The sequence below is a fragment of the Balneolales bacterium ANBcel1 genome (genome assembly GCA_029688905.1).
Taxonomy (GTDB): Bacteria; Bacteroidota; Rhodothermia; order Balneolales; family Natronogracilivirgulaceae; genus SLLW01.
Genome location: JARULB010000007.1, coordinates 57,672 through 115,342, shown reverse-complemented (window position 1 = coordinate 115,342; position 57,671 = coordinate 57,672). Strand labels below are relative to the sequence as shown.

The 57,671-nt window shown below is 53.1% G+C and carries 48 protein-coding genes and 4 tRNA genes (2 of these 52 cut by a window edge); 23 read left to right on the top strand and 29 right to left on the bottom strand.

Annotated features, from left to right (window positions below):
• Positions 1-1,196, top strand: partial view of an AMP-binding protein gene (locus tag QA596_10675; protein ID MDG5767928.1) — the 3' portion only. 592 nt of this gene lie to the left of the window's left edge; the window shows 1,196 of its 1,788 coding nt (coding positions 593-1,788); its start codon lies off the left edge, out of view; it ends in the stop codon at positions 1,194-1,196.
• 124 nt (positions 1,197-1,320) lie between these two features.
• Here the strand turns inward: QA596_10675 and QA596_10670 are convergent, their stop codons facing one another.
• A complete protein-coding gene (locus QA596_10670) occupies positions 1,321-2,301 on the bottom strand; it encodes a cytochrome c peroxidase (GenBank protein MDG5767927.1) in 981 nt (326 codons plus the stop codon).
• Positions 2,302-2,783: 482 nt separating this feature from the next.
• Between QA596_10670 and QA596_10665 the strand changes: the two genes are divergently transcribed.
• From QA596_10665 to QA596_10655, 3 genes are read left to right on the top strand one after another with little or no spacing between them, the layout of a single operon-like run.
• Positions 2,784-4,457 (top strand): PAS domain S-box protein, encoded by a 1,674-nt coding sequence (locus QA596_10665; protein ID MDG5767926.1) that lies wholly within the window; start codon positions 2,784-2,786, stop codon positions 4,455-4,457.
• Complete coding sequence (locus QA596_10660) at positions 4,444-4,884, top strand: response regulator (GenBank protein MDG5767925.1); 441 nt, start codon at positions 4,444-4,446, stop codon at positions 4,882-4,884. Before QA596_10665 ends, QA596_10660 begins: the two co-directional genes overlap by 14 nt.
• A 3-nt stretch (positions 4,885-4,887) precedes the next feature.
• Entirely contained in the window at positions 4,888-6,687 is a 1,800-nt protein-coding gene (locus QA596_10655) for a PAS domain S-box protein (protein MDG5767924.1), read from the top strand.
• Positions 6,688-6,907: 220 nt separating this feature from the next.
• Here the strand turns inward: QA596_10655 and QA596_10650 are convergent.
• Positions 6,908-6,994 (bottom strand) — tRNA-Leu (locus tag QA596_10650).
• Between the two features lie 491 nt (positions 6,995-7,485).
• Here QA596_10650 and QA596_10645 point away from each other — a divergent pair.
• The 7 genes from QA596_10645 to QA596_10615 all read left to right on the top strand — a co-directional run bounded on the left by QA596_10645 (position 7,486) and on the right by QA596_10615 (position 14,643).
• Positions 7,486-8,922 carry a histidine kinase dimerization/phosphoacceptor domain -containing protein gene (locus QA596_10645; GenBank protein ID MDG5767923.1) on the top strand — a complete coding sequence of 479 codons (1,437 nt, stop codon included), beginning with the start codon at positions 7,486-7,488 and terminating at the stop codon, positions 8,920-8,922.
• A gap of 169 nt (positions 8,923-9,091) precedes the next feature.
• Positions 9,092-11,338, top strand: a complete 2,247-nt coding sequence (locus tag QA596_10640) for a bifunctional (p)ppGpp synthetase/guanosine-3',5'-bis(diphosphate) 3'-pyrophosphohydrolase (GenBank protein MDG5767922.1) — start codon at positions 9,092-9,094, stop codon at positions 11,336-11,338.
• 219 nt (positions 11,339-11,557) lie between these two features.
• Complete coding sequence (locus QA596_10635) at positions 11,558-11,881, top strand: integration host factor subunit beta (protein ID MDG5767921.1); 324 nt, start codon at positions 11,558-11,560, stop codon at positions 11,879-11,881.
• A 15-nt stretch (positions 11,882-11,896) separates the two neighbouring features.
• Entirely contained in the window at positions 11,897-12,316 is a 420-nt protein-coding gene (ruvX, locus tag QA596_10630) for a Holliday junction resolvase RuvX (protein MDG5767920.1), read from the top strand.
• A gap of 12 nt (positions 12,317-12,328) precedes the next feature.
• Complete coding sequence (gene def / locus QA596_10625) at positions 12,329-12,895, top strand: peptide deformylase (GenBank protein MDG5767919.1); 567 nt, start codon at positions 12,329-12,331, stop codon at positions 12,893-12,895.
• Between the two features lie 19 nt (positions 12,896-12,914).
• A complete protein-coding gene (gene fmt, locus QA596_10620) occupies positions 12,915-13,841 on the top strand; it encodes a methionyl-tRNA formyltransferase (protein ID MDG5767918.1) in 927 nt (308 codons plus the stop codon).
• 109 nt (positions 13,842-13,950) lie between these two features.
• Positions 13,951-14,643, top strand: coding sequence for an ankyrin repeat domain-containing protein (locus QA596_10615; protein ID MDG5767917.1), 693 nt, complete (start codon positions 13,951-13,953; stop codon positions 14,641-14,643).
• A gap of 9 nt (positions 14,644-14,652) precedes the next feature.
• Here the strand turns inward: QA596_10615 and QA596_10610 are convergent, their stop codons facing one another.
• On the bottom strand, positions 14,653-15,075 hold the full coding sequence (locus QA596_10610; GenBank protein ID MDG5767916.1) for a helix-turn-helix domain-containing protein: 423 nt from the start codon (positions 15,073-15,075) through the stop codon (positions 14,653-14,655).
• Positions 15,076-15,560: 485 nt separating this feature from the next.
• Here QA596_10610 and gap point away from each other — a divergent pair, with 485 nt between their 5' ends.
• The 3 genes from gap (at position 15,561) to QA596_10595 (ending at position 18,863) form a co-directional block, all read left to right on the top strand.
• The gene (gene gap / locus QA596_10605) at positions 15,561-16,559 is read left to right on the top strand and encodes a type I glyceraldehyde-3-phosphate dehydrogenase (protein MDG5767915.1); all 999 of its coding nucleotides are present in this window, start codon (positions 15,561-15,563) and stop codon (positions 16,557-16,559) included.
• A 98-nt stretch (positions 16,560-16,657) separates the two neighbouring features.
• Positions 16,658-16,731, top strand: a tRNA-Pro gene (locus QA596_10600).
• Between the two features lie 659 nt (positions 16,732-17,390).
• Positions 17,391-18,863 (top strand): DASS family sodium-coupled anion symporter, encoded by a 1,473-nt coding sequence (locus tag QA596_10595; GenBank protein ID MDG5767914.1) that lies wholly within the window; start codon positions 17,391-17,393, stop codon positions 18,861-18,863.
• A gap of 268 nt (positions 18,864-19,131) precedes the next feature.
• Here the strand turns inward: QA596_10595 and QA596_10590 are convergent.
• From QA596_10590 to uvrA, 9 genes are all read right to left on the bottom strand, one after another.
• Positions 19,132-19,204: transfer RNA gene (locus tag QA596_10590), tRNA-Gly, on the bottom strand.
• Positions 19,205-19,320: 116 nt separating this feature from the next.
• The gene (locus tag QA596_10585; protein MDG5767913.1) at positions 19,321-19,782 is read right to left on the bottom strand and encodes a cupin domain-containing protein; all 462 of its coding nucleotides are present in this window, start codon (positions 19,780-19,782) and stop codon (positions 19,321-19,323) included.
• A gap of 164 nt (positions 19,783-19,946) precedes the next feature.
• Entirely contained in the window at positions 19,947-21,122 is a 1,176-nt protein-coding gene (locus QA596_10580) for a RuBisCO large subunit C-terminal-like domain-containing protein (protein ID MDG5767912.1), read from the bottom strand.
• Between the two features lie 201 nt (positions 21,123-21,323).
• Positions 21,324-22,604: an adenylosuccinate synthase gene (locus QA596_10575; GenBank protein ID MDG5767911.1), complete on the bottom strand. Its 1,281-nt coding sequence runs from the start codon at positions 22,602-22,604 to the stop codon at positions 21,324-21,326.
• A gap of 92 nt (positions 22,605-22,696) precedes the next feature.
• On the bottom strand, positions 22,697-23,044 hold the full coding sequence (locus QA596_10570) for an STAS domain-containing protein (GenBank protein ID MDG5767910.1): 348 nt from the start codon (positions 23,042-23,044) through the stop codon (positions 22,697-22,699).
• A gap of 38 nt (positions 23,045-23,082) precedes the next feature.
• A complete protein-coding gene (gene secF / locus QA596_10565; GenBank protein MDG5767909.1) occupies positions 23,083-24,000 on the bottom strand; it encodes a protein translocase subunit SecF in 918 nt (305 codons plus the stop codon).
• Between the two features lie 52 nt (positions 24,001-24,052).
• The gene (secD, locus tag QA596_10560; GenBank protein ID MDG5767908.1) at positions 24,053-25,885 is read right to left on the bottom strand and encodes a protein translocase subunit SecD; all 1,833 of its coding nucleotides are present in this window, start codon (positions 25,883-25,885) and stop codon (positions 24,053-24,055) included.
• Between the two features lie 154 nt (positions 25,886-26,039).
• Positions 26,040-26,585: a hypothetical protein gene (locus QA596_10555; protein ID MDG5767907.1), complete on the bottom strand. Its 546-nt coding sequence runs from the start codon at positions 26,583-26,585 to the stop codon at positions 26,040-26,042.
• A 67-nt stretch (positions 26,586-26,652) separates the two neighbouring features.
• The gene (uvrA, locus tag QA596_10550) at positions 26,653-29,508 is read right to left on the bottom strand and encodes an excinuclease ABC subunit UvrA (protein ID MDG5767906.1); all 2,856 of its coding nucleotides are present in this window, start codon (positions 29,506-29,508) and stop codon (positions 26,653-26,655) included.
• A gap of 297 nt (positions 29,509-29,805) precedes the next feature.
• Here uvrA and QA596_10545 point away from each other — a divergent pair, with 297 nt between their 5' ends.
• Positions 29,806-30,729 (top strand): hypothetical protein, encoded by a 924-nt coding sequence (locus QA596_10545; GenBank protein ID MDG5767905.1) that lies wholly within the window; start codon positions 29,806-29,808, stop codon positions 30,727-30,729.
• Positions 30,729-31,742, top strand: coding sequence for a tRNA (adenosine(37)-N6)-threonylcarbamoyltransferase complex transferase subunit TsaD (gene tsaD, locus QA596_10540; GenBank protein ID MDG5767904.1), 1,014 nt, complete (start codon positions 30,729-30,731; stop codon positions 31,740-31,742). Before QA596_10545 ends, tsaD begins: the two co-directional genes overlap by 1 nt.
• A 226-nt stretch (positions 31,743-31,968) precedes the next feature.
• On the opposite strand, the gene rnhA is transcribed toward tsaD, so the two are convergent.
• Both rnhA and pyrF read right to left on the bottom strand, forming a co-directional pair.
• Complete coding sequence (gene rnhA / locus QA596_10535; GenBank protein MDG5767903.1) at positions 31,969-32,418, bottom strand: ribonuclease HI; 450 nt, start codon at positions 32,416-32,418, stop codon at positions 31,969-31,971.
• A 12-nt stretch (positions 32,419-32,430) separates the two neighbouring features.
• Positions 32,431-33,291, bottom strand: coding sequence for an orotidine-5'-phosphate decarboxylase (gene pyrF, locus QA596_10530; GenBank protein MDG5767902.1), 861 nt, complete (start codon positions 33,289-33,291; stop codon positions 32,431-32,433).
• A 324-nt stretch (positions 33,292-33,615) separates the two neighbouring features.
• Here pyrF and QA596_10525 point away from each other — a divergent pair, with 324 nt between their 5' ends.
• Positions 33,616-34,368 (top strand): class I SAM-dependent methyltransferase, encoded by a 753-nt coding sequence (locus tag QA596_10525; protein ID MDG5767901.1) that lies wholly within the window; start codon positions 33,616-33,618, stop codon positions 34,366-34,368.
• Here QA596_10525 and QA596_10520 read toward each other — a convergent pair.
• From QA596_10520 to QA596_10470, 11 genes are all read right to left on the bottom strand, one after another.
• Positions 34,343-35,095: a M48 family metallopeptidase gene (locus QA596_10520; protein MDG5767900.1), complete on the bottom strand. Its 753-nt coding sequence runs from the start codon at positions 35,093-35,095 to the stop codon at positions 34,343-34,345. The genes QA596_10525 and QA596_10520 overlap by 26 nt on opposite strands.
• Positions 35,092-35,538 carry a DUF4870 domain-containing protein gene (locus QA596_10515; GenBank protein ID MDG5767899.1) on the bottom strand — a complete coding sequence of 149 codons (447 nt, stop codon included), beginning with the start codon at positions 35,536-35,538 and terminating at the stop codon, positions 35,092-35,094. Before QA596_10515 ends, QA596_10520 begins: the two co-directional genes overlap by 4 nt.
• Before the next feature lie 21 nt (positions 35,539-35,559).
• Positions 35,560-35,973: a DUF2752 domain-containing protein gene (locus QA596_10510; protein ID MDG5767898.1), complete on the bottom strand. Its 414-nt coding sequence runs from the start codon at positions 35,971-35,973 to the stop codon at positions 35,560-35,562.
• 14 nt (positions 35,974-35,987) lie between these two features.
• Positions 35,988-36,329 (bottom strand): TM2 domain-containing protein, encoded by a 342-nt coding sequence (locus QA596_10505; GenBank protein ID MDG5767897.1) that lies wholly within the window; start codon positions 36,327-36,329, stop codon positions 35,988-35,990.
• Between the two features lie 107 nt (positions 36,330-36,436).
• Positions 36,437-37,330: a hypothetical protein gene (locus tag QA596_10500; protein ID MDG5767896.1), complete on the bottom strand. Its 894-nt coding sequence runs from the start codon at positions 37,328-37,330 to the stop codon at positions 36,437-36,439.
• Positions 37,331-37,441: 111 nt separating this feature from the next.
• Positions 37,442-39,658, bottom strand: coding sequence for a sodium-translocating pyrophosphatase (locus QA596_10495; GenBank protein MDG5767895.1), 2,217 nt, complete (start codon positions 39,656-39,658; stop codon positions 37,442-37,444).
• A gap of 52 nt (positions 39,659-39,710) precedes the next feature.
• Complete coding sequence (gene pth / locus QA596_10490) at positions 39,711-40,268, bottom strand: aminoacyl-tRNA hydrolase (protein MDG5767894.1); 558 nt, start codon at positions 40,266-40,268, stop codon at positions 39,711-39,713.
• A gap of 11 nt (positions 40,269-40,279) precedes the next feature.
• The gene (locus QA596_10485; protein MDG5767893.1) at positions 40,280-40,951 is read right to left on the bottom strand and encodes a 50S ribosomal protein L25; all 672 of its coding nucleotides are present in this window, start codon (positions 40,949-40,951) and stop codon (positions 40,280-40,282) included.
• A gap of 20 nt (positions 40,952-40,971) precedes the next feature.
• On the bottom strand, positions 40,972-41,904 hold the full coding sequence (locus tag QA596_10480) for a ribose-phosphate pyrophosphokinase (protein MDG5767892.1): 933 nt from the start codon (positions 41,902-41,904) through the stop codon (positions 40,972-40,974).
• 99 nt (positions 41,905-42,003) lie between these two features.
• Positions 42,004-42,074: transfer RNA gene (locus tag QA596_10475), tRNA-Gln, on the bottom strand.
• Positions 42,075-42,128: 54 nt separating this feature from the next.
• A complete protein-coding gene (locus QA596_10470) occupies positions 42,129-43,493 on the bottom strand; it encodes a DUF2851 family protein (protein MDG5767891.1) in 1,365 nt (454 codons plus the stop codon).
• Between the two features lie 92 nt (positions 43,494-43,585).
• Here QA596_10470 and QA596_10465 point away from each other — a divergent pair, with 92 nt between their 5' ends.
• The 5 genes from QA596_10465 to QA596_10445 all read left to right on the top strand — a co-directional run bounded on the left by QA596_10465 (position 43,586) and on the right by QA596_10445 (position 48,562).
• Positions 43,586-44,035: a hypothetical protein gene (locus QA596_10465; protein MDG5767890.1), complete on the top strand. Its 450-nt coding sequence runs from the start codon at positions 43,586-43,588 to the stop codon at positions 44,033-44,035.
• A gap of 6 nt (positions 44,036-44,041) precedes the next feature.
• The gene (locus QA596_10460; GenBank protein ID MDG5767889.1) at positions 44,042-44,572 is read left to right on the top strand and encodes a phosphoribosyltransferase family protein; all 531 of its coding nucleotides are present in this window, start codon (positions 44,042-44,044) and stop codon (positions 44,570-44,572) included.
• Positions 44,573-44,798: 226 nt separating this feature from the next.
• Positions 44,799-45,716, top strand: a complete 918-nt coding sequence (locus tag QA596_10455) for a DUF3078 domain-containing protein (protein MDG5767888.1) — start codon at positions 44,799-44,801, stop codon at positions 45,714-45,716.
• Positions 45,717-46,104: 388 nt separating this feature from the next.
• A complete protein-coding gene (locus QA596_10450; GenBank protein MDG5767887.1) occupies positions 46,105-46,905 on the top strand; it encodes a DUF3078 domain-containing protein in 801 nt (266 codons plus the stop codon).
• Positions 46,906-47,038: 133 nt separating this feature from the next.
• Positions 47,039-48,562, top strand: coding sequence for an aminotransferase class V-fold PLP-dependent enzyme (locus QA596_10445; GenBank protein ID MDG5767886.1), 1,524 nt, complete (start codon positions 47,039-47,041; stop codon positions 48,560-48,562).
• A gap of 120 nt (positions 48,563-48,682) precedes the next feature.
• Here QA596_10445 and QA596_10440 read toward each other — a convergent pair whose 3' ends face one another.
• On the bottom strand, positions 48,683-50,698 hold the full coding sequence (locus QA596_10440; GenBank protein ID MDG5767885.1) for a hypothetical protein: 2,016 nt from the start codon (positions 50,696-50,698) through the stop codon (positions 48,683-48,685).
• 105 nt (positions 50,699-50,803) lie between these two features.
• On the opposite strand from QA596_10440, the gene QA596_10435 reads away from it, so the two are divergent.
• Positions 50,804-51,781 carry an RNA methyltransferase gene (locus QA596_10435; GenBank protein MDG5767884.1) on the top strand — a complete coding sequence of 326 codons (978 nt, stop codon included), beginning with the start codon at positions 50,804-50,806 and terminating at the stop codon, positions 51,779-51,781.
• Positions 51,782-51,803: 22 nt separating this feature from the next.
• Here the strand turns inward: QA596_10435 and murI are convergent, their stop codons facing one another.
• The 3 genes from murI to asd all read right to left on the bottom strand — a co-directional run.
• The gene (murI, locus tag QA596_10430; protein ID MDG5767883.1) at positions 51,804-52,622 is read right to left on the bottom strand and encodes a glutamate racemase; all 819 of its coding nucleotides are present in this window, start codon (positions 52,620-52,622) and stop codon (positions 51,804-51,806) included.
• Between the two features lie 105 nt (positions 52,623-52,727).
• Positions 52,728-56,525: a lamin tail domain-containing protein gene (locus tag QA596_10425; GenBank protein MDG5767882.1), complete on the bottom strand. Its 3,798-nt coding sequence runs from the start codon at positions 56,523-56,525 to the stop codon at positions 52,728-52,730.
• 501 nt (positions 56,526-57,026) lie between these two features.
• Positions 57,027-57,671: the 3' portion of an aspartate-semialdehyde dehydrogenase gene (gene asd, locus QA596_10420; GenBank protein MDG5767881.1), read on the bottom strand. It continues 411 nt past the right edge of the window; only the last 645 of its 1,056 coding nucleotides appear in the window; the start codon falls outside the window, past its right edge — the gene reads right to left on this strand; it ends in the stop codon at positions 57,027-57,029.

Genomic DNA, 57,671 nt, shown 5'->3' with positions numbered 1-57,671 from the left:
TTATTTACACTTCGGGGACGACCGGCCACTCCAAAGGGGTTGTTCTCACCCATGGCAACATTGTAAAAAATGCCATCGGCCTGGACAAGATCGTCGATGTCGGATATACAGACAGGCTTCTGTCCATTTTGCCGTTGGCGCATGTCTATGAATGCACGGTCGGGCTGGCCATGCCCATGATGATCGGCGCCTCGGTGTATTATGTTGAAAAGCCGCCCACGCCGCCGGTCCTTTTGCCGGCACTGCAGCAGGTCCGGCCGACCGTGATGTTGTCGGTGCCGCTCATCATCGAAAAAATGTACAAAAACAGGATTCTGCCGGAAATCCGTAAAAAAAGGTTGGTGCGTGCCACTTACAAGGTTGCAGCATTCCGGAAATTGATTCACCGCAAAGCCGGCCGAAAACTGATGGACGTGTTCGGCGGGGAGCTGCGCATGTTTCCGATCGGCGGGGCTTCCATCGCGCCTGAAGTCGAACGCTTCATGCGGGAAGCGGGATTCCCCTATGCGGTTGGCTATGGCCTGACCGAGACCGCGCCTATTTTGACCGGCAGCAACGAAACAGAGACACGGCTCTACTCGGTTGGAAAACCCCTGGAGGGCGTGGAAGTTCGGATCGATCCGAATATCAGAAACGAGGAGATGGGTGGGGAACCGGCCATCCGGGAAACCGGATCCTTCATGGGTGAAGTCGGCGAAATACAGGTGAGGGGAACCGGGGTGATGAAAGAGTACTACAAGGATCCCGAACGCACGGCCGGGTCATTTACCGATGACGGATGGTTCCGTACCGGCGATCTTGGATCTTTCGACAAGGACGGATTCCTCTACATCCGCGGCCGGTTGAAAAACATGATTCTCGGTGCGAGCGGTGAGAATATCTATCCGGAGGCCATTGAGTCGGTGCTGATGCGCTCGGACTATGTTCTGGAGTCGCTGGTGTTCATGCAGAACCGAAAACTGGTTGCACGGGTCCATCTGAATTATGAGAAACTGGATGAGGACCTGTCGGCAAGAGGAATGACCGAAACGGAAATTGGCCAGTTTATCAAAAAACTGCTGGTTTCAATTCGTGATGAAGCCAACGCTAACCTGGCTTCGTTTTCAAAAATCAGCGAGATCATTGAGCAGACCGAACCATTCGAAAAAACACCGACGCACAAAATCAAACGCTATCTCTACGTGAGTGATGGTTGATAAGGTGGCAGCACTTGTGCCTTGCCGGTTTTGTGCGAAAAGGAGGCGCTTTGTAAACATGAGTGCGGTGTGCATTGCATGATATGTCATTACACAATGCACCGCAGCTGATGTGAGTGGGTCGTTATCTCGGAAGCGACGGATGTGCGATAATCGGGAATTCACCGGTGAGTGTTTTCAGAAAGGCCACCAGCTGTTCCACCTCTTCATCGTTGAATGAGAGGTTGGTCTGACTTTCGCCCATAATGATGATAGCCTCTTCAAGAGTTTCAGCCGATCCGTCATGGAAGTACGGGTAGGTCAGCTCCACATTTCTGAGTGGCGCAACACGAAAAACGTACCGGTCGGAAGGATCCCCTGTTACATTATAGCGACCCATATCCTCTCCCTGCTTGTTGGCTGCGTGGGTAAAACGGGTAAATGATCGTCCGCCAAGCAATGGGCCGTGATGGCATCCCAGACATCCGCTCTGTTCGAAAATGCGCAATCCTGCCAGCTCCATTTCAGTAAGTGCCTGATCGTCTCCTTCCAGGTAATCGTCAAAAGGTGACCCGTGCGTGATGAGAGTCCGTTCGAAAGAAGCGATGGCTTTGGCAAGATTTTCAAAGGTAAGCGCATCTTCGTCTTCGGGAAATGCCTGCTCGAAATAGGGACGGTAGCCGGTTCTTTCGAGCCGAGCTATGGCCTCTTCCGGTGTGAGGTCCATTTCGACATGCGCCTGAATCGGGCCTTTTGCCTGTTCCTCAAGGGTTTCCGCTCTGCCGTCCAGAAATTGCGCTTTCAGAAAAGCCGCGTTATAGACGGTCGGTGTGTTGCGCGGACCAAGCCGGCCCTGTTCGCCAATCGCCACGTCACGATGGTCGACTCCCGCCGCTCCGACAACATGGCAGCTGTTACATGAAATGATCCCGGACCTTGAAAGCAGGGGTTCGAAAAAAAGCTTGTGGCCCAGGTCGACTTTCTCCGGAGTCATGGGGTTGTCTTCCGGTACGGGCGCTTCCGGTGGAATGGGTTCAAACAATGGAGATACGTCAGCCCGAAGTGCGGGTTCATCACTGCCGCAACTGGTGACAAGAAAAAAGCCTGCGGTGGTGACAATAATCATACAAAGCAGGGAAAAACGGAAATGTGACGACATACTGAAACCCCCGAAATTTATTTATATCATGTTTGCAGGAAGCCGGTTATCGCTTGAACCGGATAGCGTTATCAGTATTAAAGCACAGAATATATTGCAGAACAAAGTGACGCCGGATGGAAAACAACCCATCATCAATATAGAAAACAGGGAGACGGGTATCTACATAAACATGACGGACTTGAGTCTTTCAGACATCTGCCGGATGACTACAATCCACCTGTCGTCCTGCCGGGGCGTAGCTCCCGTTTGCGATAACCTGCAAATCGAGTCCAAATGCTTCCGGCAGGGTTGGTTCCGAAGATTCTTTTTGAGATTTTGTTATGTGAGGCCCTTTATCCACCCATAGCAGGTCAACCATGCACTCCGCTACTTACCATATTTGCTCGGGTTTTCTCCCGGTTGTTCCGGACGTGTATGTCACATCGGCCGGGGCATCGTGGATGGTTTTGGATTACAGAACGGCGTGGATTGTGGTGGTCATTGGGATGGCCGGATTACTGCTTTTGCTTCTGGCCTTATATTTCCAGAACAGGCAGCTCAAAAAGAGTATGGCCGAACGTGCGCAGATCGAGAAGGATCTGGAAGACAAAGAACAGCGGTATCGGTCCATTGTATCCGTATCCAACACCGGAGCGTGGGAGTATCATCACCGGACCGGCTATTTGTGGTGCAGCCCGGAGTATTATTCCATGCTTGGGTACGACTCGTCGGACTTCAGGGCGGAAAATGAAGATAACATCCGGGAGTCATGGCTCAATCTGGTTCATCCGGAAGATCGGGATCGTGCGCTCCGTACTTTTCTCGAGTATCTGGAAAAGGGATCGGTCGGCATGTACGAACAGATTTTCAGAATGCCGCATCAGAACGGCTCGATCGTCTGGATATGGTCACGCGGGCAGACACTGAAAAAGTCGGACGGTACGCTGGCGGAGCTGACGGTCGGCACACATATCGACATCACCGAGCGAAAACTGGCGGAAGAGGCGTTACGCCTGAGCGAAGAGAAATATCGGCTTCTGTTTCACAACAACCCGCTGCCGATGCTTTTATACGACCTGGAATCCCTCCGTTTTCTGGATGTGAACCGGGCCGCGGTTGCCAAATACGGGTACAACAGGGAGGAGTTTTTGAAGATGGACATCACCGAAATACGTCCGTCTGAGGATTTGGAGCGCCTGATGGACAATGTTAGAGAATCCTCGGGTGATTTCACCCATTCCGGTGAATGGAGGCACCGAACCAAATGCGGGAAGGTGTTTCCGGTGGAGATTATTTCACACAGTATCACCTACAGAAACCGGCCGGCGCGGCTTGCGCTGGCCAACGACATCACCATTCGAAAAGAGTATGAAGAGAAACTCCGGCAACTGAATATGGAGCTTGAGGAGCAGGTCAGTGAACGAACGGCCCAGCTGGAAGCTTCCAACCGTGAACTGGAGGCGTTCGGTTATTCGGTTTCCCATGACTTGCGGGCACCGCTCAGGCATGTAAGCGGCTATGTGGACCTGCTGAAGAGCCGATACAACGATGACCTTTCAGAGAAAGCCCGTCACTATTTAGACATGGTAACCCGCTCTTCCCAGCAGATGGGTACGCTCATCGAGGAACTGCTCAACTTTTCCCGGACCGGCAGGAAGGAGTTGCGGTACGCGATGGTGGATATGAACACAATGGTCCGGGATATGATTGAGAATCTGAAAGAGGATATGGGGGACAGGTCCATCTCCTGGGATGTTTCGGATCTGCCCGGTGTGTTCGGGGATGCGGGTTTGCTGAAACTGGTATGGATTAATCTGTTGCAAAACGCCGTCAAATATACCGGAAGGGTAGATCAGGCCGTGATTAGTGTTGGTTTCCGGGAAGAGCCGGATAAAATGGTTTATTTCGTAAGAGACAACGGAGCCGGTTTCGACATGAAATATGTCCACAAACTCTTCGGAGTTTTCCAGAGACTCCATAACCAGTCGGAATTTGAAGGCACGGGCATCGGACTGGCCAACGTGCAGCGGATCGTCCGGAAGCATGGCGGCGAGGCCTGGGCGGAAGGGCAGCCGGATCACGGCGCTACATTCTATTTTTCCATACCCGTTAACAGTGAGGAAACACATGGTCAAACTTGATACGATCCTGCTTGTGGAAGACAACCCCCAGGATGTGGAACTGACTCTTGAGGCGATGTCGGAACACAATCTGGTAAATCGTGTTGTCGCCGTGAGGGATGGTGTCGAAGCAATGGAGTATTTGCAGTATGAGGGTGAGTTTAAAGATCGAAACCGCGGAAATCCGGCCGTTATCCTTCTCGATATTAAAATGCCCCGAATGGATGGCATTGAAGTTCTGAGAGCCATTCGCGGTGACGAAAAGCTGAGGATGATTCCGGTCGTTATACTCAGTTCATCGCGCGAAGATCCTGATCTGAAAACATGTTATGAGCTGGGCGTGAACGCATACGTGGTGAAACCGGTTTCCTTTAAAGAATTTGTTGACGCCGTGAAAGAGATTGGCTTTTTCTGGGCGATGTTAAATGAGCAACCTCCTGAATTGTAGGTGATGGCAATCCATAAGGACATAAAAGGGGTCCCGTTGAAAGTGCTGATACTTGAGGACTCCTTTCCGGATTATGAACTCATCAGCGAGCAGCTGATCGGAGCCGGTTATGTTCTGGATGCTGCCCATGCGCAAAACGAGCGGGAATTTACCAGTTATCTGAGTGAGAATACTTTTGATGTAATTCTGTCCGATTTTTCCCTTCCGGCCTTTGATGCCTTCGCGGCATTGCGAATCAGCAGCAAATTGTGTCCGGATGTGCCGTTCATCTGTATTTCCGGATCAATAGGTGAAGAAACGGCGATTGACCTTCTCAAACAGGGAGCTGTAGACTATGTACTTAAGGACCGGCCCGATCGCCTTCCCTTCTCGGTAAAGCGGGCGCTGGATGAGGCCGCGGAGCGTTCTTCGAGAAAACGTGCCCAGGAAGCACTGAAAGAGAGCGAGGAAAAGTTTCGAAATATGTTCCAGCATCATTCGGCGGTTAAGTTGATCATCGATCCGGAGGATGGCACCATTATCGAGGCCAATGATGCGGCTTCCCGGTTTTACGGATATGCTCCGGATGAACTGGTCGGGATGAATATGTCGCAGATCAATACGCTCTCTGTCAAAGCCATAAAAATGGAGATGGAACGGGCACGAAAGCGAAAAAAAATCCATTTTCACTTTCGCCATCGCAGAGCCGACGGAACCATTGTGGATGTGGAAGTTTTCAGCAGCCTCATTACCATCGGGGGCAAAGGGTACCTGCATTCCGTCATTCACGATGTTACGGAGAAAATCAGGACAGAGCGCCAGCTTCGGAAATTATCCAGGGCGGTGGAACAGAGTCCGGCGAGCGTCGTGATCACCGACCGTAACGGGCGCATCGAATATGTCAACCCCAAGTTCCTGGAAGTTACCGGCTACCGGCTGGATGAGGTTTTGGGGATGAATCCGAATATTCTAAAATCGGGCGAGCATTCAAAGAGTTTTTATCAGGAGCTTTGGGATACCATTACCAGAGGGGATGTGTGGAGAGGGGAGTTGAAGAACAAGAAAAAGGACGGCACCATGTTTTGGGAGTCGGCTTCCATCTCGCCCATCAAGGATGAAAAAGGCAATGTTACTCACTACCTGGCGGTTAAGGAGGATGTCACCGAGCAAATCATCACAAGGGAAATCATTCAAAAAAACCTTGAAGAAAAAAATGTATTGCTTTCGGAGATACATCACCGGGTAAAGAACAACATGGCGGTTATTTCAAGCCTGCTGGAACTGCAGTCTGTCTCCTCCGAAACGGACAATACGGATCCGGATAAAATGTTCAGTGACCTGCAGCGGCGCATCATGTCGATGAGCCTGGTTCATGAGCTTGTCTATGAGACCAAGAATTTTTCCGAGATTGATGCCGGAAAGCTGATAAACCGTCTGGTGGGCTATTTGCACGATACCTGCCGACCGGAAGAAAAGGACATTTCTATTGATGCACAGTGTGATCGAATCATGCTTAATATGAATATTTCGGTTCCATTGACACTCTTCATTAGTGAAGTCATTACCAATGCTTACAAACACGCTTTTATCAAGCGCAGCTCGGGGAGTATACGGGTAATACTGAAAGGAGAAGAGGAGGGCTTCCGAATTGTTGTGCAGGATGATGGCGCAGGCGTGCCGGATACAGCTGCTCTGACCGGTTCCAACAGCTTCAGCTATACAATTATCCAGGGGTTGGTCCGGCAGCTGCGAGGCGATTTGGAATTTGAATCTGCTCCCGGCAAAGGGCTCAGGGTAGAGGCCCGCTTCCCCGGTAATCTCTAGGTGCTTCAGAGCTCCAGCGGATATGCCTGGACTACCGGTTGGGTGCCCGGATACCGGCAGCAGAGGCCGACTACGTAGTCCTTGGGACACGAAAAAACTAAACGAAACCAGGTACTATTGCCGTACCGAACCAGCCGTGCCTTCCACTACCTTGTGTTGAACAGAAGAGTGAGGAAGAAACCTTGATCTGAAAAAACGCTTCAGAACTAGGGTTTGTGAGTACCGCCGGCCGGACTCGAACCGGCACGGAGTTTTAAGCTCCAATGGATTTTAAGTCCATCGTGTCTACCAATTCCACCACGGCGGCACGTGCGTAACCTGACATCAACATAAGATAAAGTACAGGATGCTATTGTACAATGCCGCATTCACGCATCCTTTGTCACTGAATTCGGAAAGTGGTCAGTGAGGTTCCCAGGCACAATTAGGCACTTACCTGTGCCAGTCGGAAATCACAGAGTGTTTTGCAGACGCTTATAGAAAGCAGTATATTGGCGTCAGGCAAAATTACCACATATTTCAGGTCATATTTGTCCAAATCATCGCGCTGTATGAAGACCCATTTTGCGCATGTACGCTGACGATGATTCCATATTTTTAACATTGCCATTTTTTTCAACCATTTTTGACTGCCACCGGCTCTCGCCACAACCATTCTGACTGATGCAGGGTGCAAATAATTCATTATCTGTCAGAAAATAATTGAATTGAGGGTAAAACCGGATTTCATAGTTGTCCGGACCGGCCGGGGCTGTCTGCGAAGAGACAATCATGCTCAAGCGTGAACATTTATTGACAATGTTCAGGAACCTGCCGTGTCCTGCGGCGATTATCCTGCCTGACTCCGCCGGGTTTGAGGTCTCGGTGGTGAATGATTCGTATCTGGATCAGATTCACGGTGACCGGAGCATACCGGACCGGCTGCAGGCGGCCGAACTCTTTTCATTACTGCACGAGCGCTTGCCGGAAACCTGCAGGGTGCAGTTTAACGCTTCGTTGCAAAAGGTCGTACGCACGGGTAACAGCGATACCCTCACCTGCAGCTGCGAAGTGATGCCGGGCGAAGCCGGTTTCCTGACGCACTACACATGCTGGAAGGTGGAACACGTTCCGATTCATGATGACACCGGCCGCGTCGCGTTTATCCTGCAGACACTTTCGGATATTTCCCCGAGAACGAAGAGCGATCGGGAGTTGGAACTGCTGGAATCCGCCATAACCCATACGCGTGAGGGGGTGGTTATTGTTGAAGCAAAACCGACGGTATATGCCGATCGGCGGATTATCTATGTCAATGATGCCTATTGTGAAACAACCGGATATTCGCGGGACGAAGTCATCGGCAAACCGGCCGATCTGCTTCAGGGCGAGGAAACCGACAAGGAGGAACTTGGGCGTCTGCTTTCGGAAATGAAAGCGTGGCGACCCGCCAAAGCCGAACTTCTCTACTACAAGAAGAGTGGGGAAAAATTCTGGATGCACATCTCGGTCGTACCTGTTACCGACAACACTGGCAACTACACGCACTGGGTCTCCATTGAACGGGATGTGACCGAAAGGCGAATGCAACAGCAGCGTATCAGGGAATCACTTGGCGAGAAGGATATCCTGCTGTCCGAAGTTCATCACCGGGTGAAAAACAATCTGGCAGTTATTTCGGGAATGCTGCAGCTTCAGGCCGAGGAAGAAACCGATCGGCGCCTCCGGCTCAAACTGATGGATAGTGTCTCGCGCATCAAGACGATCTCAAACGTCCATGAACACATTTACAAGACGGACAACTTTGTTCGCATCAATTTTGCCGAAAGCCTAAGGTTTCTTACGGAGAATCTTGTCGACATGTTTGAGCCGGAAGCTGATATCCGCCTGAAATATGATTGTGATCCGGTCTATCTGAATGTCAATCAGGCGATACCCTGTTCGCTGATTGTCAATGAGGTCGCTACCAATACCATCAAGCACGCGTTCCCGGGGCGTCACGAGGGAGAGCTGTCCCTGTCACTGGCCAACGATAACGGAGAGATCCGGGTGAGTATTAAAGATGATGGTATCGGCCTGCCGGATGATTTCTGCATGCATCGGAACGGGAGCCTTGGGATGCACATTATCCGGACGCTTTCCCGCCAAATAAAGGGGACCTGCCGGCTGGAGTCGGCAGAAAGCGGCTGCCATTTTACCCTTCGATTCCATGCCGTGAACGGGAGCCCTGCTAGCGGCGGTTTGGGGCGGAAATGATCCCGCCACATCAAACGTTTACAAATAGATAGTAATTTTTGTACAACTTGCGGTTTGTCATTCTGCGGGATACCTGCGATTTTGATGTATCCGTTATGCAGATGGAACGCTTTTTGATGCACTTTTTTTGTAGGGAAAAAAGTTGTCACCCTTACCATTAACGCTCCCTATGCCGACTCAAAAACTCAATATTTCTGAAGATCTTGGATCAATTCCTCTGGAACCCGCCCAGCAGGTGGAGCTGAACAATCTGCTCAACGAGTGCCATGAGTATCTTCCGGGTTGCGATGACGAGCTCATTATCAAGGCGTTTACGCTCTCTTTTGTGTCGCATAAAGGCATTACACGGGCTTCCGGCGAGCCCTATTATCTGCATCCCCTGGAGGTGGCCCGGATTGTGGTCAGGGAGATCGGGATGGATGATGTGTCCGTGGCCGCCGCGCTGTTGCATGATACGGTGGAAGATACCGAAGTGGCGCTGGAGGACATCCGGTCAGAATTTGGCCCGGTAGTGGCACATCTGATCGACGGCATGACAAAAATCTCCGGAGTGTTCAAGAACAAGGGGGTCAAGCAGGCGGAAACGTTCATGAAGCTCCTGCTTTCCATGGCCGAAGACCTGCGGGTGGTACTTATCAAGTTTGCCGATCGCCTGCACAACATGCGGACCATCCAGCATCTGCCCCGCAAAAAGCAGCTGAGCATAGCAACCGAGACCATGGAGCTGTTCGCTCCGCTTGCCCACCGCTTTGGCCTGTACAATATCAAAAGCGAACTGGAAGACCTGAGCTTCAAGACGCTCGATCCCACCGGATTCAAGTTCATCGCCCGCAAGCTTCGTGAAAAAAAGGACGCCAGAGAGTCGTTCATCCGAAAGTTCCTCGAGCCGATTGAAGTGCAGTTGAAGCAGTCGGGTTTCAGCTTTAAAATCAAGGGCCGCCCCAAGCATATCTACTCGATTTACCGGAAAATGACCATCCAGCAGAAACCCTTCGAGGAGATCTACGATCTGTTTGCCATCCGGATCATCCTGCTGGATCCCCATACCAAAGAGGACTGCTGGCGGGTGTACTCTTTTATCACCGACTCCTACACCCCCATTCCGGAACGGTTCCGTGATTTTATATCGGTGCCCAAGGCCAACGGCTATCAGTCGTTGCATACCACCGTCATTACAAACACCGGACAAAAGGTGGAAGTGCAAATCCGCACGGAGAAAATGGATGAAATTGCTGAAAAAGGATTTGCCGCGCACTGGCGCTACAAGGAAGGCTCCGGCAAGCGCGGTGACATCAACCGGTTTGTCGACTGGGTGCGCGATGTGCTGGATAACCCGCGGCCCGATGCCGCCACCGAGTTTGTTGAGGATTTTCAGCTCAACCTGTACACCGACGAAATCTATGTTTTTTCCCCGAAGGGCGAACTGATTACCCTTCCCAAAGGCTCCACTCCCATCGACTTCGCGTTTGAAATTCACAGCGAGATCGGCGAACGGGCACTGGCCGCCAAAGTGAACGGAAAAATTGTGCCGCTGCGCCAGAAGCTGAAAAGCGGTGATCAGGTTGAAGTGATCACCGGAAAGCAGATCAACCTGAATCCGGACTGGATCAACGATGTGGCTACGCACAAGGCGCGGGCCCGTTTACGCCAGTTTATCAAGCAGAAGGAGCGCAAGGTGGCCGATGAGGGCCGGCTGATCTGGGATAAAAAAGCGGAAAGAGCCGGTGTGGAAATCTCCGACCAGGAACTGGCCAGGGTGGCCACCCGCCTGCGATACTCTTCTCTACAGAAACTGTTTGTGGACATCGGGTCGGGGGTATTTGATGTTTCGAAGCTGATGAAGGCCGTGAAAAGCTATGTCAGCAAAGGACGAATTGAAGAGGACGCCGGGCCGGAAGAACAGGAACAGGTGCCGGCCACGGATCACTACAAAATCGCCTATGACATTCACAACACCGCCGGAGCCGGCCAGGGCCTGATTCTGAACGGGGAGCTCACCGACGTGCGGTACTCGTTTGCCCGCTGTTGCAATCCCATTCCGGGAGACGATGTTGTGGGATTCATCAGTCGCGAAGGTGATATCAAAATCCATCGCGTCAGTTGCAAGAATACCCGCCATCTGATAAAAACAGACGGAGAGCGTATAGTGGATGTTTCGTGGGCCCGTAAAACCGGCGCTCAGTTCATGGGTGCGGTACGGGTTGTCGGCGAAGATCGTGTCGGTCTGGTCAGCGATATATCAAGCCTTATATCCAAATCCCTGAATACCAATATGAAAAGCATCAACGTTACCAGTGACAGCGGTATGTTCGAGGGAACCATAATTATTATGGTTGAGGATATCAGCCATCTTGACAAGATTATTACACGCTTGAAGCGAATTGACGGTCTGAAAGAGGTTTACCGCTATGAATAAAAGAAAAAAAAGACTACACGTATTTAATTTAATTTTCGTTGTTTCTATATTAAGCAGATAAATAACAGCGTATTACTCCTGTTGCATTTATTGAATATCAGCAACAAAGCCGGATGAGCGCAGGGAGGCCGATCTGAGATATTATTTATTTTCAGTTTTTTCCTGTGTATTCCGCTTAGATCCTTATTATTAACCGATTACATCTAATCACTTATTGAAATGACCTACACTAAAAGAGATATCGTTCGTCGTATATCGGAAAAGAAAAATGTACCGATGGTTCAGGTTGAGCCCTGGGTGGATGCCGTCATTGAAGCCATGCGCGATACCATGATGGAAGCCAATCCCGCTTGTCGGATCGAAATCCGCGACTTCGGCGTATTTGAGGTGAAAGTAACCAAAGCCAAACCAAAGGCAAGAAACCCCAAGACCAACGAAGTTATTTATGTTCCGGAGCACCGGAAGACCCACTTCAAGCCCAGCAAGCTGCTCAAAGAATTCCTGCGGCAACCACTGGAAACAGAACAGCTCGAGGAAGCGTAAAAATCAGGTGACAGGTTGACACATTTGCAAAGAACACTTGGTGTCGATGTCGGCCTGAAGCGAATTGGAATTGCCCAGTCGGACGTGACCGGTACCCTGGCCAGTCCACTGGGCACTTTTGCGTCCGGGGAGGCCTTGACCCTTATCTCAGGAATGTGTGACAGGGGAGATGTGCGCAGTATTGTGGTCGGCTGGCCGCTCACACTACGCGGAGAGGAGGGGGAGTCTGTCCGCATGGTCAAATCGTTTATCGCCAGGCTGGAGAAACAAACCGGAGACGTACCCATAATTACGCTGGATGAACGCTTTACCTCCACCATAGCCCATCAATCCATCCGCGACTCCGGGGCCGGAAGAAAGAAGCGCCGCGACAAGGGCCGCGTTGATTCCACGGCGGCCGCCATCCTGCTTCAAAACTACCTTGATGCACAGTAATTCTGATACCTTATGCCCATTCTGCCCATTGTAACGTACGACGACCCTGTTCTGCTCCGGCGAGCCGATCCCGTACACCCGGATCACCCCGGGTTGCAGGATTTTATCGATGACCTTTTTGATACCATGTATGAAGCCAATGGCGTCGGACTGGCTGCACCCCAGGTAGGAGAGTCGATTCGCGTGTTTGTGGTGGATGCGGATGTTATCACCGAAGAAGAGGAGAACAAGGCCTTTGGGCCGCGTGTGTTCATCAATCCGGAAATTGAACCGATGGAGGATGATCATTGGGATGCCGAGGAAGGGTGCCTCAGCCTGCCGGACTTGCGGGAGAAGGTGACCCGGCCCGACCGCATCCGGATCCGTTATCACGATCGTGAGTTTCAGCTGCAGGAGGAGGTTTTCGATGGCTGGTTCTCAAGGGTTCTTCAGCATGAGAACGACCATTTGAAAGGCGTTCTGTTTATAGATTATCTGGGAGCTTTCCGCAAAAGACTGATAAAGGGAAAACTGGAGGATATCAGGCTCGGCCGGATCGAAACAGAGTATCCCCTTGCTCCGAAAAAGCATGTTCCGTAAACCGCTGCATATTGTATTTATGGGAAATCCGGACTTTGCGGTTCCCAGCCTGGAGATGATGTCCGAAAGCGGGCATGTGATAGACGCGGTAGTCACAGGAACCGACAAGCGGCGTGGACGCGGTGGAAAAAAGAGTCCGTCGCCGGTGAAAACATGCGCCCTGAATCTCGGTATTCCGGTAATCGAAGCGGACAATATGCGTTCACCGGAGTTTGCTGAAAAATTGCAGCAGCTCCGACCCGATCTGCTTGTTGTTGTAGCCTATAAATTGTTGCCTCCCCAGGTATTGGCTATTCCGGAACTGGGCTCCCTGAATCTGCATGCTTCACTGCTGCCGCGATACCGGGGAGCTGCGCCTATTCATCATGCGCTGATCAACGGGGAAAAGGAGACCGGTTGCACTGTTTTTCTGCTGGATCAGGGGATGGATACGGGGATGATTCTGAACCAGGAAGCAACTGAAATCGGGCTGCTTGAGACCACGGGCGATGTGTATGACCGCCTTAAGGTGACGGGTGCAAGGCTTTTGGCTGCAACTGTGGATCAGCTTTCCGAAGGCAGCCACGAACCGCGCGAGCAGGATGAGCGATATTCTTCAAAAGCGCCGAAAATAAATGCGGAAGACGCACGTATTGACTTCTCCAAAGACGCTGACACAGTGCATAATCTGATACGGGGCATGAGTCCGTTTCCCGGAAGCTGGACCCGTGCAGGCGGGAGAAAAGTGAAGATTCTGCGCTCTGCACCGAAGCCCGGACAGCGGCTGGAACCCGGACATGCATTGCTTGTTGATGGAGTGGCGCTGGCCGGATGCGGTTCCGGGTCGGTGATTCTGCACGAAGTTCAGCCCGAAGGAAAGAAACGGGTCGATGGTGTTGATTTTCTGAACAGCCTGGGCGGATCGGCCGTTTTTTCCTCAGAAGAGGATGGCTTCAGCGATGCCTGAGGGCATGTGCGAAACAGCGTCCGTCCATTGAAAAAAAAAGTTGCAAGATTTGAGACAAGTCCGGATCATTGCATGAAATCAAAAACAGGAAGAAAAGCTTACGCCTTTTATGGAATCTTCGCCTCTCATTGAAGCAAGCAAGGCAGGTGATCTTGAAGCTTTAAAAGCCGCCCTCAAGGAAGGAGTTGACATCAATGCGGTCTCTGCTACAGGATCGACGCCCCTCATTTATGCCGCTCAGAACAACCAGATGGAGGCGGTCAGGCTGTTGCTGCAGAAGGGGGCGGAAGTTAATATCAGAAACAAGATCGGTGGTACGGCTCTGAACCGGGCGGCTGAAAACGGTAACCTGGAGATGATGCATCTGCTGTTTGAAAATGGTGCGGAAATCGGTCCGCTTGCATTGATCATTGCCGCAAGAGAGGGTCAGCTGGAGGCGGTAAAGCTGTTGCTGGAAAAGGGAGCTGATATTAACGGTACCCAGCATTGGGGTCAGACAGCCCTCATGTTTGCCGCGCGAGAGGGTCATATGGAAGTGGTTCGTTTTTTGATTTCGCAGGGTGCCAATGTTAAGCACAAGGACAAAAACGGATATACGGCACTCAATTTTGCGGTTGAGAATGAACACTCCGACCTGGCGGTTATCCTCAGAAGTGCCGGTGCCACAGAAACAAAGGCCCGGAAAAAACTGGAAGCGGCGCGCAAGGCCGAGAGCGAAGACGATGACGATGATGACAACGATACCGATGATCTGGAGATCGATGAAGAAGCGCCCGGACCAGATCCTGATTCCGAGGATTGAGGTAGACTCCTAATCGTTGTTTTTTTCCCTGAAGCGCATCAACAGGTTTTCCAGCGCCTCCAGTTTGCTGTTCAAATGCCGGTTTTCGGCTTCCAGCTTGTTTTTTTCATCCTCAAGCTGATCCATAGTGTCCTGGACAGAAATCCCTTTCGATCGCCGCTTTTCCACGATCTCCTCCGGGTCGGCGTAGCTACGTCCAATACTGCTTTTATAACGATTGTAGCCGGTACCGTATAATATCCAGTGGACATTCAGCGATTCACATTTTGATAGTATGCTTGATGTGTTTACTCTGTCCCTTCTTCTCCAGTTTGCAATGACCGTCGGTCTTACTTCCAGATAATCAGCCAGTTGGCTGTCGGTTTGAAGGTTGAGGGCTTGTTTTAGTCGGTCGAGAATGATTGCATCAAAATGTGATTTTTTGCTTGACAATATAAACGAGTGTGTGTATTATTCACTATACAACCAAGCCGCATTCTTTTGAATGCTACAAGTGGCGTTTTTCTGTTGCTCCACCGCTATCCCGGCTGAAAACGGTATATTGAGCCGGTTAAGGCTATTCTCCAAAGATACACTTATCGATCAATCATCAAAAGGATAATCAGTTGCATGGCGAGTTAGTTTGCACGAGCATTATCACGCTTTTCGGATTTTAATTGCCGAAGTAAACTTTGGAGTTTATTCGTTTTTTTTCTTTTTCCCAAGACGAAGTCCGGAATCGGATTTCGATGTAAAAGGCGGGATCACCGACGTGGTTTCGCCTTTTTCTTTACGTGGCCCGGACTTGAAATCGAGCAGATATAATGGTACCTTTAATCGTTCTGAAACTATCGAAATAAATGCTGCGGAATACCGGTTTGTACCGGTCCGATGCGTTTTATATTACAATACCATTATTTAAAAAAAGGACTCGTTTTATGTCAAAAATAAAAGTTGGAGTTAACGGATTCGGCCGGATTGGCAGACTTGTAACCCGTGCCATTCTCGCAGACTATAGCGACAAAATTGAACTTGTCGCCGTAAATGATCTCACTGACGCTGCCACTCTTGCTCACCTGTTCAAGTATGACTCCGTTCATGGCAAGTATAACGGCGAAGTGCGCGCTGAAGGAGATAACCTCGTTATTGATGGCAAGACCATCAAAGTAACCGCCGAAAGAGATCCCGCCAATCTGACCTGGGGCAAAGACGGTGTTCGTACCGTTGTGGAAAGTACCGGCTTCTTTACTTCCAGCGATGCGGCTTCAAAGCACCTGAAAGCCGGTGCAGAGAAAGTAATTATCTCGGCGCCAGCCAAAGGCGATGTCAAAACCATCGTTCTCGGTGTTAACGACAGCGAAATCTCCGACGACATTAATATCTACTCAAACGCGAGCTGCACCACCAACTGCCTTGCACCTATGGTGAAAGTCCTTGATGACGCTTTTGGTGTTGAGAAGGGTTTCATGACAACCGTTCATGCCTACACCGGAGACCAGGGAACCGTTGACAGCCCGCACTCGGATCTTCGACGCGCCCGTGCCGCTGCCATCAATATTGTGCCTACTTCTACCGGAGCAGCCAAAGCCGTAGGCCTGGTTCTCCCGCATCTGAACGGCAAACTTGATGGCGGAGCTCTCCGTGTACCCGTACCGACCGGCTCACTGACCGACTTCACATGTACCGTAAAGAAAGATACCACGCTGGAAGAGGTTACCGCTGAATTCAAGAAGGCAGCCGAAGGTCCGCTGAAAGGTATTCTGGAATTCACCGATGAGCCGATTGTTTCCACCGATATTATCGGAAACCCGCACTCAACCATCTATGATTCCGATATCACCAAAGTAGACGGCAAGCTGGTTAAAGTAGTAGGCTGGTACGACAATGAGGCCGGTTATTCGGCACGTACCGCAGAACTGGTCGTCCGTATCGGATAATGATCTTTGCTTGAATACCGATTTGAATCCCCAAAAAGGAGTCAGAACGGTATTTGCCTGTATCGCCCCGGTGCTCCTCTTCCGGAGCACCGGACATTCGGGATGTAGCGCAGCCCGGTAGCGCGCCTCGTTCGGGACGAGGAGGTCGCAGGTTCAAATCCTGTCATCCCGACCTTCAACCGGTGTTCTGTAACCACAGAGCACCGGTTTTTTTTTGCGGCTTTCCCAAAAATCATGCAGACTCATTGTCTGCCGATCTTTTTCTGCCAAAAACCCCCCGTGTCACCGCAACCGGTTCCGGCTCTCGAAAGATCCCCAATCGCTATCCCCGCTCCTTCAGCGACCAGGAACTTTCTGTTTGACGCGCCGCTGAGAAGCCAGCCTGCGCCGGTTCTTCCAAATCGAGCAACACTGCTTTTACCCTGACCAGAGATCACGCATCTCATGCGGAAAACCAAACACTCATTTTCTGCATGCCGCCTCCGGCTGTTAGTTTGCCTCATTTTGCTGAAAGTGGCAGCTGAATGCAATGAATAGTTTGATATCCCTCATACGCGAACAGTTCTTATTTTCTACATCATCGCAAAATGAATCATCAGCAGGATACTCGTTCATTCACCTCGCAGTCGGAAATGTGTTAAGATAAATTCATTAAATCTTTATGTGAAATTAGTAATAATGTACATATGGTAATTGTAATAGTTGTGTCTATAATCATACTATTCAATTTTGTATAAAAGTAGCAACAGGTATTTATTTCAGATAAATGTTGGGATCATTATGTAGTTAAGACATTTAAATTATTGACCAAAACCAATGGGAGGTTAAGCAATGTCAAACGAATCAGGCAGTACCTATGGTCTAAGGCAAAGAATAGGTTTATTTCTGGGTCCCGCTGTTTTTATCCTCTTTCTTATAATTCCGACTCCGGAAGGGCTTGAGTCCGAAGCATGGGCAGTAGCGGGGGTCGGTTTGCTGATGGCAATTTGGTGGGTTTCGGAAGCCATCCCCATCCCGGCAACGGCTCTGTTGCCGATTATTCTGTTTCCGATTCTTCGTGTCGGACCCGTTTCCCAGGCCACGGAACCTTTTGCCAACCCCTTGATATATCTGTTCATGGGAGGCTTTATTATCGCTCTGGCCATGGAGCGCACCAATCTTCATCGCAGAATCGCACTCAATGTTGTAAACTTTGTTGGAACCCGCCCTACGTCCATTATTATCGGTTTTATGATGGCCGCTGCATTCCTGAGCATGTGGGTCAGCAACACGGCTACGGCCATGATGATGCTGCCCATCGCCCTCTCCATCATCGGTCTCGTGGAAAGTGAAAAAGCGATGGAAACCGGCGAATTCAGAACCAATTTTGCCCTGGTTATGCTGCTGTGCCTTGCCTATGCCTGCAATATCGGTGGAATTGGAACCTTGATCGGAACCCCGCCCAACGCATTGATGGCCGGGTATATGCTGGATAATTATAATGTCGATATCGGATTTGCCCAGTGGATGGGCATAGGTGTGCCACTGGTGATAGTTTCACTGCCACTGGTATTTCTTATGCTGACCTACGTCGTATTCCCTGTAAAACTGAAACAGATTCCCGGAGGAAGAGATGTAATCCGCAAAGAGTTGGAAGATGCCGGACCCATGTCACGTGCGGAAAAAATGGTTGCGGTTGTTTTTACCATGACAGCCATTCTGTGGATTATCCGGGCTCATGTGCTGGACCGGTTTGTTCCGAATATCTCCGACACCGGAATTGCCATATTTGGTGCTGTTTTGATGTTCCTGCTGCCCATTAATTTCAAAAAAGGTGAATTTGTGCTTAACTGGGATGATGCCAAAAAGCTTCCATGGGAAGTATTGATCCTGTTCGGCGGTGGACTGAGTCTTGCCGCAGCCATTACCAATACCGGCCTTGCAGAATGGATTGGTGGTGGATTGGGCGTACTTGACTGGGTGCCGATTATTGTACTGTTGATTGCCGCTTTATTTGTGATCATATTCCTGACGGAAGTTACCAGTAACACGGCCACGGCGGCAGCTTTTCTGCCGATTCTGGCATCAGTTGCCATTGCCATGGGGCAAGATCCGCTCTTGCTGGTGGTTCCCGCGGCCATCGGTGCAAGCTGTGCGTTCATGCTTCCGGTTGCCACCCCGCCCAATGCCATTGTATATGGCAGCGGACTGGTCAGCATTCCTCAAATGGCCCGTGCCGGTTTTGTCTTTAACATACTCATGGTGTTTGTTATTACCGGTATGATGTACCTGCTCATCGGTCGTGTCTTTGGAGTCATGCTCTGAGCATAGGTCCTCGTGACAATCGAAGGAATATCACCCCGGGCGGCAGCGAGTCGCTCGGGGTTTCTTTTATCCAGAAGCCGGCGTGTGGGGGATATGTACGGCGAAATACGAACTGGACTCGGGAGTCCTGCAGGTGTGCAGGCGAACTCTAGATAAGCGGATTGGTGTCTCTCAGGGGGCCTGCAGGTGGCGCTTTTGTGCCACGTTTTATAAATAAAAAACGGCGAATCCCAGTCTTTTATACTGAAAATCGCCGTTTGATGTCTTGAGCGAGAAACGGGACTCGAACCCGCGACCCCAACCTTGGCAAGGTTGTGCTCTACCAGCTGAGCTATTCTCGCTTTAGAGGCACAAATATACTAATAAAACTCCCTATCATACAAGGGGTTTGTCAAAAAAAGCGCGGCCATTTGAATGGCCGGAATCGGCAGCAAGCCGTAAGGTTTCTGAGTTTCATCTATATGCGGGCTTTATCTCGCGCCTCGGGATTGGAGATCCATGTCTCGAGCTGTTGCCTGCTCACAGGTGTTTCCGGCCGGTCCCGGTAACGGTCAACGACGCAAATGAACCCCAGAGGCTCGCCAAGGTCGGCATGAAACTGGTGTACGGTTCCGGGAGAGATGTAAACCGTGTCCATGTGCTCCAGGTTATGACAGGAGTTGCCGAGTATCATTGAACCTTGTCCTTTGACAATAACCACCGTGTGCGGGTGGCGATGTCTTTCAAGAGACGAGTAACCGCCACGCTCAATTTCAAAGTAGCGGGTTTGCATATTCAGCCCCTGCTCGTCCTCCTTTTCACCCAGCAGAACAAATCTCGAAATGCCTTGAAAACCGGGCTGATCTGACTTGTACTCTTTTTTTTTAATTTCCGGCCAGGTGAAGTTTTCAGACCGTATGATTTTTGATTGATCGGACATGGTTAGCGGTTTGATTTTTCAATTGCTGCCTGTGGATGATCATGAATCCGAAACGATACCCGGCTTTATTATCTCGGATGATCTAAACGTGCCGGGTTTTCAGGAGTCGCCGGATCATGTTACAGGCGGTGTGTCTGGTGTTGGCCGCAAGGTATTGACGAAAACTAACGAAGGCTTTCCGAAAACGCACGGGATGCATGATAAATACCTGCGGGATCCTCGTAAAGGTTTCCTCCGATCAGAAAGGTGATCTCTTTTCCATATTGCTGCAGCCAGTATGGCATACGGTCTGCCCGAACTCCTCCGCCTGGTGTGGGAAAAGTGCGGGGGAAAGGGATATCCTGCCTCAGTGCTTCTTTATTGATTGACAAGCAGGTGTCAGGTGAAAATGAAAAACGGCCGCCGGCATTGGGATAAATCACAAAATCGGCCCCGAGAGCTCGCCACAATGCACCGAAAAACAGGCCGGGCTCAAAGCCGTGAAGGCTCTCTCCCGGGATGCCGGAAGCCTCTTCGGATGCTGCTCCGTTGTTTTTCAATGCATGGACTGATGGATGATGCGCCACAAATGGTCCGCTGAATGCCGGATGTGCCATAATCGGGAGGTCCACCGGGAGCTGAGCCAGATAGTGCATGGAAGCGAGCCCCGTCAGCATGGGTGCCAGCAGCACGCCGTCGGCTCCAAGTTCCGCCGCCATTTCATAACGTTCCCGGAGAAGGTGCGGTTCTGTTGTAATGTTGGGGAAGTACCGGGAACGCCGGCCGGTGTTTTGAGCGGCTTTATCCATTGCCTGAACACAAGCGGCAACGCGCTTCCGGAAGGGTGCCGGCTCCTGATTGGTGAGGCCGTGATCGTCCTTGATAATGTCGATCCCGCCTTCAGCAAACTGATGTGCGATGGCAGCCAGTTTGCCGGTTGGATATCCCATGGGTTTGAGGGCTGTACAGCTGAGTGCCCTGTGAGGGATATCCCAGTCCTGGCGAAAACGGTCAATGCCCCACGCGGGACCTTTAAACAGGTCCGGAGTCAACGCATCCCACTGTATGTCCAAAATTGCAATGCCCCGTTTCAGAGAGATGTTACCGAACAGAATATTGAGAAACTGGGTGATTTCGCCGGCGTGATTTTGACCCGGCCACGCAATGGTTACAAGAACCTGCCGGGGGGATGGGCGGGACTGTTGCACAATCCGGCCTTTGACGCCTGAAACCCCCATGGAAGCTACAACCGATTCCGGCAGCTCGGCACTTTGCTCCAGTTGCAGGGCCAGAACACGGTCATTTACATTCTCTCCGTCGGCCAAACTCAGCAAGTAGGTGACTTGAAACGAATCAGCCATTGATCTGGTCGGTTTAGCAAGAAGGTGTGTAAAATGACAATACGGTTCCAAATGATTCAAAAAGGCGCCGTTCATCCATCATGCACCGTGACGGAGACATACGGTCGCAGTACGCCGTTCGCGTAGCTGACGTGCGCAAACCATCTAATTCCGAATATGACAGGAACAGGAAAAACTGTCTGTCGTGCCGGGAAGGTGTGGTTACAAGTCGGTCAGAACCAGGGTCTCTGTCCGACCAGGGCCTGTTGAGACAATACTGATCTCAATTCCAAGATACTCGGAGACCGCCTCCAGGTAATCACGGGCTTCCTTTGGAAGCTCATCATACGATTTGGCATCACGGGTACTTCCGCTCCATCCCGGATATTCGGAATAAACCGGTTCAACTCGGTCGATATCCTTGAGTTTCAATGGAAACTCGGTGGTTTCCTTGCCGTCAATTTTGTAGGAAGTACAGGCTTTGATGGTTTCAAGTCCGTCCAGGACATCCAGCTTGGTTACCACCAGCTCATTGATTCCGTTGATTTGGGCGGCATATTTGAGCGCGACCAGATCCAGCCAACCGCAACGACGGGGCCGGCCGGTAGTAGAACCAAACTCACGACCGGCTTCCCGGAGGGCGTCACCGGATTCATCCAGTAGTTCGGTTGGGAAGGGACCGTTGCCAACGCGGGTGCAATAGGCTTTGGTGATACCCATAATGTTGTCGATAGCCGTGGGCGGGATTCCGGTACCAATACAGGCGCCGCCGGCGGTCGGGGAGGAGGAAGTGACATATGGATAGGTTCCATGGTCGATGTCCAGGAGGGCTCCCTGGGCTCCTTCCAGGAGAATTTCCCGCCCGGCATCCAGTGCTTTGTGCAGTCGCTGCATGGTGTTGCAGACAAAAGGCTCAAGCTGTTCTGCCGCCGATATCATATCCTGGTACATCTCTTCGAGTTCCAGGGGTTCGGATTTGAATGCCGACAACTTGGTATTTATTTCCGAAAGATTGGTCTCCATTTTTTTACGAAGAGACTCGGGATCATAAAGATCCATTATCCGAATACCCACACGGGCGAGCTTGTGGACATAGGCCGGACCGATACCCCGGCCGGTCGTCCCGATTTTCTGTCCGCCAAGTGCATGCTCCCCCACCTTGTCCAGGCTCTTGTGGTAGGGCAGAATCACGTGGGCGGTCTCACTGACCAGCAGACGCCCGTCGATGTCGACACCGGATTCGCGAACCAGGGCTATCTCTTCCAACAGTGTGATGGGATCGATAACCACCCCGTTACCGATGATGCATGTGGTGTTGTTGTGGAAAATTCCGGATGGAATCAGGTGTAATATGTGGGTTTTGCCATCGAAATTGAGTGTGTGGCCGGCATTGGCGCCCCCCTGGTAGCGGGCAACATAGTCGGCCTGGTCACTCAGCAAATCGACAATTTTTCCTTTTCCCTCATCGCCCCACTGGGCTCCAATAATAACTCTAACGGACATTTTTTAATAGATAGATAAGTACCTCACAAAAAAAGAGGTGCCGAAGCACCTCTTTCCCCGATTCGGTAGAAATTGATAAATTAAACTGCGGTTTATTCCTGTGTTGAATAGGAATCTACAGCTTCATCCAGTGACCGGAAGTGTTTGAAAACCGTGATGAGTTTGGTGATCATCAGCAGGCTTTCAATTTTGTCTGTGGCATTGGCAATTCGCAGATCACCTCCGGCGTTCCTCATGGTCGTCAGCGCGCCGATGAGCATTCCCAGGCCCGAAGAGTTCATGAACTTGACACGGCTCAGATCCACGACGGCATTCTTTTTGCCCTGGTCAATCAGCTCGTGAAGCTTTTCATTCAGGGTGAGCGCATCAGGCCCTCCCATCACATTACCCTTGAATTCGATAACGACACAATTGTATCGCTCAGACACGTTGAAGCTCATAAGCAGTAAATTAAATGGTTTAAAAACCGTTGATTGATTTACGCGACGTTTTTCCGGGTCTTCAGCTGCAGGTCAACCAACAGCGAGCTGGCAACAAAAATGGAGCTGTATGTTCCAAGCAGCACACCTATTATGAGTGCAAAGGAAAGTCCCTTAAGCACATCTCCTCCGAAAATAAACAGTATTGTAACTACAAACAAGGTGGTTATCGAAGTTACAACGGTGCGGCTCAGGGTGTTGTTCACGCTCCGGTTGACCATCTTGTCGAAGCTTTCCGTCTTGAAAATCAGAGAGTTTTCACGGATCCGGTCGAATACAACCACCGTATCGTTCAGGGAGTATCCCACAATGGTCAAAAAGGCGGCGATCAGCGCCTGGTTGATATCCAGACTGAACGGCACGACTCCGTGCAGGATGGTGAAAATTCCCAGGGTGATGATCACATCATGCGCCAGGGCTGCAACGGCTCCGGCCGAGTACGACCATTTTTTGAACCGGATCAGGATGTAGAGGAAGATCACGATCAGCGCGAAGACAATGGACATCAGCGCGGCGTTTCGGAGGTCGTCCGCGAAGCTGGGACCCACATTCTCAGTCTGAATAACACTGGAAGGGTTGTCGGGATAGACGGATGCCGCCGCCGCAAGTACGGCTTGCTGGACCTCCGAGGTCGAGCGGTCGGTGTCGACGCGAATCAGCAGATCCTGACCGGCACCAAATCGCCTGATTTCAGGCATGGCACCCAGGGGCTCGGTAAGTGCGGAGCGCAGTTCTTCCACCTGGGCCGGCTGTTCAAACGCGATGACGATTTCAATTCCCCCGCGGAAATCGATGCCGTACTGGAGTCCGCGGCCGAAAATGGCAACAAGGGATATGACGACCAGCGTCAGGGAAATGGCATATCCGATCTTTCGATGCGGGATAATGGTGTAGTTGGCGGTTTCAAAGAGTCTCATATCGGTAATAAATTATGATTTTAAAAATGGTGGTGATTTGGGACGGAAGGGATCAGCCGTAACTGACGATCCACTTTTTATCCTTGGTCATCCAGTCAACGATCACTCGGGTGATGATTATGGCGCTGAACAGCGAAGCCGCGATACCGGCCATCAGAGTGATTGCAAAACCCTTGATGGGGCCGACTCCGAAGCTGAACAGAATTACCGCCGTCAGGAATGTGGTGATGTTGGCATCCAGAATCGCGCTCATGGAGTTGGAGTATCCGCTGTCGATAGCGGCAATGAGACTCTTGCCTGCGCGTAACTCCTCGCGAATCCGGTCAAAAATAAGTACGTTGGCATCGACCGCCATACCGATGGTCAATACGATACCCGCGATACCGGGAAGGGTCAGGGTAGCATTAAAGGCCGCCAGAATACCCATGATGAAGATGATGTTGAGAATCAGGGCGATATTGGCGATGGCCCCTCCGGTGCGGTAATAGATGATCATGAAGATGATGACCAGCGCCAAACCGAACAGAGCCGAATTGAAACCGGCACGGATGGAGGCTTCACCCAGGCTGGGACCCACGGTCCGTTCCTGGACGATATCCAGCGGCGCGGGCAGGGCGCCCGACATCAGAATGTTCACCAGGTCTTCCGCTTCCGCACTGCTGGCCAGTCCGGTGATGGAAGACCTTCCGCCGGTGATTTGGCCCTGGACGACCGGATAGGAGTAGATCACACCATCGAGGACAATCGCGACAGGCCGGCCGATGTTGGCCCCTGTGACACGCGCCCAGGTGCGTGCACCCTGGCGGTCCATGGTCATGGAGACCTCCGGGCGGTTGGTGTGTTGGTCGAATGTCGGCCGCGCTTCCGTAATCACGTCACCGGTCAGTTCAATCTGACGCCGCACACCGATCAGGGAGTAATACCCTCTTCCTTCAGCCTGGAACTGCGGGTTGGCTGTCCACATCAGCTCAATGTCGCGGGGGAGCAGGCGGCGAACCTCTTCGGAGCCCAGCAGCCGGTTAACCTCCGAAGTGTCGGCGCCGGCGGCTGATCCAAACGTTACCCCCTGCCCCTGCGGTATGAGAACACGCATCAGCGGATTGTCCTGATCATCCTGTTCAAAGTCCTGCCATTCGTCTTCCAGATCGATGTCATCCGCATCGTCGTCGGCATCATAAAAAGCGATAATACGCTCCAGAGAATGGCGAAGGTCTTCCGGATCGGCCGTGAGGCGAAATTCCAGCCGCGCCGTTCCGCGGAGCAGGTCACGGACCCGCTCTTCGTCGGTAACGCCCGGCAGCTCAACCACCAGGCGGTTGTTACCCTGACGCACGATAGAGGGTTCGGTCACACCGAAGCGATCCACCCGGTTGCGGACAATCTCAATCGCACGGTCAACCGCGGCGTCGCGCTGGTTCTGCAGCCATTCCTGAATTTCGGCATTGGTAGACCGCCGGGTGATGTTGTCGGCGTCCGAACGGAAATAGCGGCTCAGGCGCGCATCGGCATCCCGCTCTTCGAATGCGGTCACAAATTCCTGAATGACATCCGTGTTTTCGGCCTGTGCCTGCTGCCATGCTGCACTCAGCACCTCGTCAAAAAACTCGTCACGGTATTCACCGGAGAGCTCGCCGATGAGCTGATGTGTGGCCAGTTCGAGCGTAACGTGCATTCCGCCCTGAAGATCGAGGCCGAGGGTCAGAATCTTTTGCCGCATGTTGTCGATGCGGGTCTCGTTGTCCTGAAGATACTCCACACGCTCTTCTTCAGGCATTCTGTCGATGTTCCGCATTTCCAGCCAATACTGGAATGAGGGGAACAAATAGTAGATCGTCATGACAAGAAAAGCGACGATAAAAGCCAGTTTGGTTCCATTACCTTTCATAAATACTAATCCGGTTCTGTGTGATTAAATAAAGTGTGAGTTGCACATCAATGGACACGGTCCCGTGGCCGTGCCGGTAGTTCTTTATCGGGAGAGATGGGCTATGGAAAACATGCGGTTAGCGGTTGCCCGCCCGCATTTTTCACGTGATGTCCTATGGGGCTCCGATCGCAATGCCGCTGGCCAGCGGTCTCAGAATGATGCGAATATACTCCCAGGCTTCGCTGATGCGTCCATACGCACCAATGACGAAATCGATCGACTGGGTAAGCTGATTCCAGGCGTTTTGATCGTCTTCTTCGTTAGCCGGTGGTACCTGTGTCTGCCGGTCGGCGATGGTCACCGTACGGGTCATCGTTTCCTGCTGATGGATGGTCCATTTGAGCAAAAGGGTATTGTAAATGTCATCATCCGAAGAGTCTGTCGAATCCACCGGCAGGGAGAAATCGTCCGCATGCTCGCTTACAATCGAAGAGGCTTTTCGCAACAATCCCGGGATGTCACCTTCCTGGGTGCGAAGTGACGATATTTTCTGGTAAACAACGGGATTGTCCTTGTTGGTGCGGAGGTCAAACAACCAGCTGGAAACCGATTCGCCGGGCTGTGTGTCGCTTTGGGATGGCCATACGAACAAAGCGGTTCCCGCCACAAAGAGTAGCAGTACAGCAAGTTTGATAATATGTGCCCGGAAAATTTCCATTACCGGGAAATATAAAGAAATGACCGGCTTCGGGCAATCGAATTTTCAAAGGTTCATCCGCCTGTTTTTACCCTGCTTCGGACATTTTCCTGTAGCGTTCAAGCTCCTGCCGTAGATATCTTCCGGTATGGGATGATTCGAACCGGGCGACCTCTTCCGGAGTGCCCGCGGCGATGATCTCTCCCCCTTGGGCACCGCCCTCCGGACCCATGTCAATGATGTAATCCGAAGCGATGATCAGATCCAGGTTGTGCTCGATCACCACAACGGTATTGCCTTTCTCAACCAGTTGCTGGATGACGTCCACAAGCATGCTCACATCCTGGAAATGCAGGCCGGTTGTCGGCTCGTCCATCACGTACAAGGTGTCGCCCGTGCCGATCTTGGAAAGTTCACGTGCCAGCTTGATGCGCTGAGCCTCTCCGCCGGAAATGGTAGTACTGGACTGGCCCAGGGTCAGGTATCCAAGGCCAACCGAATTCATGGTTTCCAAAATTCGCTTGATGCGCGGCACCGCGTCGAAAAACTGCGCCGCCTCCTCAATCTGCATTTCCAGAATATCGGAGATGTTTTTTCCCTTGTAGTGGATGTCGAGGGTCTCCCGGTTGTAGCGTTTTCCCTTGCACGATTCACAGGTCACATAGACATCGGGCAGGAAATTCATTTCGATTTTCTTGACCCCGTCGCCGTTGCACTCTTCACAGCGGCCACCTTTCACGTTGAAGGAGAAGCGTCCCTGGCCGTAGCCCCGGATTTTGGCTTCCGGCAGTTCTGCGAACAGTGTGCGGATCATGTCGAAAACCTTGGTGTAGGTGCCCGGGTTGGAACGGGGTGTGCGGCCGATCGGACTCTGATCGATGGATATGATTTTATTTAAATGCTCGAGGCCTTCCACGCTCTGGTAGGGGAGTGGAACCGTCCGGGACTGGTAAAAATGATTGCTGAGCAGCGGTACTACCGTCTGGTTGATCAGAGAACTTTTTCCGCTGCCGCTCACACCGGTGACGCAAATAAAACGGCCCAGCGGAAGTTTCAGGTCCACTTCTTTCAGGTTGTGTCCGCCCGCCCCCTTGATGACGAAACTCCGGCCGTTTCCAGAGCGCCTCTTTTCCGGCATACGGATTGCTTCCTGACTGTTCAGGTAACGGGCGGTCATGGAGGCGGGATCAAGCTGCCCGGGAGGCCCGCTGGTAACGACATGTCCGCCGAACCGGCCTGCACCCGGACCCAGGTCCACTACATAATCGGCACTTTCGATGGTTTCACGATCATGTTCCACGACGAGCACGCTGTTGCCCAGGTCGCGCAGTGTTTTCAGCGAATTGATGAGCTTGATGTTGTCGCGCTGATGGAGACCGATGCTGGGCTCATCCAGGATGTAAAGCACTCCAACCAGCTGGGTCCCGATCTGCGTGGCCAGCCGGATGCGCTGTGCCTCACCTCCGCTGATGGTTTGCGCCTCACGATCCAGGGAGAGGTAATTGAGTCCCACGTTCAAGAGAAAGTCCAGCCGGTCCCGTATCTCCTTAACAATCTGCGATGCGATAATGCGCTCCCGCTCGGTGAATTCAAGGTGGTCGATGGTCCGGCGAAGCGTGCGGATGTCCATCTGCACCAGGTCATGGATAGTATAGCTCCCAATTCGGTAGGAAAGCGCCTCTTTCTTGAGCCGGCCTCCTCCGCATGCATCGCATGCCACGCGATTCATGAACGCCTTGGCCTTGTCCCGCTGCTTGGGTGATTTGGAATCCTCATATTGCTCCCGGATTATGGAAACCAGACCGGGAAAGGCGTGTTTGTACCGGATGGTGCTGTCCCGAAAGTCGTAGGAGACATCGAATGTCCGTTCGCCGCTGCCGCGAACGATAATGTCTCGCAGTTCGGCAGGCAGTTCGTTCACCGGTGTATCGAAAGAGGCGCTGTACGCATCAAAAACCGCCTCCAGTTGTTTGAATACAAATATGTTGCGGGGTTTCCCGAGATATCGGAGGGCGCCGTCATCGATACTGAGCGATGGATTGGGAATCATCAGCCCGGGATCGACATCATACCGGTAACCCAGTCCGTCGCAGTCGGGGCATGCGCCGTAAGGCGAGTTGAAGGAGAACATGTTGGGCGCCGGCTCGTCGTAGGAGAGTCCGCTTTCGGGATCAAACAGGTTCAGGGAGAAGAGATGGTCGCGAAATCCGGAGGGCTGCTCAGGGTCTTCCGTGGCCAGAATCAGGTTCCCGTCGGCCAGGTCAAGCGCGATATCCACACTCTGCTGTATGCGGTTACGACTGTTTTCAGAGACGACGAAGCGGTCCACGACCACCTCAATGTCGTGTGTCTTGTAGCGGTCGGCCTGCATGCCTTTTTCAAGCTCCCGGAACTCCCCGTCAATCCGCACACGGATAAAACCCTGTTTGAGTGTCTGTTCAAACAGTTCGCGATAGTGGCCCTTGCGGCCACGCACGACCGGAGCCAGGCAGTAGGCCCGAGTGCCCTGCGGCAGCTGCAGGATGCTGTTCACCACCTCTTCGGGCGTCTGCTTCTTCATCCGGTTGCCGGTCAGGTACGAATAGGGGGTGCCCGCCCTGGCAAACAGCAGCCGCAGGTAATCGTATACTTCGGTAACGGTTCCCACAGTCGACCGGGGGTTGCGGCTGGTTGTTTTCTGGTCGATGGAGATCACCGGCGAAAGCCCGTCGATGAAATCGGTATCCGGGCGCTCCATCATCCCCAGAAACTGCCGGGCATAGGCCGACAACGACTCCATGAAGCGGCGCTGCCCCTCGGCGTAGATGGTGTCGAAAGCAAGCGAGGTTTTGCCGGATCCCGATATGCCGGTAATGACCACAAACCGGTCACGGGGAATATCCAGATCGATATTTTTGAGATTGTGTTCGCGAGCGCCGCGAATAACTATTACGTCCTTGGCCATAGATTGGGAAAATGTCACTGCTAAACCACATAAGGTATTATGTTCCGGGCAATATTTAAACCGGAAACAGTTGCGATTTCATTCGTTTATTTGAGCGTAATCTGTATCTTTCGAAAATGATCGGTGTGAAGCGGGACCAGAAACGTTTCGATGGCCCGGCACCCGGCCACTATTCTCCATGACCAATCTGGGAAACATTTCTTTCGGATGAATCACCTGACTGCCTTATCGTATTGCGAAACGGCCGGCCGGCCCGGTGATGCATCCGGTAACCATTAGCTAAAAATTGAGAAACTCATGCCACGTTTAATGACCATACTGCTACTGATTGTCATTGTTGCAGGTGCATCTGCGCACCGTGCACAGGCCATGAACAGCGATGACTGGAACCATACCGACGGACCCTACGGCGGATCGGTTCAGGCTCTTCATGTCGGCCCCGACGGTCTCATTCTGGCCGGGACGCTGAGCCACGGCGTCTATTTTACCTCTAACCAGGGCGAGAACTGGCTCCAAACCAACCTGGATGGTGTTTCAGTATTCGGATTTGCCAAATCTGTCGGGGAAACATTTTTTGCCGCTACACAGGATGGGGTCTACCGCTCCAGGGATAACGGGCGGAGCTGGCGCCGAACATCCGGAGGCATGGATGAAACGCGCGTGCAGTCGATTATGGTTCATGAATCCGGCCGGCTGATCGCCGCTACTCTTGTCGGTGGTATTTATATTTCGGATGATGAGGGCATGTCCTGGACAGCCGCCAATGAGGGGATTCCTCTCAAGTTTGCCTATACTCTTGGGAGTCACCCCGACGGCGAAATTTATGCCGGAGTGACCAACCGCATCTTCCGCTCCGACGACAGGGGTGAGACCTGGACGGAAGCGGAGTCGGATTTTCCACCGGTCAGAACCCGGGCGATCATCAGCAACGACGACGGCGTCCTGTTCGCAGCTACCCAGACCGGGATCTACCGCTCTTCAGACCGTGGCGAGAACTGGGAAGAAGCGGATAACGGCCTCTCCGGACTCGAACTGTACGACCTGGTCATCACCCATGAGAATGTGCTCGTTGCCGCCACGCGGGAAGGCGTCTTCCGTTCCCTTGACAACGGAGATACCTGGGATTCGCTGGGCTTGTCCGAGCACCCGATTTACGCTGTAGGGTGCAGCGCCGGTTTGCTTGTGGCAGGCGGCAACCCCGGTGTATTTATCAGACAGTAATGACCATTCTGGGCATAGAGTCTTCTTGCGATGAAACGGCCGCCGCAGTATATGACGGGCGGCTGCTGCGTTCCAGTGTCATTGCCTCCCAAAAAGATCACGCCGCTTTCGGTGGCATCGTTCCGGAACTGGCCTCTCGGGCCCATGAACGGGTTATCTGGGATACCGTTTTGGAAGCGATGGCCAGGGCGGAAGTGACACCGGACGATATCGATGCCATAGCGGTCACCGAAGGGCCCGGCCTCATGGGATCGCTTTTGGTCGGACTCTGTTTCGCTAAAGGGCTCTCCATCCAGTGGAACAAACCGGTTATTGGAGTCAATCACATTGACGCCCATATCTACGCCACATTTATTGACGAAAAACCGGAGCTGCCTTTTGTGAGCTTGGTGGTCTCGGGTGGCCACACCCAGATTTTTCATGTCCGGCGACCGCTGAACCACATCCTGATGGGACAGACACGCGACGATGCCGCCGGCGAAGCATTCGACAAGATCGGAAAACTGCTGGGGCTGGACTACCCCGCAGGACCCCGAATCGACCAGTTGGCAGCATCCGGCGACTCCGACTTTTTTGATTTCCCGAGGGCCATGATGAAAAAGGGGCTGGATTTCAGCTTCTCCGGACTCAAAACATCGGTGCTTTACTATATCCAGAGTATTCCCGAAAACCGGCGGCAGGATTTCCTGATTCGCCATTTGAATGATTTATGTGCCAGTATTTCCGCGGCCATCACCGATGTACTGATTCATAAACTGCGCAAGGCGATCCGCGAGACCGGTGTATCCTCCGCCATCATTGCTGGCGGGGTTTCCGCAAACTCCATGCTGCGGGAGAAAGCCCGAAAAATGGCCGCCGATATGGGCGTCTCCCTCCACATCCCCCATCCAAAATACTGTACCGACAACGCCGCAATGATCGCTGTAACCGGCTGGTTCAAAGCCGGCGAGGGTATGCTGGATGATCTGACGCTGAAACCCTATGCCCGGCATCAGTGGGAAAAAGTGTCGTGACAGGACCCGGTTCCCGGATTGCTGCACCGTTCCTGAATTGCCGCACTGCACCAGGGTTGTCGCACCGCTCCCGAGTTGTCGCATCCTCCCCGGGTTTTAGCCCATTTCTGGTTTTTAGCACCGCGCTCGGTTTGCCACACTGCTCCTGAGTTTTCGCATCCTTCCAGGATCGCCGCACCATTCCTGAGTTTTCGCATCGTTCCAGGATTGCCGCACCGCTCCCGGACTACTGAATTTTTTTACACGCTTCCACTGCAAGCCGATCTACCCGGTTGTTGCGCTGATCGTCGGAGTGGCCTTTGACCTTGACCCACTCCACATCGTGCGGTTCCATGGCGGTTAGCAGCTGTTCCCAGAGGTCACGGTTTTCCACCGGCTTTTTGTCGGCTTTTTTCCATCCCCTGCGCAGCCAGTTGTCCACCCAGCCCTGGGTAAAAGCATTCACAATGAGCGCACTGTCGCTGTGTATGGAAACACGACACGGCTTTTTGAGCGCTTCAAGCGCCCGGATGACCGCCATCAGCTCCATGCGGTTGTTGGTGGTATGGGGTTCACCGCCGCTCAGCGTTTTTTCTTTCCCGTTCCACTCCAGCAGCGCGCCCCATCCCCCCGGCCCTGGATTTCCGCTGCAGGCACCGTCGGTGTAAATCGTGATATGTGGTTTTTTTGACGGCATCGGCCCCTAAGATTAGCTGTTGTCGGCTGGATGGATATGGGGGGCGGCGATGGCTTCCAGCGTGCCATTCAGCCGTCCGGCATTGAGTGCGATCTGAAGGTCCCATGGTTCCGGAGCATCGGCGTTGAAGGCGGAGAGGCTGCGGCTCACATTGATAAGCGGAACCCCGCGATGACGCTGCAGTGCCGCGGATAGTTCTTCAACCGACCCCCCCTGGGCACCCACGCCAGGAATCAGAAGCGGTGCCCCGGAAAAAGCCCTCATCACCGGTTTGTAAAGATCGCTTTGGGTTGCTCCGATTACCATGCCCAGTGTGCCGGGACACGTCTCCGAAAGTTTTTGAAGCTGATCGGCGACATACTCGCTCAACGTCGGACGGCCTCCAAAGGGCTGTGTCATGAAGTCCGAGGCTCCGGGATTGGAAGTGAGCGTCAGCGCATAGACCGCCCGCTCCGTGTCCTGCAGAAAAGGGAGCATGGTATCGAGTCCCATAAACGGTGACAGGGTGACCGCATCAAATCCGAAGCGGTCGAAGAAGGCGGTTTTGTACCGGGCATTGGTGTGCGGTACGTCGCCCCGCTTGATATCCGCAATAATGATTTTTCCGGAAGGGATGGCGTCCAGTACATCATTCAAAACATGAAATGCATCCGGACCGAGTGCCTCGAAGTAAGCGGTATTGATTTTGTACGCCGCAACATGCGCCTTGGTCTGTGTGATGAGCGTGCGGCAAAACGTGGCTGCCATCTCCCGTTCCGGCTGCCCGCTGTTTCGGATGACCGGGGGAAATTGTTCGGGCACCGGATCGATGCCCGCGCATAGCACAGACCGGGAACCTCGTACCGCGTTCAGAATTTTTTCGGAGTATGTCATGTTGCTTTGTCTGCAAAGGTTATCGCAGCAAAATACGACAATCCCGGTAAAAGCGGGCAAAGTAATCAAATATTGGCGTTTTTTTTATGCCAATTGGTCTATCTTGTAACGCACTGGATCTGCCGCACTTTCAGAAAGCTGTTCAGGTGCCGATGGCCGGAGCCGCAATCCGCACACGATTTCATATGCTTTGTCGGATGATGATGTGTGGCAAGCGCGTGCATACCGGGTGAGATGCAAATGAGAAAAGCCTGGCCGCCTGATCATGATCCCTGATGCCGGTGCCGGAGCACCGGATGAATCATTATGCAATAAGCTGCTTTTATGAGTTCCAAAGCCTGGTATGAATCGTGGTTTGACAGCCCGTTGTATGAGAAGTTGTACGCCGCACGCGATGACAGAGAGGCCGCGCGCCTGGTGAACTGGATTGCCGGTATGTTTCCTCCCCATCAATATCTCCGTGCCCTGGACATAGGGTGTGGCCGTGGGCGCCACTCGCTGATGCTGGCCGGACACGGATACCATGTTACCGGAGTAGACCTCTCCACCAGGGCCATCAGCAAGGCCCGCCGGAAAGCAGATGCCGCCCGCCTCGAGAACCTCACCTTCCGGGTAGGGGACATGCGCACTTTTCGCAACGGGCCGTTTCAGCTGGTGTGCAACCTGTTTACCAGTTTCGGATATTTTGATGATGATGCCGATAACCTCTCCGTGATGCGGAATATGGCGGCAAATCTCGCTCCCGGCGGCGTTCTGGTGATGGATTTTCTCAATCCCCGGTTCACGGTTGACAACCTGGTGCCGCGGGAACAGACCGGGATTGGCGAACTGGCCTGTGATATCTCAAGAAGTATCGAGGGGGATATGGTGGTGAAGACCATCGCCTTCAGCGGGGAACACGGCCATGAGGAGCAGCGCTATCAGGAGCGTGTAAAACTGTACGGCCCGGAGTGGTTTATGGAGCGTTTTCGAGAGCTGAAACTGGAGGATATCCGTTTTTACGGCGGGTACCAGGGTCAGGAGTTTGATGAGAGATCCAGTCAGCGCCAGCTTATGGTTGCCCGTCGTCCGGAGTGATCTCCAGCTGGTTGAAGATGGTTTCGGCCCGATGGCGCGGATCGGGGTGCGACCGGATCCAGTCCGGCACCCGTGCCTGATCGCGCCGCTGTTCGGCGGAGAGACGCAGCAGCAGGTTGGCCAGGTGGACGGGGTCGATTTCCGCTTCCCGAAGATAGGTTACGGCCATATTGTCGGCTTCGCGTTCCTGCGAGCGGCTGTAAGCCGATGAGTTGATGATGCGCATGAGGTTGGCAATGGCTTCCGGCGCCCCGTCAAGTCCGCTGATGGTTAACATGACAGAAATCCCCACTTCGCGATTCATCCGGTCGTGCACATGATTTTCCTCGATGTGCGCGATTTCGTGCGCAAGGACTCCGGCAAGCTCTCCGGGATGATCGAACATGTCTGTCAATCCTGTGAAAAACACGATACGCCTGCCGGGAAGAGCGACTGCGTTCACAGCGGGATTTTCCAACAGGTGAACCTCAATGGATGCCGGGTCTATGCCGTTGGCGTGGCACAGGTTGTGATGGGTTTCATCAAGCAGTGCAAGCAGAGAGTCATTTTGTGACGATGGAAACTGCGCTTCCAGATGCCGGAACAGGATCGCCCCGATTTTTTCCCTGGCTTCGATTCCTGGAGTCTCAAGTGACCGGCCGCCGGTGAAGTCGATGTGGCTAAGGGCAAACCAGACACCGGCAAACAGGGCGAGCGCGACCAGGAATTGAAGGGCTGCCTTTTTCATGATGTGCTCCGTTCCGGTTTGCAGATAGTATTGGCCAGCGCCCCCCAAAACCACCACTCAATATGGCGGCCCCTGCGTGTCGCGATGGCGGTGTAGATGGTCATCACAAATTCAATCAAATTGACCAGCAGCGCGGTGATCAGATAAGCGATATAGACGTTGGTCAATGTGCCGCCGCCGATGAAAATGTGCACCGTCCAGCCGACGGCAGCGGCATTGACAAAAAAGAGCGTGATTTGTGACATCATGGCCTGGGTGCAGTGCCATCTTGTGAAATAGGCCCCCTTTCTGTTTCCAAGGTAAAAAATGAGCGTAGCCAGGAGATTGACAAACGGCATGGGTGCGCCGGCAATGATGGCAATCAACGATATCAGGTAGCTGTTGGATGCTTTTTCACGCTCCGTATCGTCCGGGGAGTAAGGGAATTCAGTGTGATAGAGCATGGCGATGACAGTATGGCGTGGTTACAGCCCTTTTGTGAAGTTCCATATCCAGTTGGCGGATATGAGGGCTGCCAGCAGGAAGGCCGCCCACTTGTGGCTTGAAATAAACCGTTCGGTTTCGCGAAATGCCCGGAAGAGGCTGTCGCTGTTACGCAGCAGGTCAGCGGCTACCCAGGCTGGTGTTACCAGGAGGGCGATGGCGGCTGGAATGCCGAGCGGGTTCATCATAACGGAAGTGAAAAGATCGCCTTCGGTTATTAGAAGGACGGCCCTTGCAGTACCGCACGAGGGACAGGGCATGCCGGTAAGGAGTTTAAACGGGCATATTATGACTTCAGAACCTTGGCCCGCTGACAAGCCGGTGTACAACAGCAACGCGCCCGCTGCGACACTGAGAGTCAGAATCAGTCCATATAACCGATTGCGTTTCAGCATGATCGTAGCGGAGCCTAAAAGTAGATCAACTCCTGATATTTCTCAAAGTTGGCTTCGCGGGTGCGGCCCATAATCAGAAAGTAATCCACGAAGGTCCATATGCCCAAACCGCCGCAGGTAAGCAGTTTGGCGATTCCGAGTCCGACATCCCCAATATAAAACCGGTCGATGCCGAGCGGTCCGCCCAGCAGGGAGACTACCAGGGCGAGTGTGGGATCCTTGAAACTGGTGACCTGAATTCGGTTGAACCTGGATTCCTCCGCCTTGAGCAGGTTTTGCCGCAAGGTTTCCAGGTGATAAGGCTCGAAATACTTGCTGTTGGACATGATGAACATGTCCACTTTTTGTTCGTTCATGATCATTCCCTCCGTTTATCGGCCGCTTGCCGGATAAGTGGTTGTCTGCATGCTGATGCCTACGATAATACATTCATAAAGTTTAAAATAACAGCATAAATTGCAGGTCAGCGCAGGCGAGCTTCTTTGGTAACTTCCTGAAAGCCATGGGGAGGGCGGTTCAGCGTCCAGGTTTCGAAATAGAAATGGCGTTCGCCGGAAACCCTCTTGCCGTTGATGCTGAAGTAACGCAGGCCGGGGCCGGTGGCGTCACGGAAGGTGTTGAAAATGGGCTCATACAAATTATGGCGGGAGAACAGATGAAGGTCGGTGCCATGGTGGGCTTTTTCAGCGATGAATACCGGATGGTCGTTGTCCAGGAGGTGTGTAAGTGGTTTGAAACGTTCACGCAAGCCGGTCTGTGGATCGGCCTCCATTGCCGCCATCGCCTGTTTGTCGGGATGATGGGTGCCACCGACCAGCACCTCCGCCGGTTTCAGATTTTGGAACGCCTGTGAGAGGGAGGAGTACCGGGTGCCATTGGTGTGATGCCAGTACCAGTCGTTTTGAGTGTATCCTGAGCCGCTGCCCGGGGAGGTGCCGGTTGCAGGGGATCCGGCGGCATGCTGTGCGGTAGAGGACATATCCGGAGATTTATCCGCATTCTGCACAGCGTTGGGGTTCGGGATGGAACCGGGTTTTACAGAGTCCCCGGAAGTGGCTCCGGGAGCCGTTCGCCCCGTATCGTGAGTGATGTTGCCAAAATGTGCCGGATCGCGGGGTTTCCTGGGAGTGATGAGCTGGTCCAGCCGCTCCAGCAGTTCCGGGAAGGCGTGCAGCGCGTTGAATCCGAAGCGCTGCTCCGGCAGACGCGTTCCGGTAAAATAGTAGCGGTTATAGGTTTGCTGTGGATGAAAAAAGGATTCGAGGGTCGCTTCCCGGTTGCTGTTGCGGGGGTCGCTGTTGCCGGAGAGATGCTCCAGCGTCATGTCGTGTTCAAAGATGATTTTGAGAATATCCATGCCCCTAATACAAATAAAGCCCCGGAAAAGATTCCCGGGGCTTCATGTTTTCTCGCCGATTGAAAGGCGTTCACGAGTGGCGCTGCATGGGTACTCGCGATTCGGCAACGACTATAACGCGGTGGCAATCACCAGCGCTACAACCGAGATAAGCTTGATCAGAATATTCAGTGAGGGTCCGGATGTATCCTTGAGCGGATCGCCGACCGTATCGCCGGTGACGGCCGCTTTGTGGGCGTCCGAGCCTTTGTTGTAGGTGACGCCGTCGAAGCTGATACCGGCCTCGATCATCTTTTTTGCGTTGTCCCATGCGCCGCCGGCATTGGCCTGGAACAGGGCCATCAGCACACCGGAAACCGTCACACCGGCAAGGAGTCCGCCAAGTGCCTCGGCGCCGAATACGAAGCCGACGATGACCGGCACGGCGATCGCCATAAGGCCGGGCAGCACCATCTCCTTGAGAGCGGCTTTGGTGGAAATCTCAACACATTTGCCGTATTCGGCGGAAGTCTCGGCATTATTGAAGGTTTCCAGGTCCTCACTCGACCATTCGCTTTGGTCCTTGCCTTCGTTGCGGCGCATCACATCCAGAGCCGCTTTCAAAGCAGGGATATCCTGGAACTGGCGGCGTACCTCCTGGATCATGGACATGGCGGCACGGCCGACCGCACCCATGGAGAGTGCCGAGAAGACAAAGGCCAGCATTCCGCCGACGAAAAGCCCGGCCATAACTCCGGCCTGGGAAATATCGATGACCTGGATATCGGCCGCCGTCATGTAGGCACCGAAAAGTGCCAGGGCGGTGAGAGCGGCGGAGCCGATGGCAAAGCCTTTACCGATAGCGGCGGTGGTGTTTCCAACCGCGTCCAGCTGATCGGTGCGTTCACGAACCTCCGGAGGCAGCTCCGCCATTTCGGCGATTCCGCCGGCGTTGTCGGCGATGGGACCGTAGGCGTCCACTGCAAGCTGGATGCCCAGGGTGGAGAGCATACCGACAGCGGCAATGGCGATACCGTAAAGGCCGGCAAACTGGAAGGCGGTCATAATCGCGATTGCGATGATCAGAATCGGGAGGGCGGTTGACATCATACCCACACCCAGTCCGGCGATGATATTGGTGGCATGGCCGGTAATAGACTGCCGTGCAATGTTGATTACCGGCTTTTTACCGACGCCGGTGAAATACTCGGTGATAAAGCCGATGAGCAGTCCGGCAATCAGTCCGATGATGGAGGCGAAAAAGACGCCATGAGCCGAAATGGTGCGCTCTACACCGTAAAGTGCATCGGTGTAGGTCCAGCTGGAGGGAAGTATCCAGGTGATCAGGAAGTAGAAGGTGACGATCAGGATACCGGCAGCCACCACTTCGCCGATGTTAAGAGCGGTTTGCGGGTTGCCGCCTTCCTTGACGCGCACGAAAAAGGTCCCGATGATTGAGATGATGATTCCCGAACCGGCCATGGCCAGCGGCAGAATTACCCCGCTCATGCTGCCGAATACCGATTCTTCCACAAATGCCTGCGACGACATGAATACCACGCCGAGTACCATTGCGGCGATAATCGAACCGACAAATGACTCGAACAGGTCGGCGCCCATACCGGCTACGTCACCGACGTTGTCGCCTACATTATCGGCGATGGTTGCCGGGTTGAGGTGGTGATCTTCGGGAATGCCGGCTTCCACCTTTCCAACGAGATCGGCCCCTACGTCAGCCGCTTTGGTATAGATACCGCCGCCGACACGAGCGAAAAGCGCTATCGATGACGCGCCAAAAGAAAACCCGGTGATGACGGTTACCACCCGTGCCAGAACCATCTGCATGTCTGCATCGGTTTCGTGTGCGGGGATGAATCCGAATACGTTGGTATAGAGCCAGAAAAGCAGACCCAGACCAAGTACGCCGAGTCCGACGACACCCATGCCCATGACAGAGCCACCGGAGAAAGCGACGCCGAGGGCTTTGTTAAGGCTGGTTCGGGCGGCATGGGCGGTTCTGACGTTGGCTTTGGTGGCGACCCGCATTCCAATGAAGCCGGCAAGGCCGGAGCAGAGAGCGCCTGCCACAAACGACAGGGAGACCATCCAGTGGGACTCTTCAGTAATGTACCCCTGTACACCGAGCAGAATGGCGACCAGGACCACAAATATTGCAAGAACCCGGTACTCCGCTTTCAGAAAAGCCATGGCACCGTCATAGATGTGGCCCGCGATCCGGGTCATTTTGTCGGTTCCGGTATCCTGTTTGGTTACCCAGTTTGATTTGAGGTAGGTGAATAATAGTGCGATGATACCGGCAAGCGGTATCAGATAAAGAATTGTTTGCATGGCATTAATGATTTGTGGTTTCGGTAGCGTTACATTTTACTGGAAAATCCAATCAATTGTAAGCGTTCATTGCGTGGACAATACCTTCGCGAATAAATGTAAGACAGGCGTCATGCGCTTTCTCCACACCTTCGGCAACAGGGGACGCCTGTTCTTCAGTGAAGCGTGACAGGACATACTCGGATTGCTGCCCCCGATCGAATTCATTTCCGATTCCAAATCTCAGGCGGGGAAAGCTCTCGGTCTTCAGATGGTCAATAATACTTTGGATGCCGTTGTGGCCGCCTGCACCACCCTCGGGGCGCAGCCGGATTTTGCCGGTCGGCAGGTTGATGTCGTCGTAACAGACCAGTATGTCGGAGGGAAGATAATGGTACATCCGGCAGGCGCGTAATACCGCCAGGCCGCTGTTGTTCATCAGGGTAGTGGGCTTGATGAGTATGGTTTTGACCCCCTTGAACCGCCCGACACCCAGGATGAAGGGTCCGTCGGTAGGCTCCATTCCGGCGGAAAGCGTTCCGGCAAGGCGGTCGATAATAGAGAAACCAATATTGTGACGCGTACCCTCATACGCGTCGCCAATATTGCCAAGGCCCACAATAAGTGGCATGATCGTACAGATTAGCTATCGCTTTCTTCCTCAGATGCGGATTCCGCTTCTGCGCCTTCGGCCTCTTCTGCACCCTCTTCGTCTTTCTCATCCTCTTCTTCATCCAGACCGAGGATCTCATCCAAACCACCCTTCGGCGGACGAATAACGGCGATGGTCCGGAAGGACGCCCGCAGCGGTTCGACTCCTTCGACATCAATACTTTCCACATCGATGGTATCACCGATTTTCAGGTCGGCAATATCCAGTACGATTTCGGCGGGAATGTCTTTCGGCAGGCATTGTACCATAATCCGGCGCAGCGGCTGATAAAGCCGTCCACCCTCGGTGACACCCGCAGGGGTACCGGTAAGACGGATCGGAATTTCAATGGTGACCGGGGTCTTCTCTTCCATGGCGAACAGGTCGACATGCAGCGGCCGGTCGGTTACCGGATGGTATTCCACCATTTGTACCAGCGTATGATACTCTTTTTTGCCGTGCACCAGCTTGATCAGGGTTTTCTTGTTGGCGGCAAGAACTTTTTCAAGCTCCAGTTCCGGTATGGTGACATGCAGGTTCTTTTTCAATTTGGGGCCATAGGCCACGGCAGGCACCAGCTTGTCGGCACGCATCTGTTTCAGTGCGGATTTGCCCTTGGGACGGTCGCTTGCTTCAACGGTTATGACTTGTGGTTTTAACATGATTCGGAAACTCTTAAGGGTTAATCATCAAATAAAGTACTAATCGAGTCGTCGGTATAGATGCGACGGATGGATTCTGCAAACAGGCCTGCTACACTCAAAACATGGATCTTGTCCGACGGCTTCTTGAGAGGAACCGTATCGGTTACAAGGAACTTGTCAATCGGAGAGTCCTCAATTCGCTGATAGGCCGGCCCTGAAAGGATCGGGTGGGTGCTGGAAGCGATAATCTTTTTGGCACCCCGTGATTTCAACGCGGTTGCGGCATTGGTGATGGTGCCGGCCGTATCGATGAGATCATCAATGAGCAGAATGTTTTTTCCTTCCACCTCACCGATGATGTTCATGACTTCCGCCACATTCTGGGACGGACGACGCTTGTCGACAAATGCCAGACCGGCATTCAGGCGCTTGGAGTAGGAACGGGCCATTTTCAGGCTTCCAACATCCGGGGCGACAACTACCAGATCTTCTATGGGGTTGCTATGCAAATACTCCACAAAGATGGAACTGGCATAGAGATGGTCCAGGGGAATGTCGAAAAAACCCTGGATCTGGGGAGCGTGCAGGTCCATGGTAAGTACCCGGTCGGCACCTGTCTCCGAGAGCAGGTTCGCAAACAATTTGGAAGCAATGGAGACCCGGGGCTGATCCTTTCGGTCCTGCCGGGCATATCCGAAATAGGGGATCACGGCAGTGACGCGGTGTGCGGAAGCTCGCTTGGCAGCATCGATCAGCAACAGCAACTCAATAATGTTGTCTCCGGGCGGAGGTGTGGATTGCACGATAAACACATCGGCACCCCGGATGCTTTGCTGATACTTGATATACAACTCACCGTCAGAAAAAGACTTTATTGTAACCGCTCCCAACTTTGTACCGTATTTTTCAGCAATGGCACGGGCAAGTGCCAGGTTACTCCTGCCAGCAAATATGGCTAGTGGCTTGTCCAAGACTTTTTCGCAACGCCTTTAGTCGGTGAATACTAAAAAAGGATGGAACCGGAGGGGTCATCCTTTTAGGTCGTGAGTTTAAAAAAACGGGAATTTAAGTTGCCCGGGGAGGATTCGAACCCCCACTGACTGGACCAAAACCAGCTGTCCTACCCTTAGACGACCGGGCAAATCCATTCTGTTTCAGAAACAGATGCCAAATTTAGGAAATGTTATGCCTCAAGTCAAGCTTGAGCCAAATACTTCAGAACCTCACATTCGTCGCACCGCTTCTGTGAACAGGTATACTTGAAATGGTGCAATGTTGCAAGTTTGTAGTAGTGTTTTCCTGGGGGAAATCCGCTCTCAATGAAGATTTTCCGGGGATGGGACGGAAGAGGGATGCGCTGGCTTTCCCAGAGGCTGTCGACAGCACGGACCTGTTTGGGGTGATCCAGCCAGCGGCTCAGCAGATGGACTGCCGGAAGTACCACATTGTGCAGCAGTACGTCCCGCCGGTTTTTGCCGATAGCCGGGGCATGCTCCAGCCGGCAGAGTTCATTCCAAAGCGCATCCGGCGATTCGGTCAGCCATTTCTGCATCTTGACCGTTTGGATGCGACAATACAACTCGGCCCCCTGGCGGATGCGATTCTGCGGCTGATTCGCCGGGCGGGTTGCACTGAAGTCCCATTCCTGCCGTTTTAGAATGGACTGTTCGCGTTGGCTGTTGTCGCCATGGGCAAGCCCGGCCTTGTGGAGCAGGAGGCGGGACAGGGTTTGCACCGCGTGATTACGGTCGCTGTCGGACCTTCCGGGATGTTGTTCGTGCGGAGGTTGTTTGCTCTGTCCGGAACCCGCGAACAAATTGTTTTCACCCGATTGGGGATGATCCGGTTTCGCCGGCAAGGCCAGGTCCGGTGTGCGGCACAACCATGCTGTCAGATCTGCGGTATTGTGGAATTGCGGAATCCACTCAAGGATGAAATCAGCCAGTCTGAGCATGTTATCCTGGTTTTTGTGATAACCCAGGCCCTGGAATACCGCCCTGATCAGCATCTCCGTCCATGCCCTTGTCATGGGCTTGTCCGCCGGGTAGAGATCCAGCAACCGATCCTGCCGGTGCCGGAAATAGCGCCGGTCCCAACCGTCGGTGATTTTGCGAAACCTGGAATCGGGTATGATCTGAACCAGGCCGCTGCATGGCAGGGCAACCGGCCTGTGAAATGCTCTCCACAGCCTGGACAGTGACGGCGGCAGAGAGGTGCGCAATTCCAGAGTGGGAACCGGGGCTCCGCCGGCTGTGTGCACATCACTGCCATTCAGGTCGCTGTGTATCACGACATGAAGAATCACGCGATTGTAACGCTCATCGCGATGGTGGCCATGCCGGTACCATTCGGATGCTTTTTTGTGCAACTCCACATCCCCGTGAAAACGAAGGCCACCCATTCTGATACAGGCAAAGCGGTAGTCAGGGCCGTCACCGCTGTTCTGATGGCCTGGATGAATGATCCGGATACCGGCATCCATCGTGGTTTTCAGGTCGGTGTGGCCGAAATGAATGTTTTTCCACAAGAAGTGGAAAAAGTTTTCCCGGATGATGTCCATTATTCACTGTTTGTTGCTATCTTGCATTTGATTTTCGTACATTCATCTATAACTATTAGAACAGGCACTGTTTCATACCGGATATTCCGCAGATGAAGTCCTTACAAATTACTTACTTCCCTTTTGTTGCAATCGCTGCCTTTCTGATGCTTGCGATGACCCAGGCTGCCAATCCGCATCTGGTGCGATTTGATGCCGAACCCGGGGGAGATTATCGCATGGTGGTGCGTTGGGAGTTTGCCGATGTTTCGGCAGTTGACGAATCCTCCATCACGCTTCAGCGAAGAATTACCAGCAACGGGAACAAATCACAGATGATCAACGACTGTATCCGGGATCTCGGGGGCGGACGTTTTGAATGTATCGATGAAGATTTGTTCAAAGATTCAGGCAGTCAGGCTGCTTCAACCGAAGGGGTGATTTACCGTCTCAATGCCGGCCTCAAAAATGGCGGGGTCATATCCGCCGAGACGGAGATGCAGGAATATACCACCAATGCCGCCCGTCAGACATGGGGCAGTATCAAATCCATGTTCCAGTAAGGTATCGTGTCCGATTCCGAACACAAAAGCCATTTGCTGATAAGTCCGGCGCGGATTGACCGGATCATCACCCGGATTGCCTATCAGATTTACGAGCACACAAGAGGATCCGATCAGCTCGTGGTGTTCGGGATCGACAGCCGCGGTTACAAACTGTCGAAACTGCTTGCCGTGAAGCTCTCCGAAATTTACGACACGGAAATTATCGCCCATCCCATCTATGTCAAAGATCACACAGGCAAGGAATCCCATAACGTGTCTAATCCGCCGGTAAGCGGAAAACGGGTGGTTATCGTCGATGATGTGATGTATAGCGGCAAGACCATGTACCGCGCACTGCTCGAAATTACCGGCAGGGAGCATCCTGCGGACATCACGCTGGCAGCTCTGGTCGACCGCGGACACCGTCACTACCCCCTCAACATTCAGTACGTCGGATTGTACTGCCCCACCAAGCTTCAGGAGCACGTGCATTGCAGCTTTTCAGAATCCGGTGTCCCCGAAGGGGTTTGGCTGGAAACCGCCGATGAGCAGTGATCAGTCCGGGTAACGTCCGGCGTTGAACGGCCGGCGGTCTTAAGTTTCTAACGCAACAAGTTCGGCGAAAGCCTCTTTTCCACCCATAGCGCTACTTTGAAGCGGGCACCGTCCCGGGGCTTTACCTTGATTAGGGCAGTTGCAGGTGGGCATTCTGTTTGCACAAGCGCATCGATCATTGTAGCTTGCCCGGCATAGGCGCCACCTCTGTCAAATTACCTGAACTATGAAATTTTCTTCATTTTTTGCCATTGCCTGCTTTTTTCTGTTGGGCACGTCACCACTTTACGCCCAGGTGGAGCCGGTGCCAAATCCGGATACAGGAAATCCGGCCAAACCCGCCGCCCCGGCAGATACCAGTCACTGGGATATCGCCCTGAGAACATCGCTGACCGGCTCTCAGGCCACCTACCGAAACTGGAGCCAGGGTGGTACGGATAATCTCTCGTTGCTTGGAACCGTCGCTTTTTCCGGCGAATACCAAAAAAACAACCTGCTGTATCGGCTGGGAGTCAACCTGCGCTATGGGCAGACCAGAATTGGTGACGGCGATTTTGTGAAAAGCGATGACCATATCCGAATCCGAAATCAGTTTCGGAGGCTTTTTCGGGACGAACGGTTCAGCTTCATTTTTAATGTGAATTTTGAGTCGCAATTCGACAAGGGATATGACAATCCGGTACCCGCTGAGGGAGAAACCCGAACTATGGTCTCCCGGTTCATGGCACCTGCCTATCTTACGGAAACTCTTGGTTTAAGGTATAACCCGGACCGTAATCTCCGTTTTGAAGCGGGCCTTGCCATGAAGCAGACGTTTGTCACGGACACGGACCTGTCACCCAGATACGGACTCAACCCCGGCGATTCCTTCAGGAATGAAGCCGGTTTTTCACTGCTGATCGGATATGATCGCCGGATCATGGAAAGCATCTATTATTCCGGATATGTGGAAACATTCACCAATATCAATAAAAGCCTGCTGTCGAGCGATGTGCTGTTTGTGAATGAAATCACCGGCCAGATCAACCGGTATATCAGCGCCAATGTGGAGTTTTCACTTGCCTATAATGACGATGTGACCGAAGAGCTCCAGATTAAACAAATTGTCTCCGTCGGAATCAGTTACAACTTTTTCGGAGATTGATTCTTTCTTTTGATTCTGCCGGATGATAATGGTCATTGTCCGGGGTGATGCCGCCAGGCGTGTCCGGAAGTTCGGGCGCCCGCAATTAATTTGACATTTGACGGCAAGTTATCTCCGCAACTGGGCAGTGGAATTAGTATATTATCGCACCCGGCTTCTGATGTCTTCCATCCCGATGATCGTTCTATCCAAGTCGTTATCAGATATTGTTTTCAGGGTAAGTGAAGCGATGAGATGAAGCCCGGACACGGGGCTTCCCGTCCCGTCACAACCATCATTTTACGACAAGAATTGAGCTCTTCCGACCATGCGCAGTTGGCATGTTATTTTTTTTATCGGGTTTCTTTTTTTTGCCGCTGTCTTTCCGGCGAAGGGACAGAAACTGCCGATGCCGACCGATGATTTGCTGGCGGAAACCGAAGAAGAGGGGTCCTGGGATCTTCGCTTTCGGGCCGGACTAGACGGTTCTCAAGCCTATTACCGGTCATGGGCCCAGGGCGGGGTCGACCGGCTCGCCGTTGTGGCAAATACTGTTTTTGCCGGAGTCTATACCGAAGGGGTCTACCAGTACGGGTTTCGCGTTAACCTCAGGTACGGTCAAACCCGACTGAACCGGGGTGATTTTCGAAAAAGCGAAGACCTGATTCGCATCAGAAATCAGTTTCAGCGACGCTTTGGGGACGATCGCTTCAGCCTGACCGCCAACCTGAATTTCGAAACACAGTTCGATAAAGGGTACGATAGCAGTTACGAGAATGTGCAGTCCCGCTTTATGGCACCCGGAACGCTTACGGAAACCGTGGGCCTCTCTTTTGACCCCGACAGCTATTTTGAAGTAACCGTCGGTATCTCGCTTCGGCAAACATTCATGAGCGATACCTCGCTCTCTGAACGATACGGCCTCGATAAAGGTGACTGGTTCCGTAATGAAGCCGGCTTCACGCTTATCTTCCAGTATGAACGCGAAATATGGGAAAATGTATCCTACTCCGGACACCTCGAAACATTCAGTAACCTGCAGAAAAGTTTACTGAACACCGATTTTGTGCTTACAAATGAGCTTGTCGGCCGCATAAACAACTACCTGTCCACCAATTTCGAGTTTTCTCTCCAGTACAATGACGACATCACCAAAGCGCTCCAAATCCGACAGATTCTCTCTGTCGGCATCAATTACCGGTTCATGTAGCTGCATCGGTTATCTGGCCGAAATGTGTATCACACCGGTTTGACGGACGCAAATGCCGGCCAGGTTGGGTGAGTCGGCTGCGAAGCGCGACGTTGACCGAATCCGAACCTCAGTATCCCCCAAAGTTTTTTGCATGATTCCCGATGAGTATTCTTCCAGACTTGCCGAATTGCTGGATCGGCTGAAAGCATCGTTTCCGGATGGCCGTACCCCCGATGGCTTCAATGAACTGCCGATTCCCGATCAAGCGCTTGATGAGCAACTGAAACTGCTGATAGACCGGCTTGCATCGCACTACCCGTTCCACCGCCCGGAATACGCCGGACAAATGCTGAAGCCGCCGCATCCTGCCGCCTGGCTGGCGTATTCCCTGGCCATGACCATCAACCCGAATAACCATGCGCTGGACGGCGGACCGGAGTCGTCTGAAATGGAAAAGGAGGTCATCACTCAACTGAAATCGTTTGCCGGCTTTCCGGATGATGCGATCGGTCATCTGACCAGCAGCGGTACCATTGCCAACCTGGAAGCGTTGTGGGTGGCCCGGGAGCTGCATCCCCACCGGCCGGTAGCCGTCTCCGGAAACGCGCATTATACCCACCAGCGCATGTGCAGGCTTTTGAATCACCCCGTCGTTATTATCCCGGATGATGATGACGGGCTGCCCGATCCCGGCCTGCTGAATGAAACCGACACACTGCCCGGAACCGTGGTCGTAACCCTTGGAACTACCGGAACCGGAAGGGTGGAGCCGCTCCACCGTATCATGGAGTGGGCTCGACGCCATGACGCGCGCGTTCATGTGGATGCTGCCTATGGCGGTTTTTTTCATCTGCTGAGAGACAGCGGCCTGCTGAACCCCGATCCGTGGCAGGCGCTTGCCGATGCAGACAGTCTGGTTATCGATCCGCATAAACATGGCCTCCAGCCCTATGGCTGCGGATCGGTTCTGTTCCGGGATCCGGCTGTCGGACGCTTTTATAAACACGACTCCCCCTACACCTATTTTTCTTCGGATGACCTGCACCTCGGAGAAATCAGCCTGGAATGCTCCCGGGCCGGATCAGCCGCCGTTGCCCTTTGGTTTACACTTCGGCTTTTGCCCCTGATTCCGGCGGCGAAGCCTGATGCGGCGGATCGGATGCAGCCACCCGGCACAGCAGAAGAGAGCAACTCCGAATTCCGGACCGTAACGTCTTCGGGACCGGCAGATGATAGATCCGCATCGCCTGCCACCGGACAGACCGGACCGATGCCGGAGTTTGCACACCGGTTGTCGCTGAGCCTTCGGGCGGCGCAGTCGCTGTATTCCCGGCTCGACAGCTCCACCGTATTCCAGCCGGTAATGCGGCCCGAGCTGGATATCGTGGTGTTTGTTCCGGTTACAGAGCACTTGCACTGCACCGGGGTAAGCAGCAGGTCGGTTGCGATTTTCAAGGCGGGCATGGAGGCCGACCCCGAACACCGCTTGTACCTGAGTACGCTGGAGATGGCTGCTGACGAGGTGAAACGCCTGATTCCCGGCCTTGTTGCAGACAGTGAAAAGGTAACGGTCCTGCGAACTGTGCTGATGAAACCCGAACATTTTGACTTCATCCCCGAAATGGTGCGTCGCTTGCACAGATTGTACGAAGTAACCAGTCGCCGCGAATCCTGACAGGGCCGTTAGCTGTTGGCCGGCAGCGGGTTTTCCGTAATTGGCATTTTGGCGGATGAAAATGTGCACACCGTTGGCAGTGCCGGTCCGACGTGTGGTTAGAATCGTTCGTCCCGCCGTCTAAAACGCGAATATCGCCCTGATCTCAAGGTTCGGGTATGTTCTGCCGGTGGTTCGGCGCTCTTCCCTGCGGAACGCGTCACGGATTTCCTCGTCATACGTGGTATAAAGCGTTCGACGCACACGCTGCCGCTGCAGCCATCCCCGGACGACCAGCCGGTTCCCTGAAGAAAAATGCAGGTCGATATCGACGCTTGGTCCCAGTTGACGACTGACCTGAAGCCCCGGCGAGGTTCTGCTTACGGGGATCATGACTCCATCCTGGTTGGGAATCTCCGTGGTGAGAGTCGCCTGGGGAAGATAATCGCGCCGCATGAAAAAGCGTCCGCCAACCCCGATTCGGTGCCTTCCGGTCTCACGAACTATCATCAGGTTCGAATCATAGGTGATGAGAGTGTCGGTCGGCATCTCCTCAAAAGTATCCCAAAACAGGCGCCCGACCCGCAGTTCGCTTCGAGACCCGTTCATTTCCACTCTCCACCCGTCGGTCAGGGCAAGGTCGACGGCCGTCTGCATGGCATGTTCCCGTGATGACTGATCATTTTTGGGACGCCCTTCAATTTCAAAATCCTCGACGGTATAATTGGCCCGAACCAGCAGGCTTTGCCGGATTTCCAGTCGCCGGAAGGGTTGCCACCGGATGGAGGGCGCGAGGCGGATGGATCTCCGCCAGTTATTTTCCATGCTTCTTGCGGCGGAAAGATATACATAGTGTGTCGCTTCCCCTCCCGCTCTGACGGTGAGGTCAAAATGTGGCGAAAAAAGGTGTCGTGTCGTTATGAGAAGCTGGTGGCTCAGCTCGTCCCGGTCGTCCTGGTTGATTTCCGGAGTGTCGTACCGCAGGATGCCGGACTGCGCGCGGATGGTCACTTCATTCCGGTCGGATAACCGGAACCGGTTCTGCGTGAAGACTTCCAGCCGGCTCTGGTCAAAGTTCGAGTTTCTGAGAATCTCATTGCGCCGTGTGATCTGATCCTCCGGGAACGATTCGGTGTTGATGAGCCGCGAACCCCGGTTGATATATCCGAAATTGAACCCTGCGGAGAGTCTGCTGCGCCCGAGACGGTAATCCATTGCCGATCTTAGCATTACCTCCTGTCGCTGCGTCCTTGTGTCGAAGATATTGCCTTCAACTTCATCCTCGATCGGCCGGCTTTCCACATACCTGGTATTGCTCAATGTGTACAGATTGATGGTCAGGCCGGCTTCATCGGTAATCGGAACCCGGATATTAAGGTCCAGTGCGGTCGTATCACTTCGGATAGACTCGATGATGTTGGTCAGATCACGGTTGAAAAAACTGCTGGGTTGATAACTTTCACGCCTCCCGCTGCTCAATGTCACATCCGCCTGCATAACGAAATTATCCAGACGATAGCGGTTGTCGGAATGCAGCCTGAAAACCGAGTACTCGCGGGGACTGATCCGGGCATAATGAGCCTCTGCACCGGGATGAAATGTAAAATCACCGACCGTGAATGGTCGGCTGCGCGCTCTGAAAAGCCCCGACCAACCCTGATCGAGCCGATCCCCCCGCTGATCACTCATCACACCGCCCATGGCCGATAATTCAATCTCTTCGTGCGGGTTGAAAAGGATACCGATATGGCCCATATCCTGCCGCAGGTCTGTTGTGGAAAAGTTGTATGACCGGACCTCCCCGTCCAGGGCCCAGCCGTCGTTTATCCATTGGCGCAAATTCAGGTTCATTCGGTTTTCATCCTGAATGTTCCGTGCCTCGCCGTCGGAGAGAAAAAGCCTGGAGGTGAATGTGTTGTCGAGCTGAAGCCTGAAATTGCCTTCCGATATGGCCAGGTTGCCAAAGTAGTGCCAGCGCATCGCGTCCAGTTGCCGGCTGAATCGTGTTTCTCCCGCCAGCAAGGGTTCTGATGAATATGCCGTCTGCATGCACATCAGAACCAGCAACAGGGAAACGGGCACCCATGCCAGTGCTTTCGTTGCGCTGCCGAAAACAAGCTTCCTCCTGAATTCCGGTATTGGAATGTGTTGTTTCAAGCGATTCGGTTGGTTGTGTCATCCGGCGCAGCATGGCCGGAAGAGGCTGCAATCCTGATAAAATAGCTATTATTACGATCTTCAAAAATTGGTATACTTGTGTCCATGGACAGATATCACCGGCTTTCCAAAAAGGAGATTAACGAACTGCGGCAGCTGCGCAAGCGCCCGGAACGGCACCGCCGGCGACGGTTTGTCGCCGAAGGGGAGCGGACAGTGCGACAGATACTTCTGAACGGGATTCTTTCGGTCGAGCAGCTGATTGTTGAGCTGCAACTCAATTCGGAAGATGGGGAGAAGATGGCCGGATCCGCCCGAAAGGGCCACCCGCTTGCCGATATTCCTGAAATTTTGCACAAGGCTATACCGAAACGCTCGGTTTCGGCACAGGAAATGCGACGGCTGTCCGATACGGAAACAGCTCAGGGTGTGATGGCGGTCTGCCGGATTCCGCCTCCGAAAAAAAACTCCGAAATGCTTGATGGAGAGGGAATCGTACTGGTAGCTGACCGGGTGCAGGATCCGGGTAACCTTGGAACCATGATTCGAACAGCGGTCTGGTTCGGATTGAAAGGGGTTGTGACGGCACCCGGTACCGTTGACCTGTTTCATCCCAAAGTCGTTCGCAGTACAGCCGGCGCTACCGGTATTCTGGATTGGGTGGAGGCTGACTTGCCCCCGTTTTTGTTGGATGCTGCCCAAATGGGTTGGCAGGTGCTTGTGCTGGACGCCGGTGACCGATCGGTGTCGTATCAGTCGGTAAAAAAAGGGAAGCGGCAAATGATTGTCGTCGGGAATGAGGCAAATGGAATTGATGAAGCTATTCTCCGACAGGATTTCGGGCGAATCCGGATTGACCGGGTTCCGGGAAGTATGTCGGCCTCGGAACAGCGGGTAGATGAGCCGAAGGTCAGCAGGGATCCTGATGGCGACAGTAACCAGAACGGTGATACCGAGGGAGCTGATGCTCGGCGCAGGAACGAAGGAAAGCCGCAAGAGATGTTCCGAAATGAAGACGGGATTGAGAGCCTCAACGCCTCGGTGGCGGCTGCTATCGTTATGGCCCGGTTGGCCGCCGATTAGGGTAATGCCCGTGCATCGCCAATCAGTTTTTCAGGTTGACGATCTCCACCCGGTTGAGCTTTTGACCGAGAAATCGTTCCGCCAGCACCTTGAAACGTTGCGGCTTGTCGCTCACAAAGCAGTCGAAGGAACCCCCTTCTTTCTGGGGGTTTCGCATGCCTGTGCTGTCGAGATGCTTTTTGGTCATGTCGGCAATCGATTCCGCCGAGTCAATGATCTCAATTTGATCCCCAAGTACCCGCTGAATCCCGTTTTTAAACAGCGGATAGTGCGTACAACCCAGGATCATGGCTCCAAGATTCTTGTCTTTGAAATCGGAGAGATATTCGCGCAGAACGTCATCGGCAATGTGATTTTCATGCCATCCCTCCTCGGCGAGCGGCACCAGGAGGGGGCAGGCTCGTGAAAACACCTGGATGTCCTTGTCCAGTTTGGCCAACGCCGTTTCGTAGGCGCCGGAGCCAATGGTAGCCAGAGTCCCGATTACTCCGATATGCCGGTTCTCACCCGATTGACGGATGGCCGCCTGTGTCCCCGCCTCAATCACGTCCAGAACGGGAATACTCCCGCACTCTTTCTTGATCTCATTTCTTGCCGCTGCCGCTACGGAATTACAAGCAACAAGTATAATCTTTACATTTCTCTTGAGCAGAAAGTGGGTAATCTGCAGTGCATATTTACGGATGGTATCCGTGGATTTGATGCCGTACGGAACGCGTGCGGTATCTCCGAAATAGATTATGTCTTCTCCCGGAAGGGCATTCATCACCGATTGCACAACCGTCAGTCCGCCAATTCCAGAGTCAAATATTCCAACAGGAGAGTTTTTAGAGAGAGTCATAATGGTAACAGGAGCCGTATTCGTGATGAAACAGCAGAATAGGAACTTCCTGTAAATTTGCAAAGCAAAACTTTGCCATATTGGTTTCTGAAGCCGTTTTTTCGATTAAAGAGGCCGTGCCAGTACGGCAATCTCCCGGAAAATGAGAGAGTTGCCTGTCGACCGGTTTTGCGCTTTCAGATGGATGATATAAAGCCCCACACGATTCATGATCCCGTCATCGGTACGCCCGTCCCAGATCAGTTGGCCTTCACGGCCGGCACTGCTGCCATCGGCCAGGGTGCGAACCAGCCTGCCGCTTCGGTCAAAAATGCGGACCCGTAACAGATAGTCCGGATCATCGAGTGCATAGTGAATAATCAGATGGTCATCGCGTCCGTCGCCATTGGGGGAAAACGGGTTCGGTGACAGGGTGATTCCCGAAGCAGCGGGTTCCGTTTCCAGTACACTGACCGAGTTCCGGAACCCCGGTGTGCCGCCATCCGGGTGTGTGCTGGAGGTCCAGTTGCTATCGTCTCCGGAGATTCCCCCGGGAAGTATCCGCTCAAGGCTTATTCCACGAGTGTCGATGAGATTGGGATTATGCCAGTGGGGCCGGTATACCAGGGAGTCGACCGGCGGATGGTCACCGAAACCCAGATACACCGCATCACCCCCTGAGGGCAGGCCCAGCGTCAGCCGGTCGGCGCGAAGGAAGACGCTTTCGGAGTCCTCAGAAACCGAAAACGCTCTGCCGAGCCTTGAATGGCTGAGCTCTTCACTGGTATCCGGGTAGATCACCAGGTATGACTCTGGCAGCAGCATGGTGTTCCGGGAGCCTTCCGGTGTGATGGATCGAACCTGTCCGTGTTTGTCCGTGCGGTCATGAATCCGAATTCCGTACAACTGCAGCGCCAGGCCGGAACGGTTGACAAATTCCACGTATTCACTTTGATCGGGCATTACGCCGTAGCGGTCACTGATCGGCTGAAACATGATTTCATTGAACACCAGATCACCGCCTACAGGTGAGAAAGCGAGCGGTATCAGGTGAGGAGTGCCCACCAGCCCCGCAGCATCCATAACAGCCGGAATGGCCACCTCCTTGTACTTGCGTTCAACCGGTGCATCCGGCCTGAAGTAATACTCTGAGGCCATGGCCGGCAGCAGCGGTCCGGAGCCATCTTCCGTACCGGCCGCAGCGCCTGTTCCGGAATCAATATTTGACAGGGCATATGGAACGGTCCGTACGGAGGATTGCAGGCGCTGTTCTCCTTGCATCCGCCTTGAAGAAACCGGAGTCAGGTTTCGTCCGTTCAGCGATACATCATGCAGGCCGGTGTTTCGAATGAATCGATTGAACACCACTTTGACCATGCCCTCTGTGGTGAGTTCCGCATAGACGGCCTCCGGGGGATCCGGAGCCGGATTGTAATGATAGTTACCGATGCCGGCAGTGTGGCCATCCGGATGTTCCCGCCAGTTTGATGGATCCAGTGTCGCACCGTCGGGGTTGATCCGCTCCAGAGATACCCCGTCTCTGTTTCCTCCCCAGGAAGGGTGGTAAAACAGGCTGTCGATTAGCAGCTCCCCGGGTTCATGAATGGTGATCGCATCTCCGGTTCGGGAATACGGCGGAAAATTCGGCAAGGAAAAATGGAGTACACCTGCAATGAGAGGGGGCATGTCCGGCTCGGAAATGACGACCAGTTCGCCTGGCTGCAGATGTACGGGAAATACCGGAACTTCCGTAAACAGGGGTACCGGGCTTCCTGTGGATCTTCCGATGCGCCAATGACGCACATCGAATACCTTTTCACTTCGGTTCAGCAGCTCCACAAAACGTACGGTCATCCCGGCTCGATACAGCACTTCATTAATGACCACATCTCCGGCAACCGCTGTCTCGACGGTGAAGTAGCGAAACGGGAACCTCACGTCCCACAGTTCATTGCCGAAAACATCCGCTGCAGCTTCGATTAGTAACAAATACCCGGTATCATGCTGCAGTGGCTGCGCGGGTATCAACCGAATCATATTGGCGGCGGCGAAAAGAGCATTGATTTCCAGCTCACCGGTTTTGGAAGCATTTTTTGGGAGAGTTCCCTGTTCGGAAGAAGACGAAGAATGAAGCTTTTGATATGCTCCAACCGTTTTATAAGCTGCAATATGTGCGTTATCATGCGCGTCACTCATCAAAAAGAGCCGAATGGAAAGGGGGGATGGAGGGTCTTTCATTACACGGTCAAAGTGGATGGAAATCGTATCCCGATCGGAATAATCCACTCCAACCAGAGATGGAGGGCCGGACGGAGGCTGCGCGGTGTTGGGGAATCCGGGAGTTCCGCCTTGCGGATGGGTTGACTCTTTCCAGTTGACAGTCAGCCATCCCGGTATGGTCGGAGCCCTTCTTTCCAGAGCCACCTCGAATCCGCCCCAGTCGGCGGGGTGGTAGTGCAGTGAGTCAATCAGTACGTCATCCGCCGAAAAAAGCCGGAGCTTGTCCGCCGAAGCAACGTTGAGCCTGGGGAAACGCTCCATTTCATACACATTCCGGGTTTGCATGCCTGACTCCAGCATCTGGCGGTCGGAGGTGAGTACCAGCTTTTCACCGGGTTCAATGAACAGATCGCTTTCTGTGATGATGCGCTCCGGTTCGGTTGATAGCGGCCGTCGCTGAAGCCGCCAGTTCCGCAGGTTCAGAAGTTTGCCGGTATGGTTGAAAAGCTCGACATAAGGGGGGATTCCTTCCGGTGGCCGGTACATGAATTCATTGATGACGATATCCCCCGGAAAGGCGTGATCCGCTATCCGAAATGACCGCTCTTCCGGTTCGGAAAATTGGTTGTAAATCGTCATATAGGACGTGATGCTCAGGGTTCTGGTGCCGCTTGCCAGGGGCTGGCGGAACTCCAGTGTGCATATCTGGGGATGGTCACAGCGGACGAAATCCGGAATTCGCCCGTTCTCAAGCCGGAAGAGATCGGCAGCATTCACCGGGTCTGAAAGCGGAACATTGAAAACAACTTCGATCACCGTCTCAAGCTCATCCGCTGCTGCAGGCAGATTCGCCCGCAGGTGCGAATTGCGTGGCACTTCCGCTTTTATGGCATCATCGCGAACCATCTCAACAGAAAGCCCGGTTGCAGCCTGGTGGTTATTTTCTGGGGAACGGCTCATTCTATCAGACACGGTGACTGCCCGAATGCCTGGTTCGGGCAATTGATTATGGATAGTGATGTCGCCGTAGCGCGTCAAATCACGCCGGGTGGAGGTGAAGCGGGTCAGAATTCCAAAATGGCCGGCCCGCATATCAGCAGGCGAATTCAGTGTGTGGGTAGCGGATTGCAGAAGTGGTGTCGACGTTCTTTCGGAAGCGACATAAAGGTGCAGTTCGTTGTCGGGCGAGCGAATAACCCGGATGCGGTATCCGGTGCCGGACTCGATCTCCACATCGCTGCTCAGCAGTTCTCCCACCGCGGCTCCGGAGGCAAATTCAATCAGGCGGAAATGTTTTGGTGTTCCGTTTTCGCCTGTTCTGAGTGCGATTCCGTCCGCGTCATCGTCCAGTTCGGGATGGCTCGCGTTGAGAAACACATGGGTCCGGTTGTTGTTGGAGGGGGCAAAATCCTGTCGGATATACCATTCCCAGTAGACCGGTTCAAACTTTTCCAGGGTGGCAATGGATGATGCCTGCTGATCCGCTGGGGCGTCAAGGCGCAGAAGGGGAGGCGTTTCGGCAAAATCCGGCCGGAAGTCCACAAGGTCACCGGACCATTCCGAACCGGACAGGGGAGTCGAAAAGTCCGGAGAAAACACGGGTTGATCCGGCTGTGCCATTCCCTGGCCCGCAAACATGGCAAAAGCGACCTTTACGAAAAAGAACCGTAGCAATGGCACCGAATCGGTTTTTTTGCCGGTCATCCGGGAGGCACAATCCCCCGGGTACTTGCGCTTTCCGGGTATAACCGCAGAATCAGGAATAAGAACGGTCCTGCCGGGCAGATTTTCAGGATTATCTGATTCGGAGGCAGCTACGGGACAGTGGCTGCCTCGGCTTTTGCAAGGATAAAATAGGGTTACGAGGTGGTCACCCCGCAACCCCATAGGACTGTAGAAATGCGCCTTCACGACTCCCCAATGAATAGGTCGGTTGGTGTTAAATCTGTTCGGTTATACAGATAATCGGGGCGTCAAATCCTTACAAATAATCGAAAGAGCAAATAATCAGTATGCAATCCAGGATTGCTTAAATGTTTGCATCAAGGTAAAGCGGCCGGATGTTTAATGCAAGGATAAAAGCGCTTTTTCGCAAAGTAACAGGCGATTTGCTGATTATGTTTACCCGGGACTCAAACTGCGGCCCTTGATGAGATTCCGCAGCATCCGGGATATCTTGTTGATATCCCGGAACATGAAGCGGTTTTATTTGATGTAGCCTTTTGAAACCAGCAGTTCCGCGTTCAGGATGGAGCATCCTGCGGCGCCGCGAATGGTGTTGTGGCCCAGTGCGGTGAAAGCTATATCGAACACCTGGGATTCGCGCATGCGGCCCATCCCCACCTGCATTCCTTTCTCGGCAAGGGCATGATGGCGAGGTTGCGGGTAACGGAAGTCATCGTACAGCCGAACCGGTTTCTCCGGACTGGATGGCAGCTTCAGGTCGGCAATCGGATTCTTCCAGTTGCGGACGACCTCTTTAACTTCGTCAATGCTGCCGGGCTTTTTGGAGAGTTTGGCGGCAATCGAGAGAAGGTGTCCGTCGATTACCGGAGCACGAAATGAAGTCGCCTGAATCGGAATTTTCTCAAATTCTACTTTCCCATTTTCGAGTTTGCCGAGCAGTTTCAACGGCTCCAGGCCAATTTTTTCCTCTTCACCGCCGATATAGGGCAGGATGTTGCCGAGGATATCCAGACTGGGAACCCCCGGATAACCGGCACCGGAGACAGCCTGGACGGATGTCAGAATAATTTCCTCAACTCCAAAAGCGTCATAAATCGGCTTGAGTGCCATCACCAGGGGGATGCACACGCAATTCGGGTTGGTAACAATGAATCCGCGGCCGTT

What these genes read in the sequence shown, in the direction of transcription:
- gap (MDG5767915.1), top strand. Translation starts at nt 15,561, where the DNA reads ATGTCAAAAATAAAAGTTGGAGTTAACGGATTCGGCCGGATTGGCAGA.
- QA596_10425 (MDG5767882.1), bottom strand. Translation starts at nt 56,525, where the DNA reads ATGACCGGCAAAAAAACCGATTCGGTGCCATTGCTACGGTTCTTTTTC.
- QA596_10470 (MDG5767891.1), bottom strand. Translation starts at nt 43,493, where the DNA reads ATGGACATCATCCGGGAAAACTTTTTCCACTTCTTGTGGAAAAACATT.
- secF (MDG5767909.1), bottom strand. Translation starts at nt 24,000, where the DNA reads ATGAGACTCTTTGAAACCGCCAACTACACCATTATCCCGCATCGAAAG.
- QA596_10555 (MDG5767907.1), bottom strand. Translation starts at nt 26,585, where the DNA reads ATGGAAATTTTCCGGGCACATATTATCAAACTTGCTGTACTGCTACTC.
- QA596_10595 (MDG5767914.1), top strand. Translation starts at nt 17,391, where the DNA reads ATGTCAAACGAATCAGGCAGTACCTATGGTCTAAGGCAAAGAATAGGT.
- QA596_10485 (MDG5767893.1), bottom strand. Translation starts at nt 40,951, where the DNA reads ATGTTAAAACCACAAGTCATAACCGTTGAAGCAAGCGACCGTCCCAAG.
- QA596_10615 (MDG5767917.1), top strand. Translation starts at nt 13,951, where the DNA reads ATGGAATCTTCGCCTCTCATTGAAGCAAGCAAGGCAGGTGATCTTGAA.
- QA596_10525 (MDG5767901.1), top strand. Translation starts at nt 33,616, where the DNA reads ATGAGTTCCAAAGCCTGGTATGAATCGTGGTTTGACAGCCCGTTGTAT.
- QA596_10580 (MDG5767912.1), bottom strand. Translation starts at nt 21,122, where the DNA reads ATGGCTGATTCGTTTCAAGTCACCTACTTGCTGAGTTTGGCCGACGGA.
- QA596_10465 (MDG5767890.1), top strand. Translation starts at nt 43,586, where the DNA reads ATGAAGTCCTTACAAATTACTTACTTCCCTTTTGTTGCAATCGCTGCC.
- QA596_10450 (MDG5767887.1), top strand. Translation starts at nt 46,105, where the DNA reads ATGCCGACCGATGATTTGCTGGCGGAAACCGAAGAAGAGGGGTCCTGG.
- secD (MDG5767908.1), bottom strand. Translation starts at nt 25,885, where the DNA reads ATGAAAGGTAATGGAACCAAACTGGCTTTTATCGTCGCTTTTCTTGTC.
- QA596_10635 (MDG5767921.1), top strand. Translation starts at nt 11,558, where the DNA reads ATGACCTACACTAAAAGAGATATCGTTCGTCGTATATCGGAAAAGAAA.
- QA596_10660 (MDG5767925.1), top strand. Translation starts at nt 4,444, where the DNA reads ATGGTCAAACTTGATACGATCCTGCTTGTGGAAGACAACCCCCAGGAT.
- QA596_10455 (MDG5767888.1), top strand. Translation starts at nt 44,799, where the DNA reads ATGAAATTTTCTTCATTTTTTGCCATTGCCTGCTTTTTTCTGTTGGGC.
- uvrA (MDG5767906.1), bottom strand. Translation starts at nt 29,508, where the DNA reads ATGGCCAAGGACGTAATAGTTATTCGCGGCGCTCGCGAACACAATCTC.
- QA596_10510 (MDG5767898.1), bottom strand. Translation starts at nt 35,973, where the DNA reads ATGCTGAAACGCAATCGGTTATATGGACTGATTCTGACTCTCAGTGTC.
- fmt (MDG5767918.1), top strand. Translation starts at nt 12,915, where the DNA reads ATGGGAAATCCGGACTTTGCGGTTCCCAGCCTGGAGATGATGTCCGAA.
- QA596_10570 (MDG5767910.1), bottom strand. Translation starts at nt 23,044, where the DNA reads ATGAGCTTCAACGTGTCTGAGCGATACAATTGTGTCGTTATCGAATTC.
- QA596_10515 (MDG5767899.1), bottom strand. Translation starts at nt 35,538, where the DNA reads ATGCTCTATCACACTGAATTCCCTTACTCCCCGGACGATACGGAGCGT.
- rnhA (MDG5767903.1), bottom strand. Translation starts at nt 32,418, where the DNA reads ATGCCGTCAAAAAAACCACATATCACGATTTACACCGACGGTGCCTGC.
- def (MDG5767919.1), top strand. Translation starts at nt 12,329, where the DNA reads ATGCCCATTCTGCCCATTGTAACGTACGACGACCCTGTTCTGCTCCGG.
- QA596_10645 (MDG5767923.1), top strand. Translation starts at nt 7,486, where the DNA reads ATGTTCAGGAACCTGCCGTGTCCTGCGGCGATTATCCTGCCTGACTCC.
- QA596_10520 (MDG5767900.1), bottom strand. Translation starts at nt 35,095, where the DNA reads ATGAAAAAGGCAGCCCTTCAATTCCTGGTCGCGCTCGCCCTGTTTGCC.
- QA596_10585 (MDG5767913.1), bottom strand. Translation starts at nt 19,782, where the DNA reads ATGTCCGATCAATCAAAAATCATACGGTCTGAAAACTTCACCTGGCCG.
- QA596_10640 (MDG5767922.1), top strand. Translation starts at nt 9,092, where the DNA reads ATGCCGACTCAAAAACTCAATATTTCTGAAGATCTTGGATCAATTCCT.
- QA596_10655 (MDG5767924.1), top strand. Translation starts at nt 4,888, where the DNA reads ATGGCAATCCATAAGGACATAAAAGGGGTCCCGTTGAAAGTGCTGATA.
- QA596_10435 (MDG5767884.1), top strand. Translation starts at nt 50,804, where the DNA reads ATGGACAGATATCACCGGCTTTCCAAAAAGGAGATTAACGAACTGCGG.
- murI (MDG5767883.1), bottom strand. Translation starts at nt 52,622, where the DNA reads ATGACTCTCTCTAAAAACTCTCCTGTTGGAATATTTGACTCTGGAATT.
- pyrF (MDG5767902.1), bottom strand. Translation starts at nt 33,291, where the DNA reads ATGACATACTCCGAAAAAATTCTGAACGCGGTACGAGGTTCCCGGTCT.
- QA596_10495 (MDG5767895.1), bottom strand. Translation starts at nt 39,658, where the DNA reads ATGCAAACAATTCTTTATCTGATACCGCTTGCCGGTATCATCGCACTA.
- tsaD (MDG5767904.1), top strand. Translation starts at nt 30,729, where the DNA reads ATGACCATTCTGGGCATAGAGTCTTCTTGCGATGAAACGGCCGCCGCA.
- QA596_10505 (MDG5767897.1), bottom strand. Translation starts at nt 36,329, where the DNA reads ATGAACGAACAAAAAGTGGACATGTTCATCATGTCCAACAGCAAGTAT.
- QA596_10500 (MDG5767896.1), bottom strand. Translation starts at nt 37,330, where the DNA reads ATGGATATTCTCAAAATCATCTTTGAACACGACATGACGCTGGAGCAT.
- QA596_10545 (MDG5767905.1), top strand. Translation starts at nt 29,806, where the DNA reads ATGCCACGTTTAATGACCATACTGCTACTGATTGTCATTGTTGCAGGT.
- QA596_10445 (MDG5767886.1), top strand. Translation starts at nt 47,039, where the DNA reads ATGATTCCCGATGAGTATTCTTCCAGACTTGCCGAATTGCTGGATCGG.
- QA596_10670 (MDG5767927.1), bottom strand. Translation starts at nt 2,301, where the DNA reads ATGATTATTGTCACCACCGCAGGCTTTTTTCTTGTCACCAGTTGCGGC.
- pth (MDG5767894.1), bottom strand. Translation starts at nt 40,268, where the DNA reads ATGCCACTTATTGTGGGCCTTGGCAATATTGGCGACGCGTATGAGGGT.
- QA596_10575 (MDG5767911.1), bottom strand. Translation starts at nt 22,604, where the DNA reads ATGTCCGTTAGAGTTATTATTGGAGCCCAGTGGGGCGATGAGGGAAAA.